The 57,419-nt window shown below is 72.5% G+C and carries 46 protein-coding genes, 2 tRNA genes, 1 other RNA gene and 3 pseudogenes (2 of these 52 running past the window's edge); 20 read left to right on the forward strand and 32 right to left on the reverse strand.

Annotated elements, in window-relative coordinates; genetic code table 11:
- On the forward strand, positions 1-513 hold the 3' portion of the coding sequence (locus tag CG747_RS29340) for a nucleotidyltransferase (RefSeq protein ID WP_100604856.1). Its footprint begins 321 nt before the window's first position; the window shows 513 of its 834 coding nt (coding positions 322-834); its start codon lies off the left edge, out of view; its stop codon occupies positions 511-513.
- Positions 514-565: 52 nt separating this feature from the next.
- On the opposite strand, the gene CG747_RS29345 is transcribed toward CG747_RS29340, so the two are convergent.
- The 4 genes from CG747_RS29345 to CG747_RS29360 form a co-directional block, all read right to left on the reverse strand.
- Complete coding sequence (locus CG747_RS29345; protein WP_100604857.1) at positions 566-1,396, reverse strand: MBL fold metallo-hydrolase; 831 nt, start codon at positions 1,394-1,396, stop codon at positions 566-568.
- The gene (locus CG747_RS29350) at positions 1,393-2,298 is read right to left on the reverse strand and encodes an NUDIX hydrolase (protein ID WP_100604858.1); all 906 of its coding nucleotides are present in this window, start codon (positions 2,296-2,298) and stop codon (positions 1,393-1,395) included. Before CG747_RS29350 ends, CG747_RS29345 begins: the two co-directional genes overlap by 4 nt.
- Positions 2,299-2,388: 90 nt before the next feature.
- Positions 2,389-2,853, reverse strand: coding sequence for a RidA family protein (locus CG747_RS29355; RefSeq protein ID WP_100604859.1), 465 nt, complete (start codon positions 2,851-2,853; stop codon positions 2,389-2,391).
- Complete coding sequence (locus CG747_RS29360) at positions 2,850-3,008, reverse strand: DUF4177 domain-containing protein (protein WP_003967454.1); 159 nt, start codon at positions 3,006-3,008, stop codon at positions 2,850-2,852. The genes CG747_RS29355 and CG747_RS29360 overlap by 4 nt, the downstream gene beginning before the upstream one ends.
- 153 nt (positions 3,009-3,161) lie before the next feature.
- On the opposite strand from CG747_RS29360, the gene CG747_RS29365 reads away from it, so the two are divergent.
- Positions 3,162-4,139 carry an ArsA-related P-loop ATPase gene (locus CG747_RS29365; protein ID WP_100604860.1) on the forward strand — a complete coding sequence of 326 codons (978 nt, stop codon included), beginning with the start codon at positions 3,162-3,164 and terminating at the stop codon, positions 4,137-4,139.
- On the forward strand, positions 4,136-5,518 hold the full coding sequence (locus CG747_RS29370) for an ArsA family ATPase (protein WP_100604861.1): 1,383 nt from the start codon (positions 4,136-4,138) through the stop codon (positions 5,516-5,518). Before CG747_RS29365 ends, CG747_RS29370 begins: the two co-directional genes overlap by 4 nt.
- Before the next feature lie 54 nt (positions 5,519-5,572).
- Here the strand turns inward: CG747_RS29370 and CG747_RS29375 are convergent, their stop codons facing one another.
- Positions 5,573-5,917, reverse strand: a complete 345-nt coding sequence (locus CG747_RS29375; protein WP_020930847.1) for a WhiB family transcriptional regulator — start codon at positions 5,915-5,917, stop codon at positions 5,573-5,575.
- Between the two features lie 380 nt (positions 5,918-6,297).
- Between CG747_RS29375 and CG747_RS29385 the strand changes: the two genes are divergently transcribed.
- Complete coding sequence (locus CG747_RS29385) at positions 6,298-8,490, forward strand: transglycosylase domain-containing protein (RefSeq protein ID WP_100604862.1); 2,193 nt, start codon at positions 6,298-6,300, stop codon at positions 8,488-8,490.
- A 109-nt stretch (positions 8,491-8,599) separates the two neighbouring features.
- On the opposite strand, the gene CG747_RS29390 is transcribed toward CG747_RS29385, so the two are convergent.
- Complete coding sequence (locus CG747_RS29390) at positions 8,600-9,064, reverse strand: GatB/YqeY domain-containing protein (RefSeq protein ID WP_100604863.1); 465 nt, start codon at positions 9,062-9,064, stop codon at positions 8,600-8,602.
- A 159-nt stretch (positions 9,065-9,223) separates the two neighbouring features.
- Between CG747_RS29390 and CG747_RS29395 the strand changes: the two genes are divergently transcribed.
- Both CG747_RS29395 and CG747_RS29400 read left to right on the forward strand, forming a co-directional pair.
- Complete coding sequence (locus CG747_RS29395; protein ID WP_100604864.1) at positions 9,224-10,150, forward strand: metallophosphoesterase; 927 nt, start codon at positions 9,224-9,226, stop codon at positions 10,148-10,150.
- A 276-nt stretch (positions 10,151-10,426) separates the two neighbouring features.
- A tRNA-Pro gene (locus CG747_RS29400) sits at positions 10,427-10,500 on the forward strand.
- A 253-nt stretch (positions 10,501-10,753) separates the two neighbouring features.
- On the opposite strand, the pseudogene CG747_RS49880 reads toward CG747_RS29400, so the two are convergent.
- Positions 10,754-10,924, reverse strand: a pseudogene (locus CG747_RS49880) (amino acid permease); the annotation flags it as partial.
- A gap of 185 nt (positions 10,925-11,109) precedes the next feature.
- On the opposite strand from CG747_RS49880, the gene CG747_RS29410 reads away from it, so the two are divergent.
- Positions 11,110-12,468 (forward strand): PP2C family protein-serine/threonine phosphatase, encoded by a 1,359-nt coding sequence (locus CG747_RS29410; protein ID WP_100604865.1) that lies wholly within the window; start codon positions 11,110-11,112, stop codon positions 12,466-12,468.
- Positions 12,469-12,517: 49 nt separating this feature from the next.
- Here CG747_RS29410 and CG747_RS29415 read toward each other — a convergent pair whose 3' ends face one another.
- Positions 12,518-12,928, reverse strand: a complete 411-nt coding sequence (locus CG747_RS29415; protein ID WP_308303809.1) for an SDR family NAD(P)-dependent oxidoreductase — start codon at positions 12,926-12,928, stop codon at positions 12,518-12,520.
- A 93-nt stretch (positions 12,929-13,021) separates the two neighbouring features.
- A complete protein-coding gene (locus CG747_RS29420; RefSeq protein ID WP_100604866.1) occupies positions 13,022-13,687 on the reverse strand; it encodes an amidohydrolase family protein in 666 nt (221 codons plus the stop codon).
- Between CG747_RS29420 and CG747_RS29425 the strand changes: the two genes are divergently transcribed.
- On the forward strand, positions 13,686-14,714 hold the full coding sequence (locus CG747_RS29425) for an Lrp/AsnC family transcriptional regulator (protein ID WP_100604867.1): 1,029 nt from the start codon (positions 13,686-13,688) through the stop codon (positions 14,712-14,714). The genes CG747_RS29420 and CG747_RS29425 overlap by 2 nt on opposite strands.
- Positions 14,715-14,724: 10 nt before the next feature.
- On the opposite strand, the gene CG747_RS29430 is transcribed toward CG747_RS29425, so the two are convergent.
- Positions 14,725-15,555, reverse strand: a complete 831-nt coding sequence (locus CG747_RS29430) for a hypothetical protein (RefSeq protein ID WP_100604868.1) — start codon at positions 15,553-15,555, stop codon at positions 14,725-14,727.
- Positions 15,556-16,056: 501 nt separating this feature from the next.
- Here CG747_RS29430 and CG747_RS29435 point away from each other — a divergent pair.
- Both CG747_RS29435 and CG747_RS29440 read left to right on the forward strand, forming a co-directional pair.
- Positions 16,057-20,061: a hypothetical protein gene (locus CG747_RS29435; protein ID WP_100604869.1), complete on the forward strand. Its 4,005-nt coding sequence runs from the start codon at positions 16,057-16,059 to the stop codon at positions 20,059-20,061.
- Positions 20,062-20,796: 735 nt separating this feature from the next.
- The gene (locus CG747_RS29440) at positions 20,797-22,905 is read left to right on the forward strand and encodes a M3 family metallopeptidase (protein ID WP_374701832.1); all 2,109 of its coding nucleotides are present in this window, start codon (positions 20,797-20,799) and stop codon (positions 22,903-22,905) included.
- A 51-nt stretch (positions 22,906-22,956) separates the two neighbouring features.
- Here the strand turns inward: CG747_RS29440 and CG747_RS29445 are convergent, their stop codons facing one another.
- Positions 22,957-24,027 (reverse strand): hypothetical protein, encoded by a 1,071-nt coding sequence (locus CG747_RS29445; protein ID WP_257980827.1) that lies wholly within the window; start codon positions 24,025-24,027, stop codon positions 22,957-22,959.
- A gap of 231 nt (positions 24,028-24,258) precedes the next feature.
- Positions 24,259-25,095, reverse strand: coding sequence for a bifunctional 2-polyprenyl-6-hydroxyphenol methylase/3-demethylubiquinol 3-O-methyltransferase UbiG (locus tag CG747_RS29450; RefSeq protein WP_100604872.1), 837 nt, complete (start codon positions 25,093-25,095; stop codon positions 24,259-24,261).
- Positions 25,096-25,164: 69 nt separating this feature from the next.
- Between CG747_RS29450 and CG747_RS29455 the strand changes: the two genes are divergently transcribed.
- The gene (locus tag CG747_RS29455; RefSeq protein ID WP_374701833.1) at positions 25,165-27,117 is read left to right on the forward strand and encodes a prolyl oligopeptidase family serine peptidase; all 1,953 of its coding nucleotides are present in this window, start codon (positions 25,165-25,167) and stop codon (positions 27,115-27,117) included.
- Positions 27,118-27,517: 400 nt separating this feature from the next.
- Here the strand turns inward: CG747_RS29455 and CG747_RS29465 are convergent, their stop codons facing one another.
- From CG747_RS29465 to ffs, 10 genes are all read right to left on the reverse strand, one after another.
- Complete coding sequence (locus CG747_RS29465) at positions 27,518-28,414, reverse strand: SURF1 family protein (protein ID WP_100604873.1); 897 nt, start codon at positions 28,412-28,414, stop codon at positions 27,518-27,520.
- A 265-nt stretch (positions 28,415-28,679) separates the two neighbouring features.
- Positions 28,680-29,939 (reverse strand): hypothetical protein, encoded by a 1,260-nt coding sequence (locus CG747_RS29470; protein WP_257980828.1) that lies wholly within the window; start codon positions 29,937-29,939, stop codon positions 28,680-28,682.
- Positions 29,936-30,598, reverse strand: coding sequence for a SigE family RNA polymerase sigma factor (locus tag CG747_RS29480; protein ID WP_180985742.1), 663 nt, complete (start codon positions 30,596-30,598; stop codon positions 29,936-29,938). Before CG747_RS29480 ends, CG747_RS29470 begins: the two co-directional genes overlap by 4 nt.
- A 524-nt stretch (positions 30,599-31,122) precedes the next feature.
- A complete protein-coding gene (locus tag CG747_RS29485) occupies positions 31,123-32,238 on the reverse strand; it encodes an aspartate-semialdehyde dehydrogenase (protein ID WP_100604875.1) in 1,116 nt (371 codons plus the stop codon).
- Positions 32,235-33,506, reverse strand: coding sequence for an aspartate kinase (locus tag CG747_RS29490; protein WP_100604876.1), 1,272 nt, complete (start codon positions 33,504-33,506; stop codon positions 32,235-32,237). The genes CG747_RS29485 and CG747_RS29490 overlap by 4 nt, the downstream gene beginning before the upstream one ends.
- 352 nt (positions 33,507-33,858) lie before the next feature.
- Positions 33,859-34,521 carry a DUF5063 domain-containing protein gene (locus CG747_RS29495; RefSeq protein ID WP_100604877.1) on the reverse strand — a complete coding sequence of 221 codons (663 nt, stop codon included), beginning with the start codon at positions 34,519-34,521 and terminating at the stop codon, positions 33,859-33,861.
- The gene (gene recR, locus CG747_RS29500; protein WP_100604878.1) at positions 34,514-35,113 is read right to left on the reverse strand and encodes a recombination mediator RecR; all 600 of its coding nucleotides are present in this window, start codon (positions 35,111-35,113) and stop codon (positions 34,514-34,516) included. The genes CG747_RS29495 and recR overlap by 8 nt, the downstream gene beginning before the upstream one ends.
- Before the next feature lie 51 nt (positions 35,114-35,164).
- A complete protein-coding gene (locus CG747_RS29505) occupies positions 35,165-35,518 on the reverse strand; it encodes a YbaB/EbfC family nucleoid-associated protein (protein ID WP_100604879.1) in 354 nt (117 codons plus the stop codon).
- A gap of 250 nt (positions 35,519-35,768) precedes the next feature.
- A complete protein-coding gene (locus CG747_RS29510) occupies positions 35,769-38,270 on the reverse strand; it encodes a DNA polymerase III subunit gamma and tau (protein WP_100604880.1) in 2,502 nt (833 codons plus the stop codon).
- Positions 38,271-38,314: 44 nt separating this feature from the next.
- An RNA gene (gene ffs / locus CG747_RS29515) (signal recognition particle sRNA small type) lies at positions 38,315-38,413 on the reverse strand.
- A gap of 141 nt (positions 38,414-38,554) precedes the next feature.
- On the opposite strand from ffs, the gene CG747_RS29520 reads away from it, so the two are divergent.
- Positions 38,555-38,642, forward strand: a tRNA-Ser gene (locus CG747_RS29520).
- Positions 38,643-38,705: 63 nt separating this feature from the next.
- Here CG747_RS29520 and CG747_RS49885 read toward each other — a convergent pair.
- The 3 genes and pseudogenes from CG747_RS49885 to CG747_RS29535 all read right to left on the reverse strand — a co-directional run.
- A pseudogene (locus CG747_RS49885) lies at positions 38,706-38,941 on the reverse strand (site-specific integrase); the annotation flags it as partial.
- A gap of 237 nt (positions 38,942-39,178) precedes the next feature.
- Positions 39,179-40,345, reverse strand: a complete 1,167-nt coding sequence (locus CG747_RS29530; RefSeq protein WP_100604881.1) for a serine hydrolase — start codon at positions 40,343-40,345, stop codon at positions 39,179-39,181.
- Between the two features lie 54 nt (positions 40,346-40,399).
- Positions 40,400-41,599 carry a serine hydrolase gene (locus CG747_RS29535; RefSeq protein WP_257980830.1) on the reverse strand — a complete coding sequence of 400 codons (1,200 nt, stop codon included), beginning with the start codon at positions 41,597-41,599 and terminating at the stop codon, positions 40,400-40,402.
- Positions 41,600-41,739: 140 nt separating this feature from the next.
- On the opposite strand from CG747_RS29535, the gene CG747_RS29540 reads away from it, so the two are divergent.
- Together CG747_RS29540 and CG747_RS29545 are read left to right on the forward strand one after the other, a co-directional pair.
- Positions 41,740-42,975, forward strand: a complete 1,236-nt coding sequence (locus tag CG747_RS29540) for a sensor histidine kinase (RefSeq protein WP_100604883.1) — start codon at positions 41,740-41,742, stop codon at positions 42,973-42,975.
- A gap of 23 nt (positions 42,976-42,998) precedes the next feature.
- Positions 42,999-43,679, forward strand: a complete 681-nt coding sequence (locus CG747_RS29545; RefSeq protein ID WP_030989748.1) for a response regulator transcription factor — start codon at positions 42,999-43,001, stop codon at positions 43,677-43,679.
- Between the two features lie 160 nt (positions 43,680-43,839).
- Here CG747_RS29545 and CG747_RS29550 read toward each other — a convergent pair whose 3' ends face one another.
- A complete protein-coding gene (locus CG747_RS29550; protein ID WP_257980831.1) occupies positions 43,840-45,450 on the reverse strand; it encodes an IS1182 family transposase in 1,611 nt (536 codons plus the stop codon).
- A gap of 182 nt (positions 45,451-45,632) precedes the next feature.
- Positions 45,633-46,001 (reverse strand): annotated as a pseudogene (locus CG747_RS29555) (TylF/MycF/NovP-related O-methyltransferase); the annotation flags it as partial.
- A gap of 181 nt (positions 46,002-46,182) precedes the next feature.
- Here CG747_RS29555 and CG747_RS29560 point away from each other — a divergent pair.
- The 3 genes from CG747_RS29560 (at position 46,183) to CG747_RS29570 (ending at position 48,821) form a co-directional block, all read left to right on the forward strand.
- Entirely contained in the window at positions 46,183-46,971 is a 789-nt protein-coding gene (locus CG747_RS29560; RefSeq protein WP_100604886.1) for a GntR family transcriptional regulator, read from the forward strand.
- A 3-nt stretch (positions 46,972-46,974) separates the two neighbouring features.
- The gene (locus tag CG747_RS29565) at positions 46,975-47,733 is read left to right on the forward strand and encodes a glycosyltransferase (RefSeq protein WP_100604887.1); all 759 of its coding nucleotides are present in this window, start codon (positions 46,975-46,977) and stop codon (positions 47,731-47,733) included.
- 122 nt (positions 47,734-47,855) lie between these two features.
- Positions 47,856-48,821: an FkbM family methyltransferase gene (locus CG747_RS29570; RefSeq protein ID WP_180985743.1), complete on the forward strand. Its 966-nt coding sequence runs from the start codon at positions 47,856-47,858 to the stop codon at positions 48,819-48,821.
- 90 nt (positions 48,822-48,911) lie between these two features.
- On the opposite strand, the gene CG747_RS29575 is transcribed toward CG747_RS29570, so the two are convergent.
- Complete coding sequence (locus CG747_RS29575; RefSeq protein ID WP_100604937.1) at positions 48,912-50,195, reverse strand: amidohydrolase family protein; 1,284 nt, start codon at positions 50,193-50,195, stop codon at positions 48,912-48,914.
- A gap of 191 nt (positions 50,196-50,386) precedes the next feature.
- On the opposite strand from CG747_RS29575, the gene CG747_RS29580 reads away from it, so the two are divergent.
- Complete coding sequence (locus tag CG747_RS29580; protein ID WP_100604889.1) at positions 50,387-50,836, forward strand: DoxX family membrane protein; 450 nt, start codon at positions 50,387-50,389, stop codon at positions 50,834-50,836.
- A gap of 143 nt (positions 50,837-50,979) precedes the next feature.
- Here the strand turns inward: CG747_RS29580 and CG747_RS29585 are convergent, their stop codons facing one another.
- The 3 genes from CG747_RS29585 to CG747_RS48270 all read right to left on the reverse strand — a co-directional run bounded on the left by CG747_RS29585 (position 50,980) and on the right by CG747_RS48270 (position 54,609).
- Positions 50,980-51,501 carry a hypothetical protein gene (locus CG747_RS29585; protein WP_100604890.1) on the reverse strand — a complete coding sequence of 174 codons (522 nt, stop codon included), beginning with the start codon at positions 51,499-51,501 and terminating at the stop codon, positions 50,980-50,982.
- Positions 51,502-51,706: 205 nt separating this feature from the next.
- On the reverse strand, positions 51,707-53,800 hold the full coding sequence (locus CG747_RS29590) for an ABC transporter transmembrane domain-containing protein (protein ID WP_374701835.1): 2,094 nt from the start codon (positions 53,798-53,800) through the stop codon (positions 51,707-51,709).
- Between the two features lie 632 nt (positions 53,801-54,432).
- Entirely contained in the window at positions 54,433-54,609 is a 177-nt protein-coding gene (locus CG747_RS48270; protein ID WP_180985754.1) for a hypothetical protein, read from the reverse strand.
- A gap of 295 nt (positions 54,610-54,904) precedes the next feature.
- Here CG747_RS48270 and CG747_RS29600 point away from each other — a divergent pair, with 295 nt between their 5' ends.
- Together CG747_RS29600 and CG747_RS29605 are read left to right on the forward strand one after the other, a co-directional pair.
- Positions 54,905-56,089, forward strand: a complete 1,185-nt coding sequence (locus CG747_RS29600) for a histidine kinase (protein ID WP_100604939.1) — start codon at positions 54,905-54,907, stop codon at positions 56,087-56,089.
- Complete coding sequence (locus tag CG747_RS29605) at positions 56,077-56,733, forward strand: response regulator transcription factor (RefSeq protein ID WP_100604891.1); 657 nt, start codon at positions 56,077-56,079, stop codon at positions 56,731-56,733. Before CG747_RS29600 ends, CG747_RS29605 begins: the two co-directional genes overlap by 13 nt.
- A gap of 69 nt (positions 56,734-56,802) precedes the next feature.
- Here the strand turns inward: CG747_RS29605 and CG747_RS29610 are convergent, their stop codons facing one another.
- On the reverse strand, positions 56,803-57,419 hold the 3' portion of the coding sequence (locus tag CG747_RS29610; protein ID WP_100604892.1) for a SpoIIE family protein phosphatase. The gene runs 1,933 nt beyond the window's last position; only the last 617 of its 2,550 coding nucleotides appear in the window; its start codon lies off the right edge, out of view; the stop codon is at positions 56,803-56,805.

Genomic DNA, 57,419 nt, shown 5'->3' on the forward strand with positions numbered 1-57,419 from the left:
GGGTTCCTGCTGATCGCCGAGGACCGGCTGCTCGGCGATCAGGAGCGGTACGACATGGCCTGGTTCGTGGCCTGTCTGTGCACGCCGCTCGGCGGGCCGGACGTGACGGCGGCGCTGCCCCGTTACCGGCCCACCTCGCTCCTCGCCCGGGAGACCAACGGGGACCTGCACCGCCGGCTGCCCGGCATGCGCGAGCGGGCCGCCGCGGCCGCCACCCGGGAGGAGCGCGACCGGCTGACCCGGGGGATCACGCGGAACCTCGTCCGCACCGGATTCACCCTGGTCATGCCGCGCTGGGGCGGCTGGACCAGCGATCTCGCCGAGTCCGCCGAGGTGTTCGCGCACTACTACCCGGCGCACGCCGACCAGATGCGCGCCGCGGCGCGCGCCGCCCGGCATCCCGCCGCGTACCCCGAACTGCTCGACGACCTGCTGAACGGGCTCGCGCCCTGGCTGGCCGACACCTACCTGGCCGTCCACGGGGCGAAGGCCCTGCCGCCACAGGGGCCCTGACGCCCTCGCGGCGCCCCCGGGCGCCCCAGGGGCGGGCCCGCCCGATCCGGCCCTAGATCAGCCCGTGCTCGCCCAGGTACTCCAACTGCGCCCGCACCGACAGTTCGGCGGCCGGCCACAGGGAGCGGTCGACGTCCGCGTAGACGCTCGCCACGACCGCGGCGGGGGTCCGGTGGCCGGCCTCCACGGCGGTCTCCACCTGGGCCAGCCGATGGGCCCGGTGCGCCAGATAGAACTCCACCGCCCCCTGGGCGTCGTTCAGCACCGGCCCGTGGCCCGGGAGGACCGTGGCGACCCCGTCGTCCACGGTGAGGGAGCGCAGCCGGCGCAGCGAGTCGAGGTAGTCGCCCAGCCGCCCGTCGGGGTGCGCGACCATGGTGGTGCCGCGCCCCAGGATCGTGTCGCCCGTCAGGACCGCGCCGTCGGCGGGCAGATGGAAGCAGAGCGAGTCCGCGGTGTGCCCCGGGGTGGGCACCACCCGCAGCTCCAGGCCCCCGGTGGTGATGACGTCGCCCGCGCCGAGCCCCTCGTCCCCCAGGCGCAGCGCCGGGTCCAGCGCCCTCACGGGGGTGCCGGTCAGCTCGGCGAACCGGGCCGCGCCGTCGGCGTGGTCGGGGTGCCCGTGGGTGAGCAGGGTCATCGCGACCCGGTGCCCGGCCCGCTCCGCGGTGTCGACGACGGCCCTGAGGTGGCCCTCGTCGAGCGGTCCGGGGTCGATGACCACGGCCAGGCCGGAGTCCGGTTCGGCGACGATCCAGGTGTTGGTGCCGTCCAGCGTCATCGGGGACGGGTTCGGGGCCAGCACGCAGTGGGCGCGCGCCGTGGCCTGCCCCGACAGGACGCCGCCGCGGGGCTGGCCGGGGAGGGCGGCTGCTTCGGTCATGCGGAGGAACCTCCCGGAGGGCCGGCGGGGCCCTCGTCCGCCGGCGCGATGTGCTTGGTGAACTCGTCGTGGCCCGGCCAGCTCAACACGATCTCGCCGTCCACGAGATGGGCGTGGGCCAGCACCGGCGTCAGGTCCTGCGCCGCGGCCCCGGACAGCGCGTCGGTGACGGCGGCGTACGGCTGGAGGGAACGCAGCGTGGAGATGGTCGGCGGCATCATCAGCAGCTCACCGCGGTCGTAGCCGGCCGCGGCCTCCTCCGGGCGGATCCACACCGTGCGGTCCGCCTCCGTGGAGACGTTGAGGGCACGCTGGCCCTTGGGGAGCGCGGCGACGAAGAAGAACGTGTCGTAGCGGCGCGGTTCGAACTCCGGGGTGATCCAGCGCGCCCAGGCGGCCAGCAGGTCGGAGCGGAGCACCAGGCCGCGGCGGGCCAGGAAGTCGGCGAAGGACAGCTCGTGGCCGACCAGTGCGGCCCGGTCCGCCGCCCAGTCCTCGCCGGTGGTGTCCGCGACGACCGTGGTGGCGGAGTCGCCGGCGAGCAGCACCCCGGCCTCCTCGAACGTCTCGCGCACCGCGGCGCAGATGATGGCCTGCGCGGCGGACGGGTCGACGCCCAGCCGCACCGCCCATTCGGCGCGCGAGGGGCCGGCCCACCCCACGGGACGCTCGTCCCGGGGATCGACGGAACCGCCCGGATAGGCGTACGCGCCTCCGGCGAAGGCCATGGAGGCGCGTCTGCGCAGCATGTGGACGGCGGGACCGCCGTGGTCGGTGTCCCGCAGCAGCAGGACCGTCGCGGCCCGCCGGGGCGCGGCCGGCGTCAGTTCGCCGTTCGTCAGGGCCCGGATGCGGGCCGGCCATTCCGGCGGATACCACTGGCCATTCGTCGTCGACGCCATGGCCGGATGCTATGTGCTCGCGTGCGGATGTTCGAGGGGTCCTCCGGGCAGAGGGCCCGATCCGGACGCGAGCGCACCGCTCGTGATCCGTCAGTCGGCGATCTCGACCTGGATCTCGACCTCGACCGGGGCGTCGATCGGCAGCACCGCCACGCCGACCGCGGAGCGGGCGTGCACGCCCTTCTCGCCCAGGATCTCGCCGAGCAGCTCGCTGGCGCCGTTGACGACGCCCGGCTGACCGGTGAAGTCCGGCGCGGAGGCCACGAAACCGACGACCTTCACGACCCGGACGATCTTGTCGAGGTCGCCGACGACGGACTTCACGGCGGCCAGCGCGTTGAGCGCGCAGGTCGCGGCGAGCTCCTTGGCCTGCTCCGGGCCGACCTCGGCACCGACCTTGCCGGTGGCCGGCAGCGCGCCGTCCACCATGGGCAGCTGGCCGGAGGTGTAGACGTACGCGCCGGAACGGACCGCGGGCTGGTAGGAGGCCAGCGGCGGCACGACCTCGGGCAGCTTCAGGCCGAGCTCGGCGATCCGGCCCTCTACGGCACTCATGCCTTCTCCCGCTTCAGGTAGGCCACCAACTGCTCGGGGTTGTTCGGGCCCGGCACGACCTGGACAAGCTCCCAGCCGTCCTCGCCCCAGGTGTCCAGAATCTGCTTCGTCGCGTGCACGAGCAGCGGCACGGTCGCGTATTCCCACTTGGTCATGGGCCGAGCGTAATGCCTGTCCCGGGGGCTCCGGTCCCGCGACCCCCAGGGCACCTCCCTGACGCCGTCCCTGACCGCGTGCGGGCGGATCTCCGGGTACTCCCAGGCGTATCCCGTGCGTACGCGGGACGCGGACTGGTTAGGCTCCATGGCGTGAGCAGGCTCCATGTCGTCAGCGGCAAGGGCGGCACCGGAAAGACCACGGTCGCCGCTGCCCTCGCCCTCGCCCTGGCCACCGAGGGGCGCCGCACCCTCCTGGTCGAGGTCGAGGGCCGGCAGGGCATTGCCCAGCTGTTCGAGACCGAGGCGCTTCCCTACGAGGAGCGCAAGATCGCGGTGGCCCCCGGGGGCGGCGAGGTGCACGCCCTGGCCATCGACGCCGAGCGCGCCCTCCTGGACTACCTCCAGATGTTCTACAAACTCGGCAGCGCCGGCCGGGCCCTGAAGAAGCTCGGCGCGATCGACTTCGCCACCACCATCGCCCCCGGCCTGCGGGACGTCCTGCTGACCGGCAAGGCGTGCGAGGCCGTCCGCCGCAAGGACAAGAGCGGCGCGTTCGTCTACGACGCGGTGGTGATGGACGCCCCGCCCACCGGCCGCGTCACCCGCTTCCTCAACGTCAACGACGAGGTCGCCGGCCTGGCCAAGATCGGCCCGATCCACAATCAGGCCCAGGCCGTGATGCGCGTGCTGAAGTCCCCCGAGACGGCCGTGCACCTGGTGACCCTCCTGGAGGAGATGCCCGTCCAGGAGACCGCCGACGGCATCGCCGAGCTGCGCGCCGCCGGCATCCCGGTCGGCGGCGTCGTCATCAACCTGACCCGCCCCGCGCTGCTGGACAACGGGGACCTGGAGGTGGCCGCCCGCGGCGCCCGGGCCGGCATCGCCAAGGCGCTCTCCCAGGCCGGTCTGGGCGGCGCCCGCCGCGGCGGCCTCGCCGAGCGCCTGATCGACCCGCTGCTGGAGCAGGCGCGCGAGCACGCCGAGCGGGTCGAGCTGGAGCGCGCCCAGCACGCCGCACTCACCGACCTCGGCCTGCCCACCTACGAGCTGGGGCTGCTCCCCGAGGGAGTGGACCTCGCCGGGCTCTACGGCCTGGCCAGAGACCTGCGGAAACAGGGGCCCATATGACCTCCGACGACACGACGCTGGACGCCTCGGCCCCGTGGCTGGAGGTCGACGCCCTGATCGACGACCCGCGCACCCGCATCGTGGTGTGCTGCGGCTCGGGCGGCGTCGGCAAGACCACCACCGCCGCGGCGCTGGGGGTGCGCGCCGCCGAGCGCGGTCGCAAGGTCGTGGTGCTGACGATCGACCCGGCCCGCCGCCTGGCGCAGTCGATGGGCATCTCCGAGCTCGACAACGTCCCCCGCCGGGTCAAGGGCGTCGACGAGACCGCCGGCGGCGAACTCCACGCGATGATGCTGGACATGAAGCGCACCTTCGACGAGATCGTCGAGGGCCATGCGGACGCCGAGCGGGCCCGCGCCATCCTGGAGAACCCCTTCTACCAGTCCCTGTCGGCCGGTTTCGCCGGTACGCAGGAGTACATGGCGATGGAGAAGCTCGGCCAGCTCCGCGCCGGCGACGCGTGGGACCTGATCATCGTGGACACCCCGCCGAGCCGCTCCGCGCTGGACTTCCTGGACGCCCCCAAGCGGCTGGGGTCCTTCCTGGACGGCAAGTTCATCCGGGTCCTGATGGCGCCGGCGAAGGTCGGCGGGCGGGCCGGGATGAAGTTCCTCAACGTCGGCATGTCGATGATGACCGGCACCCTCAGCAAGCTCATGGGCGGCCAACTCCTCCGCGACGTGCAGACGTTCGTGGCCGCGATGGACACCATGTTCGGCGGCTTCCGCACCCGCGCGGACGCCACGTACCGCCTGCTCCAGGCGCCCGGTACGGCGTTCCTGGTGGTCGCCGCGCCGGAGCGGGACGCGCTGCGCGAGGCGGCGTACTTCGTCGAGCGGCTGGCCGCCGAGCAGATGCCGCTGGCCGGGCTGGTGCTCAACCGCGTGCACGGCAGCGGCGCGGCCCAGCTCAGCGCCGAGCGGGCGCTGGCCGCCGCGGAGGCGCTGACGGAGGACCTCGCCGACCACGCACCGGACGAGGCGGCAGCGCCGCAGGGGCCGGACGGCGATCCCAACTCGCGCTCCCACCAGGCCGGTTCACCCTCCGCGGAAAATCTTGAGCCGGACGGCATTGTCGATCTCGACGGCGGGAAGACTGGATCACGTACCCCCGGCGGCCCCTCCCCCGCCGCCGCGGCGGAGCAGGCGGCATCCCCTTCGGCCTCGGCAGCGCAACTCGCCGCCGGGCTGCTGCGGCTGCACGCGGAACGCATGCAGGTCCTGGCACGCGAACGACGCACCCGTGACCGCTTCACCGCACTGCACCCCGAGGTGCCGGTGACGGAGGTCGGTGCGCTGCCCGGTGACGTCCACGACCTCGCGGGCCTGCGCGCGATCGGCGATCGCCTGGCGCTGGGCCCCGGCGAGGCCGAAGCCTGACCGACGACTGACCGACGACTGGCCAACGGCCGGCCGCCGGGCGGCGAACGGGGCCTACCCGACCGCCGCGTACTCGTCGTCGAACGCGTCGTCCGAGCAGTCCACCGGCAACAAGCCCGTGCTGCGCTCGTATTCCGTACGCGCCGTCTCCAACAGGCGACGCCATGACGTGACCGTCGGACGGCGGCGCAGCAGCGCCCTCCGCTCGCGTTCCGTCATCCCGCCCCACACACCGAACTCCACCCGGTTGTCCAGGGCGTCGGCCAGGCATTCCGTGCGCACCGGACATCCGGTGCACACTGCCTTGGCGCGGTTCTGCGCCGCCCCTTGCACGAAAAGTTCATCCGGATCGGTAGTGCGGCACGCTGCCTGTGCACTCCAGTCGGTTACCCAGCCCATGCCGGCGCCGTCCTCTCCCGAATCGAGGCTCCCCCACGGCGGCAAACGGCATATTCACCGTTGCCAGTTGAGGACGTTACGGAAGGCAAGCAGGGCGCAACACCCCCTTCGGGCCCAATCTTGAATGGCCCGAACGGACTATGCGTACGCGGCAGATCACCCAACGGAGTGACCGTGCGACATACGTCACTTCCCTCCCAAGCGGGACACTTCACCGTGATGGCAAGGGATTTCTGACGCACGACGGACATCTGGGACAGCGTCCGCGCCGGGAGCAGAGGTTGACGTACTGAGGCGAAACCATTCCGCTGCGGCAGGTGGGAACAGGCTAAACGAACAGGTGCGCCCCTGTCCGGCGAATGAGAACGTAGGCTGCCCTCATGGCTAAGAAGCGCGAGGGCGGGGGTCAGTCCAAGACCCAGCAGGCCGCCAAGTTCCTCGGTGTCAGTGTCCTTGCCGGAGCCGTCCTCGCCGGGATCGCGCTACCGGCCGCCGGGGCACTCGGCCTCGCGGCCAAGACGTCCGTCGAGGGCTTCGACGACATCCCGGCCAACCTCAAGACCCCGCCGCTCAGCCAGCGGACCACCATCCTCGACGCCGGCGGCGGCGAGATCGCGTCGGTCTACTCCCGCGACCGCACCGTCGTCGACCTGAAGAACATGTCGCCGTACGTCCAGCAGGCGATCGTCGCCATCGAGGACGCCCGCTTCTACTCGCACGGCGCCATCGACCTGAAGGGCATCCTGCGCGCGGTCAACAAGAACGCCCAGTCGGGCGGCGTCTCCCAGGGCGCGTCCACGCTGACCCAGCAGTACGTGAAGAACGTCTTCATCGAGGAGGCCGGCGACGACCCGGACAAGGTCGCGCAGGCCACCCAGCAGACCCTCGGCCGCAAGGTCAAGGAGCTGAAGTACGCGATCAAGCTGGAGGAGAAGCTCGGCAAGCGCAAGATCCTCCAGAACTACCTCAACATCACCTTCTTCGGTGAGCAGGCGTACGGCGTCGAGTCCGCCGCCCAGCGCTACTTCAGCAAGCCCGCCAAGGACCTGAGCATGGGGGAGTCGGCGCTGCTCGCCGGCATCGTCCAGTCCCCGACGCGGTACGACCCGGTCAACCACCCGCAGGCGGCGACGGAGCGGCGCAACACCGTCCTGCGGCGGATGGCCGACCTGAAGGACATCACCCGGGCCCAGGCCGACGCGGCCGCCGCCCAGCCGATCAAGCTGAAGGTCAGCCGCCCGCAGAACGGCTGCATCACCGCCACCGACGGCGCCGGCTTCTTCTGCGACTACGTCCGCGAGGTGCTGCTGAACGACAAGACGTTCGGCGCGACCCGCGAGATCCGTTCGAAGCGCTGGATGCAGGGCGGTCTGACCATCCGCACCACCCTGGACCGGCAGACCCAGAAGTCGATCCAGGCGTCGCTGAGCAAGCACGTCTTCGAGGACGACCCGGTCGCCAGCGCCTCCGCGGTCGTCCAGCCGGGCACCGGCAAGATCCTCGGCATGGGCCAGTCCCGGCCGTACGGCTTCGGCACCAACCAGACCCAGATCAACCTCTCGGTCGACCACAGGATGGGCGGCGGCGCCGGCTACCAGCCCGGCTCGACGTTCAAGCCGATCGTCGCGGCGGCCGCCCTGGAGCAGGGCATCAGCCCGTACCAGCAGTACTCCTCGCCGTTCAAGATGGCGTACCCGAAGCCGGTCCAGACCTGCACCGGCGAGTGGAACGGCAGCGGCACGCTCCAGAACGAGGACCCCAAGGAAGTCGGCCCGTACGCCATGAAGGAGGCGACCGCGAAGTCGGTCAACACCTACTACGTACAGCTGATCAGCGACATGGGCATCTGCCCCGCGATCACGATGGCCCAGAAGATGGGGCTCCAACGGGCCGACGGCAAGCCCCTGAAGCAGGTGCCCGCCATGGCTCTCGGCGTCCAGGAGATGTCCCCGCTGACCATGGCCACGGCGTACGCCACCTTCGCCAACGAGGGCACCTACTGCTCCCCCGTCGCCATCGAGTCGATCACCGACGCGCAGGGCAAGGCGCTGAACGTCCCGAAGGCCGACTGCCACAGCGCGATGTCCAAGAAGACCGCGGACACCGTCAACACCCTCCTCAAGGGCGTCGTCGAGGACGGCACCGGCAAGGAGGCCGGCCTCAAGGGCCGCGACAGCGCCGGCAAGACCGGCACCACGGACAGCCGCTACGCCGCCTGGTTCGTCGGCTACACCCCGAACGCGGCCGGCGCGGTCTGGGTCGGCGACCCGCGCCACCAGCGCCAGATGTACAACATCACCATCGGCGGCGTCCCGCACGACAAGGTCTACGGCGCCGACACCCCCGGCCCGATCTGGCGCGACCTGATGACCGGCGCCCTGGACGGCCGCCCGGCCCTGACCCTGCCGACCGTCCCGATCGACGACCCCGGCAACAAGAGCGACGACGGCGACAAGGGCAAGCCGAAGCCCAACCAGAAGCCGAAGCCCGGCGGCGGCGACAACAAGCCCGGCGGCGGCTGGCACATCCCCGGCTTCCCCGACTTCCTGGGCGGCGGGAACGGCGGCTGGTGAACGACCGGTCCGGCTGACCGCCCTCCGCCACGAAGAAGGGGCGCCTCCTGACGGGGGCGCCCCTTCTTCGTCTCCGCGACGGCCCGCGGGCGGGCCGTCGCGTACGGCCTCAGCCGGCCAGCAGCTTCTTCACCATCGCGGCGACCCGGCCGCCGTCGGCCCGGCCGGCCACCTTCGGGTTGACGATCTTCATCACGGCGCCCATGGCCTTCGGGCCCTCGGCCCCGGCCCCGGTGGCCTCCGCCACGGCCTCGGCGACCAGCGACTCCAGCTCGTCGTCGGTCAGCGGCTTGGGCAGGTACTCGGCAAGCACCTCGCCCTCGGCCCGCTCGCGGTCGGCCTGCTCGGCCCGGCCGCCCTTGTCGAACGCCTCCGCGGCCTCGCGGCGCTTCTTGGCCTCCCGCGCGATGATCTTCTCGACCTCGCCGTCGGACAGCTCGCGCGCCTGGGTGCCCGCCACCTCCTCCTTCTGGAGCGCGGTCAGCGTCAGACGGAGGGTGGAGGAACGCAGCTCGTCACGCGCCTTGATCGCGGTGGTGAGGTCGTCCTTGAGCTTGGCCTTGAGCGTGGTCATGACGTTGAGTATGCCTCCCCCCACCGACAACCGCCGCGCCTTTTCCCACCGCGCGCCCCGCCGGCGCCCGCCCGCCTCCGCGCCGCGGGGGCCCGCCCGCCGGCCGTCCCACCAAGATCACCTCTCCTCGCCCTCCGCCCACTCTGCGACCATGGACGCATGCGCGCGCGATACGGAGTTCCCCTGTCCCTTGCCGCGGTCGGCGCGGCCGGCCTGGCCTACGCCGCCGGCTTCGAAGTCCGCTCCTTCCGCCTGCGACGCGTCACCGTGCCCGTACTGCCCCACGGCATGCGGCCGTTGCGCGTCCTCCAGGTGTCCGACATCCACATGGTCAGCGGGCAGCGCAAGAAACAGCGCTGGCTCCAGTCGCTCGCCGGGCTCCGCCCCGACTTCGTCGTCAACACCGGCGACAACCTCTCCGACCCCGAGGGCGTCCCGGAGACCCTGGACGCCCTGGGCCCGCTGATGGAGTTCCCCGGCGCCTACGTCTTCGGCTCCAACGACTACTACGGCCCCAAGCTGCGGAACCCCGCCCGCTACCTGGTCGAGAAGGTCCAGGGCCGGCACGGCCTGAACGGCAACGCCCCCGCCGTCGGCGTCGTCCACAACCCCTGGGAGGACCTCCGCGACGCCTTCGACGGCGCCGGCTGGGTCAACCTCTCCAACACCCGCGGCCACCTCAAGCTGGACGGCGCCGAGATCGCGCTGACCGGCCTGGACGACCCGCACATCAAGCGCGACCGCTACGCCGAGGTCGCCGGCGGCCCGGAAGCCGACGCCGACCTCTCGCTGGCCGTCGTCCACGCCCCGTACCTGCGGTCCCTGGACGCCTTCGCCGCCGACGGCTATCCGCTGATCCTCGCCGGCCACACCCACGGCGGTCAGCTCTGCGTCCCCTTCTACGGCGCCCTCGTCACCAACTGCGACATCGACACCCAGCGCGCCAAGGGCCTCTCCAGCCACACCGCCGACGGCCGCACCTCCTACCTCCACGTCTCGGCCGGCTGCGGCACCAACCGCTACACCCCCGTCCGCTTCGCCTGCCCGCCGGAGGCCACCCTCCTGACGCTGACGGCACGCGACTGACGCGACGCCCCGCCCCCGGCCCCCCATCTCGGGAGCCGGGGCCGCCCGCGCGTACGGCCGCGACGGGCCGGCACCGGCCCCCGGAAGCGGATTCACGACCGAATCCGGGGTGACCTCGGTCACTTTGCCCCCTCCGACCGCCCGGCGCGCCCCGCCGGCGCCCCGCGGGCCCGCCGACCCGCCCCGACAAAACCGCAGGTCAGAGCCGTTTCCGTCGCCGACCGAAAGCGGATTTCACCTACGGGGATCAGTCCGCTAAAGTAGAGCTCGTTGCTTCGGGGTGTAGCGCAGCTTGGCAGCGCGCTTCGTTCGGGACGAAGAGGTCGTGGGTTCAAATCCCGCCACCCCGACTGAAGGAACAAGAAGTCAGGGCCTGAGCCGAGAAATCGGATCAGGCCCTGACTCGTTTCCAGGACAAACGAGGCACAGCCGCCGCCACGCACCCGCGGCGGGTCGGTCACCCAGCCGAACTTCGGTGCCCGGATGGCGCTTTCGCTCAGGTGCGCACACCCGGGCAGGTGCGCTTTGCCCTGGTCGTGAATGATGATCGCGCCATTGGGCCAGCCCGCCCACTCGGGCGATCCCGTCGATTGCGGCGTCCGGCAACGGCGCCGCGGCGCCCGCCAGTTGCTGCGGGTCGCGGACTTCCTCCCCGAACGTGGCGATGCGCGCGTAGCCGAAGAATGCGAAGAACAGAAGTCCCGCTGTCTGGAGCATGCCCTCGGCAGTCGCGTCGTCGCCGATGTCCGGCCGGGCAGCGTCCGAGGCACCGGAGGCGCGGGGGGGGCCAGCCGACGCCGGCGCCCGGTGGCCGGCGAGCCGTGCGTCTGGTCTCCGCAGCGGCGGCGGTAGGCGATCGCCGTCCTTATGGTGGATACCAAGGCGCCCACGCCGCCCGCACCGAGGCATGCGCCACTCGGACCGTGGTCTGGCAGGGCAGTCGCAGGAAAGAGCCGCACATGGAGCAGGGAGAGGACCCGCTGCCGCCCTCGCTGCAGCTGCGCCTGAACGCCGAGTGGGACCGCGTCACCGAACGGCTCCGCACCCTGGCCGACGCCCAGGAGCAGTTCCAGGGGCTGCTGGACGCTGCGCTCACCATCAGCCGGGAGCTGGAGCTGCCCGTGGTGCTGCGCCGGATCGTCACCACCGCGATGGACCTGGTCGGCACGCGCTACGGCGCCCTGGGCGTACTGAACGAGCAGCACACGGGCTTGTCGGAGTTCATTCCGGTCGGCCTCACCGACCGCGAGGTGGCCGACCTGGCCGGTGTCGGGCAGCCGCGGGGCCGGGGGCTGCTGGGCCATCTGATCCACCACCCCGAACCGCTGCGGACCGACGACCTCAGCGCCCACCCCCACGCCGCCGGCTTCCCGCCCGGGCATCCGCATATGCGCACCCTGCTCGGTGTGCCGATCAGCGTGCGCGGCGAGATCTACGGGGACCTGTACCTGTCCGACCGGCTGGACGGCCGTCCCTTCGACGCCCAGGACGAGAGTGTGGTGCTCGCCCTGGCCGGCGCCGCGGGCGTGGCCATCGACAACGCCCGCCTGTTCGAGCAGGTCCGCGCCGGAGCCGAGCAGTTCCAGCGCCTGCTCCTGCCCCACCTGCCCGACCTGCGGCCGTTCACCGCGTCCGCGATCTACCGACCGGCCACCGCCCCCGGGCTCCTCGGCGGGGACTGGTACGACGCCGTCCTGCTGCCCGACCACGCCTGCGCGGCCGTCATCGGTGACGTCGTCGGCCACGACATGCACGCCGCGGCCGCCATGGCCCAGACCCGCAACATGCTGCGCGCCCTGCTCTACGAGCGGCGCACCCCGCCCAGCGCCGTCCTCACGCAGCTCGATCGCACCCTGTGCGCGATCACCGACAACCCCGTCACCACCGCCTGCCTGGCCCGCATCGAACCCGACGGCGACGCGTGGAAGCTGCGCTGGAGCACCGCGGGCCACCTCCCACCACTGTTGATCACCCCTGAGGCCCGGGCCGAGTATCTGCACGCCGACCCCGGCGTCCCTCTCGGCGTCGACACCGCCCAGCCCCGCCCCGACCACACCCACCCCCTGCCGGCCGGCGCCACCGTGGTCCTCTTCACCGACGGGCTGGTCGAACATCCCCGGCACTCCCTCGACGCCGGTCTGAACGTCCTCGCCCGCATCGCCACCGCGCACGCCGGGCTGCCCCTGAACGAGCTGTGCCGGACCCTGGCCGACCAGCACCCCGGCGACGGCCATGACGACATGGCCATCCTCGCCCTGCGCACCCCGCCCCACGGGGCACCGCACCAAGGCCGACCGGCGTCCACATCACGCCACTGACCAGCGGAAACGTCATCCTCGCAGGCAGGATCGGCTCGGTGCCGGGTGCTCACCAGGCGACGGTTCGGCCGTGGCGGTCGAGGTACCGCAGGCCGGTGCGGCCGTGTTGGGCGTCGACGGTGGTGACGAGGTGGGGGATGCTCTCGCCGATGGTGAAGCGGGCGTGCGAGCCGCCGAGTTCGGTCTTGACCCAGCCGGGCGCCATCAGGAGCAGCGTTCGGCCGTCGTCGTGGTGGCGGGCGGCATAGCTGCGCATGAGTTGGTTGAGGGCGGCTTTGCTGGCTCGGTAGATCTCGAAGCCGCCGCCTTCGTTGTCGGCGACGCTGCCCTGGCCGGAGGACGTGATCGCGAGGGTGCCGTTCGGTGCGGTGCACGTGCTCGATCTCCAGCCGCCCGCCGGCGGTGTCCCGCAGTTCGTGCAGGGCGGTGCGGGCGGAGCCGCGGACGGTCGCCACGACACGGGATCCCCGGTCGAGGTACTCCGCGGCGATCGCGTGGCCGAGGCCGCGCGAGGCGCCGATGACGAGAACGGTGGCGTGCGGTGAGGTCGGGGTCATGCGTCCTCCTGAAGGCCGGTCGTCGTCCGGGCGGCCGTCCCGGCGGGAAGCGGTTCGAGGCCGTAGAGCGACTCGGCGTTGGCGTGGGCGATCTTCCGTCGGTCGCCGGGGTCGGGAAGCGTGCGCAGGAAGTCGGTGAGGGTCGCGGCGTCGAACCGGCGGAAGGGGTGGTCACCTGAGAGCAGGATGCGGTCGACGCTGGTGTAGGCGAGGGCGTGGCGGAGCAGACGGGGGGTCAGCATGCCGCTGGTCGCAATGTGGATGTTGGTGGCGAAGTAGTCGGCGACCCGCCGGTCGAGGTGGGGGGCGGCCGAGGAGAGGCCGTCGATCCGGTCGAGGGCGAACAGGAGCATCTCGCCCCAGTGGCCCAGGACGATCTGCAGGTCCGGGTGGCGGTCGAAGGTGCCGCGCAGGACGAGGCGGAGCGCCGCGAGTCCGGCCTCGATGTGCCAGCCCCAGCCGAAGGTGGCCAGTGCGAGGTCGAGGGCCGGGGCGAAGCCGCGGTAGTCCGTTGCGCGTCGTATAACGCGTCGCGCACGCCGTGCGTCGTGCCCGTGCTCGTGCTTGTGCTTGTGCTTGTGCTTGTGCTTGTGCGGCCAAGCCTCGGCCAGGCGCGGTGCGCGGCGGCCCGGAAGCGGCGCCTTTTGTAGGGTTGCCGCCATGACGCGCCCGGTGATCGCTGATTCCGTCACGTTGGAGCCGGATGATGTGCGAATCCTTCGTGCTCTGCAGATTGATCCGCGGGTCGGATTCGCGACCGTGGCGACGGTCCTCGGGCTCTCCGAGCCGACCGTCGCCCGCCGCTACCGCCGTATGCGGCGGGCCGGGGCGATCCGGGTGGTCGGGGTGGTCGACCCGGGAGCGCTCGGGCAGAGCCGGTGGATGGTGCGTCTGCGCTGCCGGCCCGGCAGCGCCACGGCCATCGCCGAAGCGCTCGCGCAACGCGACGACGTCGGCTGGGTCGCGCTGGGCGCGGCCGGCTCCGAGGTCACCTGCGCCGTGCGCTCGCGCTCCCAGGAGCAGCGCGACGACCTGCTGGGCCGCCGGCTCCCCCGCACCGCCGCCGTGCTCGACCTCCAGGCGTCGGTGCTGCTCCGCCAGTTCATCGGCGGCCGCGGGCACTACTGGGCCGCTCTCGCCGGAACCCTGACCCCCGAGCAGGAGTCCGCCCTCGGGGGCGACGGCCGGCCGTTCACCGAGCGGCCGGTGGTGCGGGACGCGCCGTCGCAGCTCGGCGAGGCGGACGAGAAGCTGCTCGCGGCCCTCGCCGCGGACGGGCGGGCCAGCCTGGTCGACCTCGCGGCCGCGGCCGGTCTCACGCCGGGCCGGGCGTCACGACGGCTGCACGCGCTGCTCTCCGGCGGAGTGGTCCACATCGACGTGGAGATCGCGCCGATGGCCCTGGGGTACCGGGCTCGGGCGAACCTGTGGCTGCGGGTCCACCCGGCCGAGATCAAGACCGTCGGGCGGGCGATGGCGCAGATGCCCGAGGTGGGGTTCGCCGCCGCGGTGTCCGGGCCGTACAACCTCCACGCCGTCGTGCACTGCCACGACCTGGACCGGCTCTTCGAGTTCACCACCGACCGGGTCGGAACCCTGCCCGGCGTCGAGGGCATGGAGACCAGTCCCGTCCTCCGTCAGGTCAAGCAGGCCGGAACCCGGGTGGACGGCGACCGCCTGGGCTCCTGAGCCGCTGCCGTCACCGCGGCCGGGTGAACCGGAGCAGTGACGTCTTCAGGGCGCCGACGAAGGCGTCGCGGTCGTCCGGGGCGAGGCGGTCCAGCGACAGGTAGGGGTTGAGGTCCTCCAGTTCGACCAGCAGCAGGCGGCCGTCCCGGGTGCGGCAGGCGTCGACGCGCTGGATGCCGTGGTCGAGCCCGTTCCAGTCGACGAAGCGCTGCGCGAAGGCCAGGTCGTCGTCGGTGGACTGGTACGGCGCGAGGTCCCAGCGCCGGTCGGGGTCGGTGGTGCGGAGGGCGTACTGGAAGGCGCGGTCGACGAAGTAGAAGGAGACCTCGTAGCGGAAGTCGACGCGCGGCTGGATGAGGACGTCGCCGCTGTCGAGTCCGTCGAGGGCGTCCCGGGTGAGGACGCGCAGGCCGAGCGAGTCGGCGCCGGCCTTGGGCTTGGCCACGTAGGCGTCCGCCTGCGGGAGCCGGTCGACGTCCGCGCGGCGGTCGACGGTCGGGATGACCGGAAGGCCCGCGGCGGTCAGGTCGAGGAGGTACTGCTTGCCGGCCATGTCGGCCTTGCCGGTGAGCGGGTTGTAGACGCGCACGCCGTGCGACAGCGCCCGGGCGCGGAAGTCCTCGTACGCGGCCTGGTAGTGGAGTACGGGGCCACTGTTGCGGACCACGACCGCGTCGAAGGCGTCCATCAGCGCGACCGCGTCCAGGGGGTGGCAGAGGGCGACCGTGAAGGTGTCGCGGAGCCGGGAGCTGAGGAAGACGTCCTCGTCGCCGTACCGGCGTCCCCGGGCCTCATAGGCCAGGTCGGTGACGTACAGGACGCTGGGCCGGGCGGACGGCATCGTTCTCCTGGGGGTTCGACTGCCGTCAACCTATCTGCCCCTGTTTCACCCCTGCGTGGGGGGACCGGCAAACGTCCGCCCGGCGGAACTCCGCGCCGTTCGGTACCGGTCCCTCCCCTCGTGGGGACCGGTACCGAACGGCACAGGCGGCGTCGATCCGCGGGCGGGCGGATCGAGGTCGGCCGGACCGTGGTCGGCGTGGGAGCCGGTCCGCGGCGGACCGGCTCGACGGATCCCGCGCGCTCGTGCGCCGAGATCCGCACCACCAACTCGTGACTCCGGCGGCAGGCGGGTGAGAACGTGCCTGGGGCGTTGTCCCTCCGCGCGCTTGAGCTGGTGGCCTGTCCGGGTAGTACCCGATTTGCTGCCTGCCGCGTGGCGATCCTGCCAGCTGCGGCTTCCAGGGAGGAGGTTCCGGCGTCAGGACAAGGGCTTATCCCCAGGTCAGGCAGTTAAGGTGAGTTTTCCGGTCCGGATGTCCAGGTGCGGGGGAAGTAAGGGGTGGAGACCTTGAGTTCCGACTCAGGGGCACGCACAGCCCTCGCGGAACGTCTCGCGCTGCTCTACAAGGAGGCCGGCAACCCGCCCCTCAAGAAGGTGGCCGAGGCGGTCGTCCGGCTGCAGCGGGTCGACGAACGAGGGCGGCCCGTGCGGGTGTCCGTGCAGCGGATCAGCGACTGGCGGCGGGCCAAGAACGTCCCCGCGCAGTTTGCCGCGCTCGCGGCGGTACTGCACATCCTGATCCCCGAAGCCCGGCGCACGCGCCCCGCGCCGGTGTCCGCGGGACTGTACGACCTGGCGCAGTGGCAGCGCCTGTGGGAGAGCGCGGTCGCCGACCCGGTCGCCGACCGCGCCGCGACGCCCGCGCAGGAAGAGGAGAGCCCCCCGGCCGAAGCCCCCGCCGTCCCCGGGGTGTGCCCCTACCGGGGGCTGGCCTCGTACCGTCAGCAGGACGCCCGGTGGTTCTTCGGCCGGGAGCGGAGCACCGGGGCCCTCGTCGCGCAGCTGCGCGCGGCGGAGCGGACGGGCGGCCTGGTCATGCTCGTGGGCGCCTCGGGGGCGGGGAAGTCCTCCCTGCTGAACGCCGGCCTGGTGCCCGCCCTGGAGGACGGCGCGCTGGGCGACGGTAAGGGCGGGGACCGGGAGGTCCTCCAGCTCGTGCCGGGCGGCGACCCGCTCGCCGAGCTGGCCCACCGGATCCCCGGACTCGTGCCCGGCCTGGCGGCCGAGCGGCCGGACGCGTCGCGCCTCTCGGCCGCGATACGGGCGGCCACCGCGGCCCGAGCGGAGCCCGGCACGGCCGCCGCGGCCCGTCCGGTGGTGATCGTGGACCAGTTCGAGGAGGCGTTCACCCTCTGCTCCGACGAGGCGGCCCGCCGCACGTTCATCGAGCTGCTGCATGCCGCGTGCACGCCCACCGACGCCGGGGACCCCGCCGCGGCGCTGGTCATCCTGGGCGTCCGCGCCGACTTCTACGAGCAGTGCCTGGGCCATCCCGAACTGGCCGACGCGCTGCAGCACCGGCATATGGTGCTCGGGCCGCTGACCAGCGCCGAGCTGCGCGAGGCGGTGACCGGCCCGGCCAAGGCCGTGGGCCTGGAACTCGAACCGGGGCTGGCAGAGCTGATCGTCCGGGAGGTCAGCGCGGACGGCCCCGGCGGGGCGCACGACGCGGGGGTGCTGCCGCTCCTCTCGCACGCCCTGCTCGCGACCTGGCAGCGGCGGAAGGCGGGCCGGCTGACGCTGGCCGGGTACCGCGCGGCGGGCGGCATCCAGGGCGCGGTCGCGGCGACCGCCGAGCGGGCCTGGTCCGCCCTCGACCCGTCGGCGCGCACGGCCGCGCGCCTGCTCCTGCTGAGACTGGTCCGGCTGGGCGAGGACACCCAGGCCACCCGTAGGCGGGGGACCCGGCGCCAACTGGCCGCGGAGTCGACGGATCCCAACAAAACGGAGGAATCCCTCGAAGCGCTGGTGCACGCCCGTCTGGTGACGCTCGACGCGGAGGCCGTGGAGATCACCCACGAGGCGCTGCTGCACGCCTGGCCGCGGCTGCGCGACTGGATCGACGAGGACCGGAACGGCAATCTGCTGCGCCAGCAGCTGGAGGAGGACGGCCGGGCCTGGGAGGGCTCGCACCGCGACGCGTCCCTGCTCTACCGGGGTTCCCGTCTGGCGCAGGCCCGCACCTGGGCGGAGTCCGCCGACGACCCCTTCCTGACCCGCAGCGCGGTGGAGTTCCTGGCCGCTTCGGTCCGGCTGCGCAGGCGCACGGTCCTGCTCAGCCGGGGTGCGGTGGCGGCCCTGGTCGTCATGGCGATGCTGGCCGTCGGTTCGGCGGTGGTCGCCTGGCAGCAGCGGGACGACACCGTCTTCGAGCAGGTCCTCGCGCAGGCCGACCGCGCCCAGTACACGGATCCGTCCCTGTCGGCGCAGCTCGACCTGGTGGCGCACCGCCTGCGGCCCTCCGACGAGGGCACGAACAACCGGCTGAACTCGATCGTGAACGCACCGCTGGCCACACCGCTGCTGGGCCACACCGGCGCGGTCTACCTGACCTCGTTCAGCCCGAACGGCCGGATCCTGGCCACCGCCAGCTACGACCGGACCGTGCGGCTGTGGGACGTGGCGGACCCGACACGCCCCAAGCCGCTGGGCAAACCCCTCACCGGCCACACCAGCTGGGTGAGCACCGCGGTCTTCAGCCCGGACGGGCAGACCCTGGCCAGCGCTTCGGACGACGGCACGATCCGGCTGTGGGACGTGCGGGACCCCCGCCACCCGGCGCCGCTGGGCGCACCGCTCGCCGGCCATGACGGCACGGTCTACCTGCTCTCCTTCAGTCCGGACGGCCGCACGCTGGCCGCCGCCACCGAAGGGCGCACCGTGCGCCTGTGGGACGTCGGCGACCGGCGCCGGCCGACGGCGCTCACGGCGTTGACCGGCCCCACCGCCGCCGTGCGCACGGTGGCGTTCAGCCCCGACGGGCGGACGCTGGCGGCCGGCGGCGACGACAACACCATCCGGCTGTGGGAGATGGCCGACCGGCGGCATCCGACGCCGATCGGCACGGTGCTGACCGGCCACACGGCCACGGTGCACTCCGTGGCGTTCAGCCCCGACGGCCGCACGCTGGCCAGCGGCAGCGCGGACGACACCGTCCGGCTGTGGGACGTGGCCGACCCGGAGCACCCCGCTCCGCTGGGCGCGCCGCTCGCCGGCCACACCGGCGCCCTGTGGTCCGTGGCCTTCAGCCCCGACGGGAGCATGCTCGCCGCCGGCAGCGCGGACAGCACGGCGAGCCTGTGGAACGTCAGCGATCCGGCGTACCCGTCGCAGGTCGGCGAGTCCCTCGCGGGCAGCAGCGGTGAGATGTACGCCGTGGGCTTCAGTCCCGACGGGCGGACCCTCGCCACGGGCAGCGGCGACAGCAAGGTGCGGCTGTGGTCGATCCCGACGTCCAACATGGTCGGCCGGATCGGCGCGTTCCGCCCGGACGGGCGGGTGCTGGCCACGGCCGCCCGGGACCAGAAGGTGCGGCTGTGGAACGTGGAGTCGCCCAAGCGGCCCGCGGCGCTGGGCGAGCCGTTCCGGGCGGGGCAGGGCGGCAACGTGTACGCGCTGGCGTTCTCCCCCGACGGCCACACCCTCGCGGTGCGGACCGGGAACCCCGACCCCGCGGTGCAGCTGTGGAACGTCACCGACCCGGCCCGGCCGGTCCCCTACGGGCCGCCGCTGGCCCTGCCGATCCGCTTCGCGGGCCCCGACACCGTGGCCTTCAGCCCGGACGGCCGCACGCTGGCAACCGCCTACGACGACTTCACCGTCCAGTTGTGGAACGTCGGCGACCCGTCCCACCCCCGCCGGCTCGGCCCGCTCCTCACCGGCCACAAGGGCTACGTCAACTCCCTCGTCTTCAGCCCGGACGGCCGCACGCTCGCCAGCGGCAGCGCGGACGACACCGTCCGGCTCTGGAACACGACCGACCCGGCCCACGCCACCCTCCTCGGCAAGCCCCTCACCGGGCACCTGGGACCCGTCAACGCGCTCACCTTCAGCCCGGACGGCCGGACGCTGGCCAGCGGCAGCGACGACGACACGGTCCGGCTCTGGAACACGACCGACCCCCGCAGGGCGACCCGGCTGGGTTCCCCTCTCACCGGCCACACCGAGGCGGTCGTTTCGCTGACGTTCAGCAAGGACGGCCACACCCTGGCGAGCGGCGGCAACGACAACACGGTCCGGTTCTGGAACGTCGCGCTTCCCGCCAGGGCCGCACCCATCGGCCAATCGACCAGCCCCAACGCCAAGACCGGCAATTTCCTGTCGTTCAGTCCGCAAAGCCACCTGCTCGGAGTATCGAGTGGCGCCGGCACCGTCCGGCTGTGGAGCCTGGACACCGACGAGGCAATCCGTCGCATTTGTTCGACGACCCGCGGTGTTCTGACACCGGAGAAATGGCAGGAGTATCTGCCTCATCTCTCGTACGCGCCTCCGTGCGACGAGTAGGCGGGGCGGGCGGGTGGACCGGCAGGCGGTTATCGGCGTCGGGACGCGGTGAACCGCCCGTGCGACGCGCCGGGCGGGGCACGGCCGATGGGCGTTGCGGCGCCCATCGGCCCTGCGTTTGCGCCCCGCGGCACACCGGAGCCCGTGACGCCGGTCACAACTCCACTTCGCAATTCGGCAGTTGACTCCCACTACGGAGGCAATCTTGCTAGGGTTGGTCACAGCCCGATCGCTGGTGCATCCCCCGTCGCCAGCGATCGGGCCTTTTCGTGTCGCGCATGTCCCACATGGCCCGGATGTCCTGCGCGCCGGACCGGAGCCGGCGGCGGCGCGCATTTCCCTTCCGCGGCATCCCCTCGCGCGGGGCATTTCGACAGGGCCCGGCCCGATGATTCCGCATTCAAGCAAAAACCCTCTCCGTGCCGCCGTATCTCTGTATCCCGCTATCCCCCCTCTTTGCCGTCCCGGTGCGGCCGACTATCTCCGGAAGCCGGGATTCCGGACTCGCACGGACTCATCCGGACTCATGAAGACTCATGCGGACTCATAGGGATCCTGCCGACGCATACGGACTCCGCGGACTCCCGCGGACTCCCGCGGACCCACACGGACCCAAGCGGACAGGCACGGACTCAAGCGGACTCCGGCGGGCGCAGTCGGGGCGGCGTGCTCGTGGGTAATCGGGCAGGTAAAGCTACGGACCGTGGGAGGGTGGCGCGCGTAGGGTCGGTCTCCGTGACTTCTGCGAAGAGTTCCGAGACGAGTCCGAGTTCCGAGACGACGGCGGGGCCGGTGGGGCGGCGCGCGGACGACGCGGCGCCGAATCCTTTCTTCTCGCCGAGTGAACTCCCCTACGGACTACCGCCCTTCGCCCGCATCCGGCACGAGCACCTCCTGCCCGCCTTCGAGCGGGGCATCACCGAGCAGCTGGCCGAGGTGGCCGCCATCGGGGCGAGCCCCGATCCGCCGACGTTCGAGAACACCGTGGTGGCGCTGGAGCGCAGCGGCGCGGTGCTGCAGCGGGTGTGCGCGGTGTTCTTCAACAAGGCGAACGCGGACACCGACGAGGCCACCGGGGAGCTGGAGGCCGAGATCGTGCCGCGGCTGGCCGCCCACGGGGACGCGCTGCTGCTCGATCCGGCCCTGTTCGCCCGTCTGGAGGCGCTCCACGACGGCCGCGACGGGCTGGGGTTGGACGGTGAGCAGCTGCGGCTGCTGGCGCGCCACCACACCGCGCGGGTGCGGGCCGGGGCGCGGCTGAACCCCGAGCAGCAGCGGCGGCTGCGGGAGCTGAACTCCGAGATCGCCACGCTCTGCACCGAGTTCCGGCGGAATCTGCGGGCCGACACCGCGGCGGCCGCGCTGGTGGTGGACCGCGCCGAGGAGCTGGCCGGGCTGCCCGCCGACGAGATCGCCGCGGCCGCCGAGAACGCCCGGTCCCTCGGGCACGACGGCGCCTTCGTGCTGAGCCTGCTGAACTTCACCAACCAGCCGCAGCTCGCCGCCCTGGAGGACCCCGCGCTGCGGGAGCGGCTGCTGGCCGCCTCCATGGGGCGCGGCGGCGGCGCCAACGGGGCCGTCGCGGTCACCGTGGCCCGGCTGCGGGCCGAGCGCGCCGTGCTGCTCGGCCATCCCCACCACGCTTCCTGGCAGGTCGCCGACCAGACCGCGGGGACGACCGGCGCCGTGGAGGAGATGTTCGGGAAGCTGATCGGCCCGGCCGTGACCCATGCCGAGCGGGAGGGCGCGGCGCTGGAGGCGGCCGCCGGCGGCCGGGAGGTCCCCGCCGCCGACTGGCAGTTCTTCGCCGAGCGGGTGCGCAGGGAGCGGTTCGACCTCGACGCGGCCGCGCTGCGCCCCTATCTGGAGCTGGAGGCCGTCCTCCGGGACGGCGTCTTCCACGCCGCCACCCTGGTCTACGGGATCACCTTCACCGAGCGCCCCGACCTGGCCGCGTACCACCCGGACGCCCGGGTCTTCGAGGTGCACAACGCCGACGGCAGCCCCCTCGGCCTGTACATCGGCGACTTCCACGCCCGGGAATCCAAGCGCGGCGGGGCCTGGATGAACGAACTGGTCACGCAGTCCCACCTGTTGGGGCAGCGGCCCGTGGTGGTCAACAACCTGAACGTCGCCAAGCCGGCGGCGGGCGAGCCGGCGCTCCTGAACTGGAGCGAAGTGACCACGCTCTTCCACGAGTTCGGGCATGCCCTGCACGGGCTGTTCTCCGATGTGCGCTATCCCCTGCTGGCGGGCACCGAAGTGCCGCGGGACTTCGTCGAGTTCCCCTCGCAGGTGAACGAGATGTGGGCGGAGTGGCCGGAGGTCCTGGCCCGTTATGCCCGGCACCACCGCACCGGGGAGCCGATGCCGCCCGAACTGCCCGCCAAACTGCGGGAGGCGGAGCGGTTCGGCGAGGGTTTCGACAGTGTCGAGCACCTGTCCGCCGCCGTCCTGGACTGGGCCTGGCACACCCTGCCGGCCGCGGAACTGCCCGGCACGGACGGGGTCGAGGCGTTCGAGGCGGCCGTGCTGGAACGCCACGGGCTGGCCCACCCGGCGATCCCGCCGCGCTACCGGACCGGCTACTTCGCGCACGTCTTCGGCGGCGGTTACGCGGCCGGGTACTACGGGTACCGCTGGGCGGAGGTCCTGGACGCGGACACCGTGCGGTGGTTCCGGGAGAACGGCCGGACGATCCGCGAGAGCGGCGAGATCTTCCGGCGGGAGCTGCTCGGCCGGGGCAACAGCGTCGACCCGATGGCGGCGTTCCGCGCGGTGCTCGGCCGCGATCCGGACTTCGGGCCGCTGCTGGAGCGACGGGGCGCGGCGGCCGCGGAGTAGCCGGCGGGCGCCGGAGTCCTGCCGCGGGGACCTCCGGCACCTCGGCGCCGTCTACTTGCCGTCGTCCGCCGCCGCCCGCCAGGTGACCGGCCGCGCGCCGTCACCGCTGCCCTGGAAGGTCAGCGAGGCGGGCGGGTCGCCCTTCGGCAGCATGTGGATGGTGCACTCGGTCACCGTGGCGCCCGGCTTGAGCATCTTGTGGGGCACCGCCTCGGGGCACTGGGCGACCCCGGGGCCGCCGATGTCCAACAGGAGCATCTTCCGGGCCTGTTGGCCGCTGGCGCCGCTCAGCACCAGACTGTCGTTGAGGCTCGGGAGCAGGTCCTGCCGGCCCGTGTTCCGGTACTCCACCGTCACGTAGTACGGGACGAGCTTCTTCTGGTCCGCGTCCAGGTCGAAGCGGCTCAGGTCGGCCGGCGAGCCGGTGCGGACGCGCTTGGGGGTGGCCAGGACGGTCGCCGTACGGCGGTCGCTGTCGGTGGTGACCGCGTCGGCGGGCTGGTGCGCGGGCAGCACTCCGCGCGCACCCTGCTGGGCGCCCCCGATCTGCCACAGCAGGGTGTCGCCGCCGTCGTCCTTGTAGGAGACGTTCCCCGGCTTCAGCCCCTTGGGGAGCATGAAGATCTGGCAGAACGCCGCGGTCTCACCGGCGGCCAGTGTGCCCTTGCCGGACTCCTGGCACTCGGGCGGCAGACCGTTGGTGGTGGCCAACGGGTCGGTGCGGAACAGCGAGAGCTGCTCGCCGGCCTGGCCGTCCACCCCGTTGAGGGAGAAGTTCCGCTCCGGGGACAGCTGGCTCAGCACGTCCTTGCCGGTGTTGGTGTAGGAGACGGTGAGGTAGTACGGGACCATCCCCTTGAGGTCGTCGTCCAACCGGATGTGCGCGAGGTCCGAGGGGTGGCCGAGGGCCAACCGGGTCGGCTTGAGCCGCAGCGGGTGCGCCTTGTGGTCCGAACCGGACCAGGTCCCGGCCCTGGCCGCGGACACCATCGGCAGCGGCTCGGCGGGCACCACGGCGGGCGACGCCCCCGGGCTCGCCTTGCCGCCGGCCGCTCCACCGCATCCCACGGCCAGCAGCATGAGCGCGCCCGCGGCACCGGCCGTCCGTCTCCGTACGCGCACGCAAACCCCCGTTGCAGAAACTTTCGTCGTCACCCGCGCCGGCACGGATCGGCGTCGCGTGCGAAGTGGTCCTGCGCAGTGGCCCCTTGGGGCGGCGGACCGCAAACGGCCGAGACCGACCGGGCCGTCCGCCACATTAACCGGCCCGGTACGGCCCAGGCCCGGCGGGCCGCCTCCCGGCCCCGCCCCTCGGCTTCCCCGCCCTCGACCCGGCCACCCCGTACCGGGCGCTCACACCGCCGGCTTCGTCGCCTTCAGGGAGTACATCAGCGGGATGCGGGGCCGGTCCTCCGGGAAGCGGTAGAAACCGTCCTCGCCGCGCCGCAGCACCCCGAAGCGCTGGAACAGCGTCATGTCGTGCTCGTGCAGGAACTCGATCCGCAACCCGGCCCTCGCCACCGCGCTGACCACGTCCCCCAGGGAGTGCTGCCATTCGACGCTCCTGTTGTGGACCGTCTGCGCCGAGAAATCCGTATAGCTGCCGGAGGTCTCCTCGTCCCACGCCTCGCGCCGGAAATAGTCGTGGGCGACACGCGAACCGGTCTCCTCGTCCAGCACGTCGCCCAGCGGGTGGAACTCGGCGAGGTAGAGGAAGCCACCCGGCGCGATCAGGGACGCGGCGGTCTCGGCCCAGCCGACCAGGTCCGGCAGCCAGTTCACCGCCCCGATGCCGGTGTAGACGATGTCGTACGCGGGGTCGGGCACCGCTTCGGCGGCGTCGTAGACGTCGGCGGCGACGAAGGCCGCGCGGCCTTGGCCGTAGCCGAGTTCGGCGGCCAGGTCGCGGGCCGCCTCGACGGCCGGTTCGGAGAAGTCGAGGCCGACGACCCGGGCCGCGCCGCGGTGCGCCCACGACAGCGTGTCCTGGCCGAAGTGGCATTGCAGGTGCAGCAGGCTCCGGCCGGTGACGTCACCGACCTCGGCGGCCTCGAAGTCGCGTATCACGTCCCGGGTCCGCCGGAACGCGTCCTGGTCGTAGTAATCGCTCGCGGTGTGGAGCGGAACGCGCTCGTCCCACCTCGCACGATTCACCTCACGCCAGTCATCGGGACCCCTCTGTTCTCGCATAGGCCGAAGTTATCCACAGCCTGCCGGCCTCGCCAACGGAAATTCCCCCGCCGGGCGCAGAATGGCCCCATGACTGACGAGACCACAGGCTCCGGCCGCACCCCCACCGACCCGTCCCCCGCCCACCCCCGTTCCGCAGGCGCCACGGCGGAGTCGGCGGCACCGAAGACCACGGGCCCGCAGCAGGGCACGGCGGACGCGACGGGCGGCATGCCGGCCTGGGAGCAGCGCTTCCGCGCCCCGCGGATCGGGCTGCCGGAGTGGGCCGAATACGCCCCGGACCGCTCCCTGTTCGTCTCGAACGCCACCGGCACCTTCGAGCTGTACGCCTGGGACCGCGCCACCGGCGCCCAGCGGCAGGCCACGGACCGCCCGCACGGCACGACGGACGGCACGCTCTCGCCGGACGGTGAATGGATCTGGTGGTTCTCCGACACCGACGGGGACGAGTTCGGCGTCTGGATGCGGCAGCCGTTCACCGGCGGCCCCGACGAGCCGGCCGCACCCGGGCTCGACGCCTCGTATCCCGGCGGCCTGGCGATCAGCCGGGACGGCACGGCGGTGATCGGCCGCTCCACGGACGACGAGGGCTCCACGATCCACGTCGTCCGGCACGGGCAGCCGCCGGTGGAGATCTACCGGCACCGCGAGTCGGCCGGCGTCGGCGACGTCTCCCACGACGGCTCGCTGATCGCCGTCGAGCACACCGAGCACGGCGACGCCATGCACTCCGCCATCCGCGTCGTACGCCCCGACGGGTCGACGGTCGCCGAGCTGGACGACACCCACGGCGGCACCGAGGAGCTGGGCCTGTCGGTGATGGGCTTCGCCCCGGTGGACGGCGACAGCCGGCTGCTCGTCGGCCACCAGCGGCGGGGCCGCTGGGAGCCGATGGTCTGGGACCCGCTGACGGGCACGGAGACCGCGCTGGAGATCGACCTGCCCGGCGACGTGGCCGCGGACTGGTACCCGGACGGCTCCGCGCTCCTGGTGGAGCACGAGTACCAGGCCCGCAGCGAGCTCTGGCGCTACGGCCTCGGCACGGCGGGCGCCGCGGACGCCCCCGGCAGCGCCCTGAGCCGGGTCGACACCCCCGCCGGCACGGTCTCCGGCGCCACCGCCCGCCCGGACGGGACGGTGGAGTTCCTGTGGTCGTCCGCCGCCCAGCCGCCGGAGGTGCGGTCGACCAACGGCACGGTGGTCCTGGACCCGCCCGGTATGAAGGCCCCCGGGTCGGTGCCGGTGACCGACGTCTGGGTGGACGGCCCCGGCGGCCGGATCCACGCCCTGGTCCAGCAGCCCCCCGGCCCGGGCCCCTTCCCCACCGTCTTCGACATCCACGGCGGCCCGACCTGGCACGACAGCGACTCCTTCGCCTCGTCGCCGGCAGCCTGGGTGGACCACGGCTTCGCGGTCGTCCGCGTCAACTACCGCGGATCGACCGGTTACGGCCGGGCCTGGACCGACGCGCTCAAGCACCGCGTCGGACTGATCGAGCTGGAGGACATCGCCGCGGTGCGGGAGTGGGCGGTCGCCTCCGGCCTCGCGGACCCGGAACGCCTGGTGCTCGCCGGCGGCTCATGGGGCGGCTATCTGACGCTGCTGGGCCTGGGCACCCAGCCGGACGCCTGGGCGCTGGGCCTGGCCGCGGTCCCGGTCGCGGACTACGTCACGGCGTACCACGACGAGATGGAAGCCCTGAAGGCCATGGACCGCACCCTCCTGGGCGGGACCCCTGAGGAGGTCCCCGAACGCTTCGAAGCGTCCTCCCCGCTGACGTACGTCGACGCGGTGCGGGCTCCGGTCTACATCTCCGCCGGCGTCAACGACCCCCGCTGCCCGATCCAGCAGGTCGAGAACTACGTCCAGCGCCTGGAAACCCGCGACCACGCGCACGAGGTCTACCGCTACGACGCCGGCCACGGCTCCCTCGTGGTCGAGGAGCGCATCAAGCAGGTCCGACTGGAACTCGACTTCGCCCGCCGCTACCTGGAGACGGCACAGCCGACGGCGACCGAGTAGACGCACAGCCGCAATTCGGGGGAGGTGGGGGTGGGTGGGGCGGGGGGAGGGGAGGGGAGGGGAGGGGAGGGGAGGCCCCCAGGGGAACGACCCCCTACCTGCCCGCCGCCACTTCATCCCCGGCTGCGACTCCCCCGGCCTCGCCCGCGGCCTCGGCTCCGGCCCCGCTCACGCTCCCGCCGGCCACCGCCCCGTCCGTCCCCTCGGGGAGGATGCCCAGGGCGGCGTCCTTGGCGGCTTCCGCCNCTGGAACTCGACTTCGCCCGCCGCTACCTGGAGACGGCACAGCCGACGGCGACCGAGTAGACGCACAGCCGCAATTCGGGGGAGGTGGGGGTGGGTGGGGCGGGGGGAGGGGAGGGGAGGGGAGGGGAGGGGAGGCCCCCAGGGGAACGACCCCCTACCTGCCCGCCGCCACTTCATCCCCGGCTGCGACTCCCCCGGCCTCGCCCGCGGCCTCGGCTCCGGCCCCGCTCACGCTCCCGCCGGCCACCGCCCCGTCCGTCCCCTCGGGGAGGATGCCCAGGGCGGCGTCCTTGGCGGCTTCCGCCTCGCGGCGGACCAGGCGGAACCACATGAAGAGCACGAAGCCCGCGAAGACGAACCATTCGCCGGTGTAGCCGAGGTTCTGGAACGCCTTCATGTCCAGGCCGCTGCCCTCCGCGGCGGCCGGCGGCACGGCGTGCAGCGGGGCCTGCGGGTCGGTGAGCGTGATCCAGGCGTCGTAGATGCCGTACGGCACGATGTTGACCAGCGACGCCGCGCTGATCATGCCGAGCTGTCCGCTGGGCAGGCCGCCGCCCGCCTGGACCCCGGACGTGCCCTCGTTCTCGGACGCCTGCAGCGCTCCGGTGACCGTGACCTCCCCCTTGGGCGGTGCGGGCACCTTCGCCGTGTCGGCCATGGCGTTCGCGTCACCGGGGAGCCAGCCGCGTACGACCGGCAGGGCCTTGCCGCTGTCCGTGCGCAGCAGGGTCAGGACGTAGAAGCCCTGCTGGTCACCGTGCTTGCCCCGCAGGGTGCGGCCCGGGACCAGAAGTTGGTGCTCGGTGTCGTAGCGGCCGCGGGCGCTGGCCTGGCGACCCGAGGTGACCTGGTCGACCGGCAGCAGGCTCGCCAGCGGTCGGGGAGCGGCGGCCTTGGCGTCGGCGGACCGGTTCTCCTGCTGCTGGTGTGAGGCGACCCGGGCGTCGAAGCGACTCAGCTGCCAGCTGCCCATGAAGATGCAGAAGGGGATCGCCAGTACGGCGAAGACGTTGATTCCCCACCACCGCGGGGTCAGCAGGAACCGGTACACCCCACCAACGGTACGGGGCCCGTGCCGCACGGCCGCACCGCCCCCTCCCCACAACCGCCCCGCCCCCGCGACCTGGGCGGTTCCCGACGGGCACACCACCTGACGGCCGGACAACTCGACGGCCCGACGCCCCGGCGCAGCAGACAGTCCCCCCTCAGCGCAGGCCCACCCCGCACCGCGCCGGCTCCGCACCAGCTATAAGGCGCTGCACCACCCACGGCGCTGCACCGCCCAACGCATGGCGCCGGCTGCGGCGTTGCACCGGCTACGGCGCCGCCAGGGGTGCCGTGCGGTACACCGTGCCGGCGCACGCGTCCGCGATCTTGGCGTCGGCCGCGACGGGCTCGCCCGCCTCCGGCGTATGGGTGAGGAGCACCCCGCCGGCCGCCGCCCCGCCGTCCCCGGTGCCGTCTCCGCCACCGGCCTGGCCTTCGGTGCCGCTGCCGCCCCCGCTCGTCGTCGACGCGGCGGCCGGCGACTCCCCGGGCGCCTTGGACGGGTCGGGCGTCGGCGTCGGCCCCGGGCTGACGCATCCGGTCGGACCGCCGCCGGCCGCCGGGATCCAGGCGAACTTGACCTCGTACGCCTGCCCCGGCTTCAGCACCAACTGGTCGGGGGTGGTCGCCGGATCGGGCAGCCCGGTGGCGTCGTCACCCGAGGTGTGGTCGACCACATGGATCTTGTCCGGCTTGGTGGAGCCCTGCGGTGTGAGGTCCACGGTCCCGCCGCCCTGCACGGAACAAGCGGAAGCGGAAGTGTTCACCACGCGGAACGCGCCGTAGACGCGGCCCGACGAGTCGGCCGGGCCGACCGTGCCGGTCCCCTTGCCGAGCTGGTCGCGTCCGCAGACGGGCGAGGTGACGTCCATGGTCGCGTCGGGGGCGGGTGTGCCGACGCCGGCGCCGGGGCCCGTGCCGGGCGTCTCGGTGCCCTTGCCCACGGTGCCCGGCGGGCGGTCCGCATCGGCCTTCCCCCCGCTCTGGCCGATCGGGCGGCTACTGGCGTGCTCGGTGCCTTCGCCGTGCGCGCCGCTGGTGTCGTGCTCGGCGCTCCGGCTGCTGGCGGCGTTGGCCGGGCGGTCATCGGGGGCGTCGCTGAAGTTCGCGACGTGGACCATCGCCGGGACCGCGGTGCCGCCGAGCAGCACCGCCGCGGCCGCGCCCACCAGGGCGTGCCGCCGTCGCTGCCGACGGGCCGGGACCGCCCGCCGCAACTGCTCCAGTGCCTCCGGCGCGGGCTCCAGGTCGGCGACGCTGGACTGCAGCAGCCGCCGCAGGTCGTCCTCGCTGCCGAATCCGGCACCGCCTTCGCCGAACCCACCACCGGAACCGAACCCGGCACCGTCCCCGGAACGGGAACCGGAACCGGAACCGGAACGAGAACCGGAACCACAGCCGGCCCCAGTACCGGCCCCGGCCCCGCCCCCGGAACAGCCCCGGGCGTCCCTGGTTTCCCGGGGCTCCCCCTCGCCCCAGTTGCCCTCGTCGTTCCCGGCGTTCCCCCGGCTGGATCCTGCCGCACTCACGCCGGAGCCTCCATGGCGACACGGAGCGCCGCGATCCCCCGCGAGCCGTACGCCTTGACCGAGCCGAGCGATATCCCCAGCGTCTCCGCGACCTGAGCTTCCGTCATGTCGGCGAAGTAGCGGAGCACCAGCACCTCGCGCTGACGGCGCTGCAACCCGCGCATCGCCTTGATCAACTCGTCCCGCTCCAGCAGGTCGTACGCGCCCTCCTCGGCACTCGCCATGTCGGGCATCGGCTTGGAGAGCAGCTTCAGCCCGAGGATCCGGCGGCGCAGCGCGGAACGCGAAAGGTTGACGACCGTCTGCCGCAGGTAGGCCAGGGTCTTCTCGGGGTCGCGCACCCGGCCGCGGGCGGAGTGCACGCGGATGAAAGCTTCCTGCACGACGTCCTCGCAGGAGGCGGTGTCGTCGAGCAGCAGCGCCGCCAGGCCGAGGAGTGAGCGGTAGTGCGCGCGATAGGTCTCGGTGAGGTGGTCGACTGTGGTGCCGGCTGCCATCGCGTCGTCAGTGTCCCCACGCTGCGTCGAGAGCTGCGCGGGGCGCGCGGTGGACCAGGGGGCGATCACCGGCATGCCCCCGGGAACCCGTGGGCGCTGCGGGCGCACTGCCGCGCCTGCCGCTCCCGCCGGGACGATGGTGAATCCGAGTACCTCTGCCACGCCTGTTGGACACGCTTCCCCCCAAAAGGGTTGTACGCACAAGGCACCGCTAGCGGCGATGCGTCAAATGCCCTCATGCGCACCAGCTCTTCCCAAACGCCCCGATTGCCCTGATACGACCGCCCTGACGCCATCGCCCCGCCACCCCAGGGCTCCGGAAGCGGACCGCGAACACCGCGGTCCACCCCGGTGGGTGACTCCAAAAGACGCCACCCGCCGGCCGCCGGTTGCAGCATCACGGGAAGCGAATGATCGAACAGAACATCAGCCCAGATCAAGTGGCCCGAACCGGCACTCCGCACACGAAATCTTCACACGCCCCACAAAGTATGTCGCAGGCGGCCGACCCACCGCAGCCACTCCCGCCAACTACCGCGCCCACCACCGAAGAGCGACGAATAGCGACACAGAACCGAGGCGCGGAACCGAGGCGCGGAACCGACATGCAAAACAGCGGCACGCCCCCAAGCCGCCACCCAAGCCATAAAACCGACAACCACCGGCCCGCGGCCCGCGGCCCGCCCCTACCCCCGCAGCTCCCCCGCCACCAACTCACCGATCTGCGCCGCGTTCAGTGCCGCCCCCTTGCGCAGGTTGTCCCCGCACACGAAGAGTTCCAGTGCGCGCGGATCGTCCAGCGACCGCCGCACCCGCCCCACCCAGGTGGGATCGGTCCCCACCACGTCCGACGGGGTCGGGTACTCGCCCTCCGCCGGGTCGTCGCACAGCACGACGCCGGGCGCGGCCGCGAGGATCTCGTGCGCACCGGCGACCGTGACCTCGTTCTCGAAGCGCGCGTGCACGGCCATCGAGTGCGCGGTGAGCACCGGCACCTGCACGCAGGTCGCGGTGACCGGCAGTTCGGGCAGCCCCAGGACCTTCCGGGACGCGTCGCGGATCGTCAGCTCCTCCGAGGACCAGCCGTCCTCCTGGAGCGATCCGGCCCACGGCACGACGTTGAGGGCGAGCGGCGCCGGGAACGGCCCGAGGGTGTCGCCGACCGCCCGCCGCACATCGCCCGGCGCGGCGCCCAGTTCGGTACCGGACACCGCGGCGAGCTGCGCCCGCAGCGTGTCGGTGCCGGCCTGTCCGGCTGCCGACGCGGCCTGGTACGAGGAGACGATCAGCTCGCTCAGCCCGTACTCGGCGTGCAGCGCGCCGAGTACGACGATCATCGACAGGGTGGCGCAGTTCGGGTTGGCGATGATGCCGCGCGGACGGATCCGTGCCGCGCACCCGTTGACCTCGGGGACGACCATCGGCACGTCCGGATCCCCCCGGAACGCGCCCGAATTGTCCACCACGACCGTGCCCTTGGACACCGCGACCGGCGCCCACTGCGCGGCGACGGCGTCCGGCAGGTCGAACACCGCGACGTCGATGCCGTCGAAGGCGTCCTCGCTCAACCCGACGACCTCGACCTCTTCGCCCCGCACGGTCAGCTTGCGGCCGGCCGAGCGGGGTGAGGCGATCAGCCGGATCTCACCCCAGATGTCGGCCCGCTCGGAGAGGATTCCGAGCAGGACGCGGCCGACGGCACCGGTGGCACCGACGACCGCGAGGTGCGGCCTGGCAGCCGGGCGGGCCCCCGCCCCCGCCGAATCGGCGAGGGACGGGCGGCCTGCCTCGGCCGGAATCATCGCCCGGTGCCGCCGTAGACGACTGCTTCGTCGGTCTCGCTGTCGAGGCCGAAGGCGCTGTGCACCGCCTGGACGGCCTCGTTGACGTCATCGGCACGGGTGACGACCGAGATGCGGATCTCGGAGGTCGAGATGAGCTCGATGTTCACGCCCGCGTTCGACAGCGCCTCGAAGAACGTCGCGGTCACGCCGGGGTTGGTCTTCATTCCGGCGCCGACCAGCGAGATCTTGGCGATCTGGTCGTCGTAGCGGAGCGAGTCGAAACCGACCGCGGCCCGGGTCTTCTCCAGTGCCGCGACGGCCTTGCGGCCCTCGGCCTTCGGCAGCGTGAAGGAGATGTCCGTCAGCCCGGTGGAGGCCGCCGACACGTTCTGGACGACCATGTCGATGTTGACCTCGGAGTCGGCGATGGCACGGAAGATCCGCGCGGCCTCACCCGGCTTGTCCGGGACCCCGACGACCGTGACCTTCGCCTCGGAGGTGTCGTGCGCGACGCCCGAGATGATTGCCTGCTCCATCGGCCTGTCCCCTTGCGGTTCGTTGCTGACCCACGTGCCCTTCAGCCCCGAGAAGGAGGAACGGACGTGGATCGGGATGTTGTAACGGCGTGCGTACTCGACGCAGCGGTGCAGCAGCACCTTGGAGCCGGAGCTGGCCAGCTCCAGCATGTCCTCGAAGGAGATCCACTCGATCTTCCGGGCCTTCTTCACGACCCGCGGGTCGGCGGTGAAGACACCGTCCACATCGGTGTAGATCTCACAGACGTCGGCGTTCAGCGCGGCGGCGAGGGCCACCGCGGTGGTGTCCGAACCGCCGCGTCCCAGCGTCGTGATGTCCTTCTTGTCCTGGGACACGCCCTGGAATCCGGCGACGATGGCGATGTTGCCCTCGTCGAGGGACGCCTTGATGCGGCCGGGCGTGACGTCGATGATCCGTGCTTTGTTGTGCACGGAGTCGGTGATCACACCGGCCTGGCTGCCCGTGAAGGACTGCGCCTCATGGCCGAGGTTTTTGATCGCCATCGCCAGCAGGGCCATGGAGATCCGCTCTCCGGCGGTCAGCAGCATGTCGAACTCGCGCCCCGACGGGATCGGGGACACTTCCTGCGCGAGATCGATCAGCTCGTCCGTCGTGTCGCCCATCGCCGAGACCACCACGACAACCTGGTTGCCGTTCTTCTTGGCCTCAACGATTCGCTTGGCGACGCGCTTGATGCCCTCGGCATCCGCAACGGATGAGCCGCCGTACTTCTGCACGACAAGGCCCACGTGCGCTCCTCGCAACTGTCTCTGCGGGAGGGGGTCCCTCCCGGACCCCCTGACATGGGGGTACTGCGGTCGGCTCAGTCTAACGAGCGGGCGGAATCCGCCCCGCTACTACCACATCGTGAGACGCAAAACCCACGGCTTTGATCAACTCACCCACCGTGAAAACGCCCGTGAAGACGCCCGATGAGCACGTCGAACGCGGTCCGCGGACGTCGTGTCCCTCGCCGGTTCCAGCGCGGTGCTCCATCGCACCGGCCCGGCGTGCACCTTCCCGCTCCACACCCGGGCACACGGAACGTAACCCAGCTCACACCGCGCACACCGTTCGGGCGGGCGGCGGCACGGGCGGCGGTCACACGCCCCGCAGCCCCAGCGGACCGGCGATCTCCGCCGCCATGACCTTGCCGGCCTCCTCGGCGAGCCGGTCCTCGTCCCCGGCGGCGTCGGCGTCGGTGTCCAGCCCGTCCAGCGCGTCCAGCGGCTGGTCGAGGCGTACGTGGGCGACCAGCGACTGGAGCGCCCGGAGGGCGGCCGAGGCGGTCGGGCCCCAGTTGGAGAGGTAGGAGAACTGCCACCACCACAGGGCCTCGGTGATCCGGCCCGCCCGGTAGTGCGCCAGTCCGTGCCGCAGGTCGGTGATGATGTCGGCGAGGTCGTCGGAGATCCTGCAGGCCACCGGCTCGCTGCGCGGCACGTACGGGTCGAAGACCTCGGAGTACACGTCCACCGGGTCGAGCAGCAGCGCGAACCGCTCGCGCAGTTCGTCCACGTCCACCTCCGGACCGGTGTCCGGTTCGTACCGCTCGTCGGGAACGATGTCCTCGTGGGCGCCCAGCCGGCCGCCCGTGAGCAGCAGCTGGGAGATCTCCAGCAGCAGGAAGGGCACCGCGCTGTCCGGCTCGTCGCCCTTGGCGACCTCGGTCACCGCGACGATGAAGCTCTCGATCGAGTCGGAGATCGAAACGGCGAAGTCGTCCGGGTTCTGTGTCGTGTCGTGCAGCGTGGCGTCAGACATCAAGAAGTCTCCTCCCTTCGAAGGCCCGCCCGAGCGTGACCTCGTCGGCATACTCCAGATCGCCTCCGACTGGCAGCCCACTGGCCAGTCGCGTCACTGTGAGGCCCATCGGCTTGATCATGCGGGCCAGGTACGTGGCCGTGGCCTCGCCCTCCAGATTCGGGTCGGTGGCCAGGATCAGCTCGGTGACCGAACCGTCCGCGAGCCTGGCCAGCAGTTCCCGTATCCGCAGGTCGTCGGGGCCGACGCCCTCGATCGGGCTGATCGCCCCGCCGAGGACGTGGTAGCGGCCGCGGAACTCCCTCGTCCGCTCGATCGCCACGACGTCCTTGGGCTCCTCCACGACGCAGATGACCGCCGGATCGCGCCGCGGGTCCAGGCAGACCCGGCACTGCTCCTCCTGCGCGACATTGCCGCACACGCTGCAGAACCGTACCTTCGCCTTGACCTCCATCAGCGCGTTCGCGAGCCGGCGGACATCGGTCGGCTCGGCCTGAAGGATGTGGAAGGCGATCCGCTGCGCGCTCTTGGGACCGACGCCGGGCAGCCTGCCCAACTCGTCGATCAGGTCCTGGACCACGCCTTCATACACGGAACGTCTTCTCTCTCTTCTGCCGTGCTGCGTACGCTAGTTGGCTACTCCTCAGAAGGGGAGACCGGGGATGCCACCGCCGCCGCCCAGCGCCTGGGCGAGCGGACCGAGCTTCTGCTGCTGGATCTTCTGCGCGGTGGCGTTGGCGTCGCGGACCGCCGCGAGGACGAGGTCGGCGAGGGTCTCGGCGGTCTCCTCCGCGGAGTCGGTGTCGACCGCCTTCGGGTCGATCACCAGCCCCTTGAGCTCACCGGAGCCGGTCACCGTCGCCTTGACCAGGCCACCCCCCGCGGAACCCTCCACGGGCGTCTCGGCCAGCTCCTGTTGGGCGGCCGCGAGATCCTGCTGCATCTTCTGGGCCTGCTGGAGCAGCTGCTGCATATTGGGCTGACCACCGGGGATCACGACATGACTCCTGCCGTACGACAACGATTGGTGCGGTAGCCCGAGCCTACGTGTTTCCCGCGCCCGGCGCCCTACGCCGTAGGGAGGAGCACTGGTGTACCCCGTACGCCCCTGGGACGGGCCGGCGGCCGCCCTCCCGCCCCGTGCGCGGAGCGCGGAGCGCAGTCGGGCCGTGACGTTCCGCCGCCGGGGCCGCGTCCGGCACCGCCGACGCACCGGCGCCGCACCCCGGTTCATGCGTCGCCGCGCGTCACTCGTTGTCGAACTCTTCCAGGACCGTCGCGCCCAGTTCGCGCACGATCAGCTCGTGCCCGCTCAGTGCGGAGTCGACGAGGTCCGGGTCGTCCTCCGCCGGCATGTCGTACTCGATCGACATCGGGGGCTCCGGCGCGGTGTACGCGGGCTCCGCGGCCGGTCCGCCCTGGCCGCCGCCCGTGGACGGCGACGAGACCACCGCCTCGCGCGCCATCCGCGCACCCTGACCGCCGCCGCCACCGGCTCCGGCACCGCCCGAACCGTACGACTCGGACGCCGCCGGGGCGCTCTGCCGGGCCGGGGCCTGCGGCGCCGACTGCGGCGCGCCGCCGCCGAAGCCGCCTCCGCCGCCCCGGGCACCGCCGGACGGCGGATTGGCACCGCCGGACGGATCGACGATCGCCTCGACCCGCCACTGCAACTGGAAGTGCTCGGCGAGCACCTCCTTGAGCACGTCCTCGCTGCCGCCGTTGGCGAAGCTGTCCCGGGCCCCGGCGTTGGGGAACCCGATCTGCAGCGTGGTGCCGTCGAAGCCGGAGACCTGGGCGTTCTGGCTCAGCAGGATCCAGGTGAAACGCCGGCGGCCCTTGACCGCGTCCAGGATCTGCGGCCAGAGCTGCCGCACCTGCGCGGCACCCTGCGCCGCCCCGCCGGACACCGGCTGAGCGGGCGCCGCCGCGGCGGGAGCGCCACCGCCGGACACGGGCGCGCCACCGGCCTGCGCCGGAGCGCCGCCACCGGTCCCGGGCGCACCGGTCCCCGCCGCCGCAGGGGCCCCGGACGCCGCCGGTGTTCCCTGCCCCGGCGCCACGGCCGACGGCCAGCTGCCGGGCTGCCGTGCCGCGGTGCCCTGTCCGGCGCCCGCCGCACCGGCACCGCGGGTGCCGCCGGGCCAGGCTCCGGGCCGCGCCGCGCCGCCCTGGGGCGCGGTCGCCGGCCCGGCCTCCTGGCCGCCCGGCACGTCGTTCTGCGCCTCGCCGTAGGCGCCGCCCGGCGCCGCACCCGCATCCCCCCCGGGACCGGCGGCAGCGGGCACAGCGGGGCCGGCAGGCGCGGCGGCCCCCGCAGGGCCCGTCGCCGGGCCGCCGCCGGGCGCCGGAGCGGCCCCCGAGGCCGCGCCCGGTCCGCCCGCCGTTCCGCGCACCGCGGCCCGCGCCGCCGCCGGTCCGGACGGTCCGGCGGGCGGCATCGGCGGATGGGCCTCGGCGCCCGGCGCATACGCGACCGCGGGTCCACCGGACTCCACCACCGCCCCGCCGGGACCGACGCCACCCACGCCACCGGCGCCACCGGCCGACCCGAGCGCGCCGCCCAGCGCCATCGCCGCCGCGCCGGCGCCGACCCCGCGCTCCAGGCGGTCCAGCCGCGCCTGCACCGACCGCTCGTCGTCGTACGCCGCAGGGAGCAGCACCCGGGCGCAGATCAGCTCCAGCTGGAGCCGCGGGGAGGTGGCCCCGCGCATCTCCGTCAGACCGGCGTTGACCAGGTCGGCGGCGCGGCTCAGCTCGGCCGCCCCGAACACCGACGCCTGCGCCGTCATCCGCTCCACGACATCGGCCGGGGCGTCGATCAGCCCCTTCTCCGCGGCGTCCGGCACCGCCGCCAGGATCACCAGGTCCCGCAGCCGCTCCAGCAGGTCGGCCACGAACCGCCGCGGATCGTTCCCGCCCTCGATGACCCGGTCGACGACCTCGAAGGCGGCCGCGCCGTCCCCGGCCGCGAACGCCTCCACCACGGAATCCAGCAGCGACCCGTCCGTGTACCCCAGCAGCGACGTCGCCATGGCATACGTCACACCGTCCGCACCGGCACCGGCGAGCAGCTGGTCCATCACCGACATCGAGTCACGCACCGAACCGGCACCGGCCCGCACCACCAGCGGCAGCACGCCGTCCTCGACCGGGATCTCCTCCCGCCCGCACACCTCCGCGAGGTACTCCCGCAGCGTCCCGGGCGGCACCAGCCGGAACGGATAGTGGTGCGTACGCGACCGGATCGTCCCGATGACCTTCTCGGGCTCGGTCGTGGCGAAGATGAACTTCAGGTGCTCCGGCGGCTCCTCGACGACCTTCAGCAGGGCGTTGAAGCCCGCCGAGGTCACCATGTGCGCCTCGTCGATGATGTAGATCTTGTACCGGCTGCTGGCCGGCCCGAAGAACGCCTTCTCCCGCAGCTCACGCGCGTCGTCGACGCCACCGTGCGACGCCGCGTCGATCTCGATCACATCGATCGAGCCCCGGCCGTTGCGCGCCAGGTCCACGCACGAGTGGCACTTCCCGCACGGCGTCGGAGTGGGACCTTCCTCACAGTTCAAACAGCGCGCCAGGATCCGCGCGCTCGTCGTCTTGCCGCAGCCGCGCGGCCCACTGAACAGATACGCGTGGTTGACCCGGTTGTTCCGCAACGCCTGCTGCAGCGGGTCGGTCACGTGCTCTTGCCCGATGACCTCGGCGAAGGTCTCGGGGCGGTAGCGGCGGTACAGCGCAAGGGACGACACGCATACGACGATATCGGGCCCCACCGACAACCGGCCGCCCCGCAAACGCAAGCGCCCCCCACGCACCCGCCAGAGCCGACCTACCCTTGCTGCCTTCCGGCCCTGGGGGAGTTCAGTCAGATAGCGCCACGTGAGGGGCTGCGCTCCACATTAGCGGATCCCCACCCCAAGAAACGACCCAGCCCCCCACCGGTCTCCTCCTCGCCCCCTCGCCACCCCCTCGGCGACCCCTCCCCGCGGATCGTGTTCGCGAGCACTGCCCAACGTCTTGTATTGTTTGCGGCGGAGGATTCGCCTAGTGGCCTAGGGCGCACGCTTGGAAAGCGTGTTGGGGGCAACCCCTCACGAGTTCGAATCTCGTATCCTCCGCCAGTGCTCTCACCGGGCACGATGTCGAAGGGCCCCACCGTTCGCGGTGGGGCCCTTCGACGTTCCTCAGCCCTCGTTGTCCTGGTCTTTGTCCACAAGGGCTGTTTCCGGGGTTCCCCAGATCGCCGCGCCGATCTTCCGGGCCGCTTCCTTCAACAGGTGGTCGGGGACATGGAGATACCGCGCCGCATCCGTGCGGCCCCGCCCGGTTCCCAACCCATGATCTGGTCGATCACCCGGTCCGGGACGCCCAGCACCATGAGCACCGTTCCGGCCTTGTGCCGGACGTCGTGCAGTCGGGCCGTCCAGGTGGCGGGCGACGACCGAGTTCCGGTAGGCCATCGCTGATCAGGTGATCCAGGCTCCAGCGATCAAGGAGTTCCCTCACGAGGTGGGCGACCAGGCGGCCCTCCAGATCGGCCGGGCCGACGTCGTGGGCGGTGACGATGTGGCGGCTGTGCGCACACATGAGACCGATGGGCCCGACCCCATGTCGGGCCCATCGGTCGTTTTGCTTCACGGAACGCCCTCGGCGAGGTTCAGCGGCACAGGGCGGTGTCCACGGCGCGTTCGAGATTCCTCCGGCCCGCCTCGTCGGTGAGCTGCATGGTGACCGCGACGTTGGTGGCGCGGCCGTCGTCGGTGGCGCCACCCCGGGTCTCGTACCCCGGGAAGCTGCCGCCGTGGCCCCAGGAGAGGCCGCCACACGGCAGCGGCCTGCTGACGAGTCCAAGTCCGTAGCGGGCGCCGGGGCCGAAGGTCGCTTCGGCGGGGACGGTGGAGCGCATCTGGGCGAGCTGGGCCGAGGGCAGGAGGCGGCCGGCCAGGAGTGCGCTGAAGAAGCGGTTGAGGTCGGAGCCGGTGGAGACCATCTGGCCTGCCGCCCATCCCCAGGAGGGGTCGATCTCCGTGATGTCACGCAGCGGCACGTCCGCCGATTCCCGGTAGTAACCGTGGGGGTGGGGCCCCCGAATGCTCGCGTCACCGGGGGCGGGGAAGTAGGTGTGGCGCAGCCCGGCGCGTTGGACGACGCGCCGGTCGATCTCCTCGGCGAGGGGGCGGCCGGTGACCTTCTGGACGATCAGGCCGGCGAGCACGTAGTTGGTGTTGCTGTACTTCCAACTCGTCCCGGGGGCGAAGTCGGCCGGGTGCTGGAGGGCTGTGGCGAGCAGTTCGCGGGGGGTGTAGTACCGGACGTCGTCCCCGAGGTGGTCGCTGTAGTTGGGGAGTCCGCTGGTCTGCTGGAGGAGCTGGCGGACGGTGATGTGCCGTCCGTCGATCCCTTCCCCGCGGACGAGGCCGGGCAGGTAGGTGTCGACGGAGGCGTCCAGGTGCACCCGCCGCTCCGCGACGAGTTGGAGGACGACGACTGCGACGAAGGTCTTGGTGTTGCTGCCGATCCGTACCTGGCCGTCCCTGGGCACCTTCGAGCCGGTGGTCAGGTCGCCCACTCCTGCGGTGTAGGTGCGGATGCGGCCGTCACGGTCCTGGACGCTCGCCAGCGCAGCGGGCATCCCGTCGTCGCGCACCAGCGCGTTCAGGCTCTGCTGGACGGCGTCCGGCCTGGCGGCGGAGGCGGCGGGCGGGGCGAGGGCGCCCAGTGTCATGCCGCCGATGGCCGCCGCGGCCGCGGCGGGCAGGGCCCGTCGCCGCGTGCCCTGCTGCCGGCCCGGCGAGCGAAGCCCTTGCCGTGTCTGTCCACGCATGAGTCAACTCCTGAGGAATCGTTGGACCGTTGTTCGGGTTGCCGGGTACGTGATTCAGCCGCACAGGGCCCTGTCCACGGCGTCCTTCACGTGCTGCGTGGCTGCCTCGTCCGTCGGGATGTTGGTGATCGCGACGTTGGCGGCACGGCCGTCGTCGGTGACACCGCCCCGGGTCTCGTACCCCGCGATGTCGCCGCCGTGGCCCCAGTAGACGCCGCCGCACGACAGCGGCCTGCTCGTGAGCCCCAGCCCGTAGCGGAGACCGGAGGTCCCGGCGGGGACGGTCGTGCGCATCTCGGCGAGCTGGGCCGCCGGGAGGAGGCGGCCGGCGAGGAGCGCGGTGAAGAAGCGGTTGAGGTCGGAGTTGGTGGAGATCAACTGGCCTGCGGCCCATCCTGCGGAGGGGTCCATCTCCGTGAAGTCGCGCAGCGGTGTGTTCGCCGGGTTGCGGTGGTAACCGTGGGGGTGCGGCTCTCGGATGGTCATCTCGCCGGGGGTGGGGAAGTAGGTGTGGCGCAGCCCGATGCGCTTGAAGATGCGCCGGTCCATCTCCTCGGCGAGGGGGCGGCCGGTGACCTTCTGGACGATCAGGCCGGCCAGGACGTAGTTGGTGTTGCTGTACCCCCACGTCGTCCCCGGAGCCGCGTCGGCCTTGTACCGGAGGGCGATGTCGAGCAGCTCGCGGGGCTCGAAGTACCGGTTCCTGATCTCGTCGTCGTCGACGTGGATGCCGTACTCGGGGAGTCCGCTGGTGTGCTGGAGGAGCTGGCGGACGGTAATGCGGCGCCCGTCGATCCCCTTTCCGCGGACGAGGCCGGGCAGGTAGGTGTCGACGGTGGCGTCGAGGCCGATCTTCCCTTCGCCGACCAGCTGCAGGACCACGACCGCCGTGAACGCCTTGGTGTTGCTGCCGATCCGTACCTGGCCGTCCCTGGGCACCTTCGAGCCGGTGGTCAGGTCGCCCACTCCTGCGGTGTAGGTGCGGATGCGGCCGTTCCGGTCCTGGACGCTCGCCAGCGCGGCGGGCATCCCGTCGTCGCGCACCAGCGTGTTCAGGGCCTGCTGGACGGCGTCCGGCCTGGCGGCGGCAGCAGCGGAGGCAGCGGAATCGGAGGCGGAGGCGGCGGGCGGGGCGAGGGCGCCCAGCGTCATGACGCCGATGGCCACCGCGGCCGCGGCCGACACGGCTCGTCGCCGTCTGCCGCCCTGCTGCCGGGTCGAGGAACGAAGGCCCTGCCGGGTCTGAGCACGCATAAGTCAACTCCTGGGGAATCGTTTGGTCGAGGCACGATCCTGGTTCCCAGGGCCCGCTGACCGCATCGCGGGAAGGCGGGAGAAATCGCTCCCCCGATCGGGGGAGGCTGCCGGGGAGCTGCCCGGCGATACTGGCGCCCATGATCAGGGGAATTCGGCCGCTGCTGCGCGGCTCCACGTATGCGGGTGTGCTGTTCGCCTATTGCGGCGCGCTGGCGAGCCTTCCGCTGCTGCCTTTCGCCCTGTTGCCGGCGCTGTCGTGGCGATCCGCTTCCGAGAGCGTGCAGATCGTCCTGGTCCTGCTGGTCTGGGCGGTACTGGTCGGCGTGGTCGGCCTGGCGCGCCCCGTACGACGGGCGCTGGTCGTGTCGGCCCGCCGGCTGCTGCGGGTGCCGCTGCCGAATCCGGTGGCCGGTCGCCGGCCCTCCCGTTCACTCGGCCTCGACCGCTGGCGGACCCCGCTCTGGCTGGTGCTGCACGTGGCCGTCGGTTGGACGGGGGCGCTGGCGAGCGGGGTGCTGTTCATCATGGGCCTCTCCCTGCCGGGGAACTGGCTCGGCGCCGAGGCGCGGGCGAGTCTGTTCGGCACGTCGGTCCGGGTGTCGGGCGGGTGGAGCTGGGTGGTGGCGGCCGTGTGCATCCTGCTGGCGGTAGCCATCTGCGTACTGGTGACGAAGGCCCTGCGGTGGGCGGCGCCACGGCTGCTGGGGCCGTCGGCGGCCGAACGGCTCGCGCTGGCCGCCGAGCGGGAACAGCTGCTGGCCGAACGCAACCGGATTGCCCACGAGTTGCACGACTCGATCGGGCACACGCTGACGGCGGCCACCATCCAGGCGGCGGTGGCGGGCGAGGCGCTCTCCGCCGACCCGGCGACGGCGCGGGCCGCCATGCGCAGCATCGAGGAGTCGACGCGGGCCGCGCTGGAGGACCTGGACTACGTGCTCGGAGTGTTGCGCGAGGAACAGTCGGGGACGGCGCCGACCCGGACCCTGGCCGACCTCCCCGAGCTGCTGGACCGCCTGCGGCACGCGGGCGCGGTGGTGGAACCGGAGCTGTCGGGCGACCTGGCGCAGGTGCAGGGGACGCTCTCCCGGGCGGCGTACCGGATCCTCCAGGAGGGGCTGACGAACGCGCTGCGCCACGGGGCGGGCGGCCCGATCGTGGCCCGGGTGGCGGCCGGGCCGGGCGGACTGGATCTCACGGTGGTCAACCGGACCGGGGTACGGACGGGCCCGGGGGCCTTCCCGACCTCCGGCCACGGTCTGCCCGGACTGGCCGAGCGCGTCCGGCTGCTGCACGGTGAGTTCCAGGCCGGCCCGGACGGGACGCAGCACTGGCGGCTGGCCGTCCGGCTGCCAGCGCGGGCGTCGGCGTGAGTGGATCCGACGCGGGCGAAGGCATGCCGCTTCCCCCCGTCACCAGCCCCGCCGTCACCCTCCTGATCGCGGACGACGAGGAGGTGACCCGCAGCGGCCTGCGCATGCTGCTCGCCGCACAGCCGGGCATCACGGTGGTCGGCGAGGCCGCCGACGGCGTCGAGGCGGTCGAACGGGCGCAGAGCCTGCGGCCGGACGTGGTCCTGATGGACGTACGGATGCCGCGTCGCAACGGGATCGAGGCCACCCGCCAACTGCTGGCCGAAGCGGCCGACCCGCCGAAGGTCGTGGTGATCACCACCTTCGAGAACGACGGCTACGTCACCGCCGCCCTCAGCGCGGGCGCCAGCGGCTTCGTCCTCAAGCGCCTCCCGGTCCGTCAGATCGCCGAGGCGGTCCGGGTGGTGGCGGCGGGCGAAGCGGTCCTCTTCCCGGCCGCACTGGGCCGCATGGTCGCCGCCCGCCCGCTGGGCTCCGCCGAGGCCCTGCCGCACGCCGCCCTGACCGGCCGGGAGGAGGAGGTGCTGCGCCTGATGGCCACCGGGCTCTCCAATCCGGAGATCGCGGAGTCCCTCACGGTGAGCCTGGAGACGGTCAAGACCCACGTCGGAAACGTGCTGACCAAGCTCGGCGCGCAGAACCGGACCCATGCGGTGGTGATCGCGTACGAGTCCGGCCTGGTGGTCCCGGGCTTCGCCGGCTGACCGGCTTCCGCCCCTCTGCGCGGTCGCCCGCAGGCTGCTCAGTACCGGCCGCGACGTAACTCCACAGCTACTCGCATCCTCCGCCCGGCCTCACCGGGCTGAACGAAGGCCCCGACCGGGAAACCGGACGCTGGCTCTGTCGGGGATCTTGGCGGTCTGCTCAGTCTCTGGCGGACCGCCAAGACCTCGGCCGGGGGATCCCGTGCTGATCCAGGTAGTTCTGGAAGGCGGTCGGCGGCCGTGACAGGGGTGTTTCTCCGGTCGGCGGCCGTCGGCTGAGGCGCTCGATGTTTGCGGCGATGGCTGTGAACACGTGCTGTAAGTGGGCTTTGTTCTGTCCCCGGTAGCGGCAGCGGCGCATGCCGTGTCCGTGGGCGAGCTCGTTGATGGTGCCTTCCACTCCGGAGCGGACCGCGTAGCGGGCCTGCCATTCGGGTGTCTGCTGCTCGGCGCGGACTCGGAGTTGCAGGTCACGGAGTTCTCGCGGGGGAAAACCCACGCTCCGGGCGCTGTCGGCGGTGGTCGTGCAGCGGGTGCGGACCGGGCAGGGACGGCACTGGCTCTTGGTGAACCGTGCCACGATCAGAGGTGCCGCGGTGGGCGAGGAGGTTGGGTAGGGGCCGTGCCATCCCGCGCTGGTCTCGCCCTGCGGGCAGGTGACCTGCCTGCGGTCGAAGTCGATGTGGAAGTCGTCGCGGCCGAAGCCGTTGTTCCTGCGGTTCTGGCGGGTGGTGTTGACCGGCAGTGGTCCGGTGACCGTGACCCGGTGTTCGCGGGCTGCCTGTTCCAGATGGACCAGGGAGGTGTAGCCGCCGTCGACCAGATGCTCGGCAGGCAGCAGCCCGCGATGCTTGAGCCGGGTGTGGATGCCGGGCAGAGCCTTCGCGTCGTAGCCGGTGGCGTCAGTGGTCGCCACATCGGTGATCACGTTGACGCCGTCAGGATCACAGGTTTCGGTGAGGTGTGCGACGAATCCCTTCCAGCGGGTGACGTGTCCGCGGCGCGCGTAGCGGGCCGTCGGGTCGTAGGGCGAGACGACCGCGACGGACGAGGGCGGCAGCCCGCCGTCCTCAGCGGTGCGCCAGCGCAGGCGGCCGGCCCCGTCGCGGTAGTGGTTCTGCACCATGATCTGTCGTAGGGCCTGGACGCGGGGCCCGGACAGGCGGTCCGCCCCGTGCTCCCCGACGCGCTCCAACAGCCGGACGGCGTCGCCTCCGGTGGCGAGGATCCTGGTCTTGGGGCGGGTGGGGTTCTTGCCCAGACGGACCGGGCGGCCGTAGCGGCGTCCCCACTCCTCGTCGACCAGGCCGGTCAGCAGGTGCGAATCAGTGCTGGCCAGCTCTTCCAGCGCGGCGCGGACAGCCTCGGTGACCAGCTCCAGCCGGGTCAGGTCACGCACCGCGGCCAGAACGTGGGTGGAGTCCGTGCGCTGGGTGGTGCGCTCGCGGACGAGACCGGCCTCCTTCAGGCGCGCAAGCGAGAGGTCAAGGAGACGGTCGGCGCGACCGCCCTCGGTGAGACGCTCACGGAAGTCGGACAGCACGCTGTGGTGGAAGCCGGGATCGTCCAGCTCCATGGCCAGCGCGTATTTGAAATCGATGCGGCAGCGAACCGCCTCGGCCGCCTGCCGGTCCGACAGACCGAGCAGGAACTGGAGCACACAGACGGTGGCCAGCTGGGCGGGCGAGAGACCCGGGCGGCCGTCGCGCGGGTAGCAGTCGGCGAAATCCTCGTCACGCCACAGCCCGCCCAGATGGTCTTTCACCCACATCGCGGTTGTACCGCCCGGATTGCTCGCCCGTGCCATCTGCACGGTCAGAGACGGGACTTGCTCACCAGAACGGGGGTGGAGCGACAATGGGCACCTCGACAACTGCATCGGTCCATGAACAGAGCCGAGCATGCCCGTTGACCATGCTGCCCCGCCGGGGATCCTCAAGATCCCCGACAGAGTCAGCGTCCGGGAAACCGGCCGAAGAACTCCTCGCACGCCTTTCTCACGCCCGGCGCCTTCGGCTGCGCCGGGTACCCGCGGTCCGCCCCTGGTGCGGAGGCGTCCGTGTAGTCGTCGAGGACGAGGACCGCACCCGCCGGGAGGCGCGGTACGCAGGCGCGCAGGCAGGTGAGGGTCGATGCGTACCGGTCGGCGTCCAGGTAGCCGAACGCGATCCGCTCCGGGAGGTCGCCGGGGAGCGTCCGGTCGAACCAGCCCTCGTGGAAGACCGGTTGGGGCAGTCCCCACGTCTCGTGCAGCGTCCGCACCTCCGTGGCGGGGGCGGCGAACTCGCCGGTCGCCAGATGGCCGCCGTCGCGCGGGGTGGATTTCGGTGCGGCACAGGGCGGAGCGGGTCGGTTTTCCGGGCGGGCAGGGCGTAACGGGGCCCACTCGTCAACACCTCATGAGGAGTCGTAGCCTGGAGGGAGGCGGTTGATCCGGTTGGGTCGGCCGGTCGGGCGCCCGGGTCGCGGACCGGGGCGTCGGGCGACGGAACGGTGAGCACCCATGGCAGTGGCGTACGAGCGGATCGCGGACGAGCTGCGTACCGCCATCCGCAGCGGAAGGCTCGGGCCCGGTGACCGGCTGCCGGCCGAGACGAAGCTCGCCGAGCAGTTCGGGCGTAGCGTGCCGACCGTCCGGGAGGCGCTGCGTGCGCTGCGGGACGAGGGGCTCATCGAGAAGCAGCACGGCATCGGGAACTTCGTCCGGCGTCCGCGGGCGCTGGCGCGGCGCAGCAATCTGCGGCACCAGTGGGAGAAGGACCGGGCGCGTGCGTCCCTGGAGCGGCGGGCGCAGACCGGGGCCACCGAGCACGACACCGGCCTGCGGGTCGACGACCTGGTCTTCCGTGCCCGGTACCGCGAGATCGAGGCGACCGCGGCGGTCGCGGAAGCGCTCGGCGTCGCCGAGGGTACGGCGCTGCTCCGGCGCAGTTACCGGACGCGGTGCACCGTCGAGAACGCCCCGTTCAGCCTGGTCACCTCCTATCTGGTCCGCGACATGATCGCCGGCAATCCCGACCTGCTGGACGAGTCCAAGGAGCCGTGGCCGGGCGGCTCGCAGAGCCAGTTGCATTCCGTCGGGATCGAGCTGGACCGCGTCGAGGAGCACGTCACCGCCCGCCCGCCGACGCCCGAGGAGGCCGAAGAGCTGGAGCTGCCGCCCGGGACGTCGGTGCTGGTGCTCCGGAAGGTCTCCTACGACACCGGACGCCGCGTCGTGGACGTCACCGACGTCATCCTGCCCGGCGACCGCACGGAACTGGTCTTCACTACTCCCCTGGAAAGGTGGTGAGCCGTGCGTCGGCGCATCATCATCGTCACGGCCGTCCATGGCCCCTCCGCGCCGTATCTGCCGGACGCCTACGCCTCGCTCCGCCGGCAGGAGCTCCCCGAGGGGTGGGAGTGGCACTGGGTGGTCCAGGAGGACGGGGCGGGTGCCGAGGTCGCTCCGCACGTTCCGGACGACCCGCGGGTGACCTTCCGTCAGGGGCGCCCCGGCGGGCCCGGTGTCGCGCGCACCATCGCCCTGGCGCAGGCCGAGGGCGAGTACGTCAAGGTCCTGGACGCGGACGACCAGTTGGCGCCCGGAGCGCTCGCCCGCGACCTGGCCGTCCTGGAAGGCGACCGCGGCATCGGCTGGGCGACCTCGCGCGTGCTGGACCTGCTCCCCGACGGCTCCACCGTCGGTTTCGAAGGGGATCCGGCGCCCGGTCCGATCGAGCGGGGCGCGGTCCTCGACTTCTGGAAGGCCCACGACTACCTGGCGCCGGTCCACCCCGCGTCCCTGTGTGTCCGCCGGGACCTGCTCCTCGCCCTGGGGGGCTGGATGGCGCTCCCGGCCTCCGAGGACACGGGGTTGCTTCTGGCGTTGAACGCGACCAGTCGCGGCTGGTTCTCCTCCGAGGTGGGTCTTCTGTACCGGAAGTGGCCCGGCCAGGTGACCAGTCAGGCGCCGCACACCGACGCGGCCGAGCGGGCGGCCCGGATGGCCGTCGTGGAGGCACGGGCGCGTCAGCTGGCCCGCTTCGAGTGGCGTTTTCCGGCCAACGAATGACGGGGAGAGGGGGGGTTGGAACGGGGTCGACGCCCGTGATTGCCGGGTGCCGGCACGGGCCCGCGGCCGGTGTGGGATGCGTCTCCTTGCTGTCCGTCGGGACGTCTCGTAGCGTCGCGGTCATGTCTTCCGCCGGGCTCCGTCCTCCGCCGTCCGAGACGCACTTGGTGCCCCCACCGTGGACGCCGCTGCTGTCGGCGTCCCGCTGGTGGGTCCGCCACGGGTGGGGCCTCGGCCTGAAGCGGATGATGCTGCGCGAGTGGCTCGACGTGGGGCTGCGGCAGAACCCGTGCCGTGACCGGGTGGTGCGGACCCGGTACGGCTTCCGGGTCCGGGTCGCCACGACGGAGGATCTGATCCAGCGTTCGATCCTGGTGCACGGGTGCTGGGAGCCCCAGGTCAGCGCGTTCATCGCGGCGCGGCTGACGCCCGGCTCCGGGCTGGTCGACATCGGCGCGAACCTCGGGTACTACTCCCTGCTCGCCGCCCGACTGGTCGGCCCGGAGGGGATGGTGGTCGCGGTCGAGCCCGCCCCCGACATGCACGGCGCGCTGCGGGCCAACATCGCTCTGAACGGCTTCGACCACGTACGGGTGGTGCGGTGCGCCATCACGGAAGAGCCCGGCGAGGTCCGGCTGTTCGTCCCGCACGCCGGGAACCTCGGTGCCACGAGCCTGATCCGGCCCGACCGGCACGAGGCCGAGCTGCGGGTGCCGGGCCTGCCGATGACCGAGGCGGTGACGCCGGAGGAGCTCCGGCGGGCGCGGATCATCAAGATCGACGTGGAGGGGGCCGAGGGGACGGTGCTGGCCGGCCTGGTCCCGCTGCTCGACGAGTTGCCGGCGGACTGCGAGATCGTGGTCGAGGTCAGCCCGGACCGGCTGGCCGCCTGCGGGACGACCCCGGACGAGGTCCTGGCGCCCTTCCTGGCCCACGGCCTGCACCCGTACCGCCTGGTCAACTCCTACATGCCGGAGGACTATCCGGCGATGCTGCGGCAGCCGCGCCCGCCGGTCCGGGTGCGCGGCCCGGTGACCGAGCAGATGGACCTGGTCCTGTCGCGGGTGGACGCGGACGCGCTCACCTGACCGGCCGGCGCCCGGCCACCGCCCGGGGCGCCCGCCCGCGCGTCCCCTGACGCGCCGGCGGGGCACGGGCTCACCACCTGGGGGAACGCGTCAGGCGGTCGCCCGCGTCGCCCGGTCCTGGTCCCGGCCGTGGTCGCGGCCGTGGTCCCGGTCGCGGTCGAACGGCAGGTCCAGCATGCGGATCGCGTTCCCGCGGAGCAGTTTGTAGGCCACGTCCGCCGGGAGGTGGCCCACGTGGTCGGCGGCGACCTCCTTGGTGTGCGGCCAGGTCGAGTCGACGTGCGGGTAGTCGGTCTCGAAGGTCGCGTTGTCCACCCCGACGGTCTCGATCGCCTCGACCCCGTGCTTGTCGCGGAAGAAGCAGCAGAAGATCTGCCGGTAGTAGTACGTCGACGGCGGTTCGGGGATCAGGTCCTTCACCCCGCCCCACGCCCGGTGCTCCTCCCAGACGTCGTCGGCCCGCTCCAGGGCGTACGGGATCCAGCCCATCTGGCCCTCGCTGTAGGCGAGTTTGAGCCGCGGGAACTTCACCAGCACGCCGCTGAAGAGGAAGTCCATCATCGAGGCCATCGCGTTGTTGAAGGAGAGCGACGCCTGGACGGCGGGCGGTGCGTCCGGGGAGGCCGCCGGCATCTGCGACGACGAGCCGATGTGCATGTTCACGACCGTCCCGGTCTCTTCGCAGGCCGCGAAGAACGGGTCCCAGTAGCCGGAGTGGATGGACGGCAGGCCCAGGTAGGTCGGGATCTCGCTGAAGGTGACCGCCCGGACGCCGCGGGCGGCGTTGCGCCTGATCTCGGCGACGGCGAGGTCGATGTCCCAGAGGGGGATCAGGCACAGCGGGATGAGCCGGCCGCCGCTGTCGCCGCACCACTCCTCCACCATCCAGTCGTTGTACGCGCGGACGCAGGCCAGTCCGACCTCCTTGTCCTCCGCCTCGGCGAAGGTCTGCCCGCAGAACCGCGGGAAGGTCGGGAAGCAGAGCGACGCCTCGACGTGGTTGACGTCCATGTCCGCCAGCCGGGCCTTGGGGTCCCAGCAGCCGCGCCGCATCTGGTCGCGCGTGATGCCGTCGAGCGTCATCTCGTCGCGGGAGAAGCCGACGGCGGCGATGATGCGCTTGTACGGGAAGAGCAGCCCTTCGTACTCCCACCAGTCCGTGGTCTGGCCTTCCGGGTCGGTGGTGAAGCGGTACTTCCCGCCGACGTACGCCAGCTCGCCGATGCCGGCGGTGAACGGTTTCGGGCCGCGGTCGCGGTACTTCCGGGGCAACCAGGTCTCGAAGAGGTGGGCCGGCTCGATCACGTGGTCGTCCACGCTGATGATCCTCGGCAGCTCCGCGGTGCCGTTGGTGCTGCTGTTGCCGCTGGTCACGCTGTACCCCCAACTGCCGTGCCGGTGGGTCACGCCGGTCGGAAATCTGACGACCCATCAGTTCGGAGGTTAGGAGCTTGCCCTCGCAACCACAAGGGACGCCCGGAAACTCGACCCCTTGCGCGATCGGCCGACCTCCGCTGAACTGACGGGCCATCAGATACGCCAGGGAAGTGAGAGGGGCAGCTCGCATGCAGACGATCTGGCTCGGCGGCGCCGAATGGCTCGCCGTCCTCCGCATCGGTCTCGGGCTGTGGTGGCTGGAGAGCTGGCGCCACAAGGACAAGAAGAGCTGGTTCGCCGGCGGCGGCATCGACTGGGCGGCCGGGATCGCGGCCGAGCACCGCTGGTCCGTGGTCCGGACCGGCTTCGACCGCATCGTGAAGCCCCGGCCGAAACTGATGGCGTACGTCGTCGCCTACGCGGAGCTGGCACTCGGACTCGGCCTGATCGTCGGCCTGTTGACCCCCGTCGCCCTGATCGCCGGACTGGTGCTCAACCTGATCTACCTCGTCCTGATGATCCACGACTGGGGCGAGCAGGGGCAGAACCTGATGATGGCGCTGATCTCCGCGGTCGGCTTCTTCACCGTGTGCTGGCAGAGCTGGTCGGTGGATGGGGTGTTGGGGGTGTTCTTGTGACGGGGGTGTTCCCTTGAGGGGGGTGCTCCGGTGAGAGGGGTGCTTCTGTGAGAGGGGTGCTTCTGTGACGGGCGGGGTTCCTGTGGCGGGATTTCCGTGGCGGGATTTCCGTGGCGGGATTTCCGTGGCGGGGCCGTTCCGGCCTAGATCCAGCCGGCGGCCTCGGCCGCCGTCACGGCTGCCGCCTCGTCCGCATCCGCCGTCCGGTTCAGCGCCTCGTCCCGGCCCCGCGCGGCCTGGCCCGCGGCTGCCCCGCCGGTCATGGACGCCTTGATGGCGGCGCGGTAGGCGACGTCCGAAAGGTCACCGGGCCCCGCGTGGGACTGCGCGGCCTTGGCGACGACGGCGGCCGCCGCGGCGGCGTTCCGTGCGCAACGGGCGTCGGCCGCCGGGTCGAGCGGCAGCTCGGGAAGGCGCGCGAGGGCCTGCGCGGACAGCCGGACGGCGTTGGCCGCCTTCGCGGTGGGGTCCTTCGGTACGACCTGCGCGGCGTCCTCGGCGATACCGGCGTAGCGGCACATCGCCGCGGCCCGGTCGACCGCGCTGCGGCCGCGCGCCAGGTGCTGCTTCCGCAGGGCCTCCCCGGCGGCGGCCGCCTCGCCGTGGCGCCCTCCGTCCGTGTCGCACGCGGGGTTCCGCGGTGCGCCGTCCCGGGATTCACTCATGGCCGTCTCCTTGTCTGTCGAGCGCCGCGGGGCGCCGGCCGGGCGGCGGGGTGCCGAACCGGCGGGCGCGGCCCGAGCCGTGGGCGCCCGGCAGGGTGCCACGTCCGCCGCGAACACACCAGAGCCGTACCCGGCGCATGCGGAACTCCGCCGCCTCGCCGAGGCGGCGGAAACGGACTCCTGAGTGGCACGTGTCGGATACGGCCTAGCGTCCCGGGCCGGACTTCGCCCCTGCGAACAGCTCCGCGTACAACCCGCCCCGGAGGAGGAGTGCGGCGTGGGTGCCGGATTCGGCGAGGTGGCCGTCGTCGAGGACGAGGATGCGGTCGGCGGTGGCGGCCAGGTCGAGGTCGTGGGTGATGACAAGGGTGGTGCGGCCGGCGGCGAGGCGGTGGAGGGGGGCGAGGATGCGCTGAGCGGCGAGGGTGTCCAGGCCGGTGGTGGGCTCGTCGAGGATGAGGACCGGGGCGTCGCGGAGCATGGCGCGGGCGATGGCGATGCGCTGCAGCTGGCCGCCGGAGAGGGCGGCGGTGGCGGGGGCGATGACCGTGGCGTAGCCGTCCGGGAGGGTGGTGACGAAGGCGTGGGCGTCGGCGGCCCGGGCGGCGTCGACGACCTCCTGGTGGGTCGGGTCGGGGATCTCGCGGCCGCAGGCGATGTTGCGCTCGATGGTGTCGTGCAGGACGAGCGTCTCCTGGGGGAGCAGGGTGATGTTGCGGCGGAGGTCGGCGAGCGGGAGGCGGTCGACCGGGATTCCGTCGAGGCGGATGGTGCCGGCGTCCGGGTCGTAGAAGCGCAGCAGGAGCGCGGCGAGGGTGGACTTGCCGGCGCCGCTGGGGCCGGTGACGACCAGGAACTGACCGGGGTGCGCGGTGAAGGAGAAGGATTCGAGGGCGTTGTGGTGGGGGGAGTTCGGGTAGTGGAAGGTGACGTCGTGGGCGGTCAACTCGCCGTGCGCGCGCTGCGGGAACGGGATGGTGCGGGCGGGTGCCGGATCGGTGACGGCGGGTCGGGCGTCGAGGATCTCCAGCAGACGGTCGGCGGCGGCGGTGGCGGCGGTGGCGGTCAGGCCCAGCTTGCCCAGGGAGCGGATCGGCGGATAGAGGTAGCCGATGAAGGCGGCGAAGGCGAGGAGCTGGCCGAGGGTCATCCGGCCGGCTGAGATCTCCCAGGCGCCCAGGCCGATGATGGCCAGTACGCAGAGGGTTTCCAGGACCTCGATGAGCTGTTCGTAGAGGGCGGTGAGGCGGGCGCTGGCGACGGAGGCGCGCAGCCAGCGGAGGGCCTCCCGCCCCAGGCGCCGCTCCTCGTCGCGCTGGCGGTTGTACGCCTGGGTGAGGACGACGTTGACCAGCGTTTCCTCGACGACGGAGGTCAGGGCGCCGTCGGCGGCCCGCAGGCGGCGGGAGACCTCGCGGAGGCGACTGGTGAAGCGGCGGGTGGTGGCGAAGAAGATCGGGGCGGCGACGAAGGTGGCGAGCGCCAGTTCCCAGCGCAGCAGGAGTGCCGCGGCGGCGTAGAAGAGGGTGCTGAAGACGGCCGTGCAGGCCCCCACCAGCCCGCTCACCACGAGGCTTTCGATGGCGTCGACGTCGCCGGTCAGCCGTTCCACGAGGTCGCCGCGGCGGTTGCGTTGGAAGAAGTGCGGCGGCAGCTTCTGGAGGTGGGTGAAGACGCGGGCGCGCAGGCGCAGCAGGAAGCGTTCCGCGGTCCAGGCGGCGAGGGAGTTGCCGAGGTAGCCCAGCACGGCGCCGAAGACCGCGACCGCGAGCCAGATGCCGGCGGGGTGCCAGAAGGCGCTGACCGAGCCCTTGGCCAGGGCCTGGTCGGTGAGTTGCGCGAAGATCAGAATCGTGACGGTCTCGGCGAGGGCGGCGAGGATGGCGCTCAGTCCCACCAGCAGCATCCAGTGGCGGTCGCCCCGGGTCAGCGGCCAGAAGCGGCGGAACGCCTCCACGGGGCCGACGTGGCGGGTCATGATGGGGGCGTCGGTGGGAAGGCCGGCGGGGAGCTCGGTGCCCGTCCGCTGCGGCCCCGGCCCCGGATCCGGTGCCTGGCCCGGTGTCTGGCCCGGTGACTGGGCGGAATCCGGCCCCGGCCCCCGTTCCGGCTCCGGTGGGGCGGACTGCGGGGTGGGGCGCGGGTGTTCGGCGGTCGGTGCGGGCGGGGGGTCGGAGAGTGTGGCCGTCCTGGTCCGGCGGCCGCGGGACGTCGTCGTCTCCCGGTCTTGGGCCGTGCCCGCCTCCCGTCCGTCGGTCGTTCTGGGGCCGCGGGCGTGGCGGGAGTTGCGCAGATGCATGGTCATAAGGAGTGCTGCGGGCCGGTGGACCGGGCGTCGGCAGACCACGAGGCCGGCTCGCGTGCGATACGCGGGCCCGCCTCGGGCTGTGCGTCAGGGCCCTAGGCCCGAATCACATGATCACTGGTCGTCAACTGTCGTGCATGTGAACTGACAACAGATGAGGACAACAGGTCGGGTGGTCGGTCAGAAGAAGAAGAAACGTCGTCCGTATCCTCCACGGCCGCGGAAGCCATAACCGCCGCGCCCGTATCCGCCGTATCCTCCGCGTCCTCCGTAGCCTCCGCGGCCTCCGCGGCCTCCACGGCCGCCGCCGCCCCAGCCGCCACCACCGTGGCGTCCGCGGTCATTGGGGAAGAATGCCCTGAAGGTCATCTTCGCCTCCTGTGAGAGGAATGTCGCCGCGGCGAACCCGGACCGTGCTCTGGTGGCGATTCGGCGCTCTCGTCGGGGCGTTCCTTGCGGTTCGTTCCGGCGGAACGTTCTGGCCGCGACACTTCCGACACTACGTCGGACCACCGGTACCAACAAGTGCTTTTGCGTGAAAATTCAGGCAAAATGGGCAGGTCACTGTGGGTGGAACGGTGCTCGCCCATGGTCGACCGGTTGCGCCCCGGAGGACGGTGCCGGCGTCACGGGCGCCGCCTCTCGCGCATCAGGAACAGCGCCGCGGCCGAGGCGATGGCCACGCTGCCGGTGCCGACGCTGATCACGACCTGCTGGACGCCGTCGAAGGCGAAGCTGGTGGCGACGTTGACGACGAGGGCGAGGACCAGTGCGCACCCGAGCAGGGCTTTCAGGGCGTTCATCGGTGGCGTTCCTTCCGGGCATGGCCGGGTCCTGAGCCTGCGGCCGGGGACCCGGGGCGGTGCACAACAGGGCGGCGGGACGGGCGCGGTCACCTCGTGCGGACGCCATGTCAGCAGCGGTCACCCTGTGCGCTCGACCCGTCCACCACGATGCCCGGCGCGGCCGCCTGCGACGAGGGAGGGCGCACCCCGATCGGGGGTGTAGCGCGCTACACCCCCGGGGCCGGGGAGCCGTCCCGGCCCGCGGGAGCCGGTGCCGTCGCCTAGCCTGTGGGCCATGGGGGGCGGGGCGGGGATGCGGGCAGCGGTGCGGCGGGCGGCGTGCGCCACCGGCCAGTTGGCGGCGGGGGCGGGGCTGGCGCTGCTGTCGTACCTGTTCCTGGCGGTGCTGCTGTTCACCGCCGTCGCGACGCTCATCGTGATCGGCGCGGGGGTGCTGCCCGAGACGGTGCTGATGCTGCGTCGGATGGCCGGGTTCAAGCGGCGGCGGGCGGCCGCCTGGTCGGGCGAGCCGGTTCCCGCGGCGTACCTGCCGTTGCGCGGCGGGCTCGGCGAGCGGGTGCGGACGGCCCTGTCGGATCCCGGGACGGTGCGCGATCTGCGGTGGCTGGTGGCGCACTTCGGCTACGGCTTGCTGCTGGCGTACGTCTGCCTGCCGCTGTGGGGGATCGGCCTGGTGGCCGACGGGGTGTGGTGCGGGCTGCTCGGGCGCCGGGCGGTGGTGCTGCCGCTGATCGGGCGGCTCGCCGACCTCGACGCGCGGTGGTCGCGGGCGCTGCTGGCACCGGCCCCGGAGGCCCTGCACACCAGCCGGCTCGCCGAACGCGTCGAGGAACTGACCGTCACCCGGGCGGGCGCGGTCGCCGCCCACGGCGCCGAACTGCGGCGCATCGAACGGGATCTGCACGACGGCGCGCAGGCCCGCCTGGTGGCGCTGTCCATGCGGTTGGGGCTGGCGCGCCGGATGTACGACACGGATCCGCAGGCCGCGCGCAAACTGCTGGACGACGCCCAGGACCAGGCCGAGGAGGCCCTCACCGAACTGCGGCACGTCGTTCGGGGCATCCATCCGCCGATCCTGACCGACCGTGGACTGGCCGGTGCGGTACGGGCGTTGGCGGCGGGCAGCGGGCTGACCGTGGAGGTGCGCGAGGGCGGCCGCACGCAGGCGCCGCGCGCCCCGGCGGCGGTGGAGGCGGCCGCGTACTTCGTGGTCGCGGAGGCGCTGACCAACGCGGCCCGGCACAGCGGCGCCAACCGGGCGGCGGTCGAACTCACCCGGGAGCCCCACGCGTTGCGGGTCCGGGTGCGGGACGAGGGCCGGGGCGGGGCCCGCGAGGGCGGCGCCGGGGTCGGGGCGGGCGGCACCGGGCTGCTCGGAATGCGGCGGCGGGTCGCCGCCCTCGACGGGACGATGGAGGTGGCGAGCCCGGTCGGCGGGCCGACCGTGATCGAAGTGGAGCTGCCGTGCGCGTGGTGATCGCCGAGGACAACGCCCTGTTGCGGGAGGGGCTGGTGCTGCTGCTGACCTCCGCCGGGCACGACGTGGCGGCGGTCGCGGCCACCGGACCGGAGGTGCTGCCGGCCCTGCTCAGCCACCGGCCGGACGTGGCGGTGCTGGACGTGCGGATGCCGCCGGGCTTCCGGGACGAGGGGCTGCGGGCGGCGCTCGCGGCGCGCAGGGAGATCCCCGGGCTGCCGGTGCTGGTGCTGTCGCAGTACGTCGAGGAGACCTACGCCGCCGAGTTGCTGAGCGACGGCGCGAGCGGGGTCGGCTACCTGCTCAAGGACCGGGTGGGCCGGGTGGACGCCTTCTTGGACGCGTTGGAGCGGGTCGCGGCCGGCGGTACGGCGCTGGACCCGGAAGTGGTCACCGAGTTGCTGGCCCGCCGCCGGGACGATCCGCTGGACGCGCTGACGCCGCGCGAGCGCGAGGTGCTCCAACTGATGGCGGAGGGCCGGGACAACACCACCATCGCGCGTCTGCTGGTGGTCTCGGACCGGGCCGTCAGCAAGCACATCGGCAACGTCTTCGCGAAGCTGGGGCTGCCGCCGAGCGACAGCGGGCACCGACGGGTGCTGGCCGTGCTGGCGTATCTCGACCGGCGTACGGAGTCGGCGTAGGCGGGACACCGGGCGGCTACTCCCTCTCGAATCCGCCCGGTTGGCGCGCGTACGCCCCGTCGGGCCCGGTCACCCCACCCCCACGACATCCGCCCCGTCCCCCGGCGAAGCGCCCTGTTCAGGGCCCTGCCCGCCCCGTTCGCCCTGGCCCTGCTCCGCCCAGATGATCTTCCCGTTGGCCGTGTAGCGGGTGCCCCAGCGGCGGGTGAGCTGGGCGACGATCAGCAGCCCGCGGCCGCCCTCGTCGGTGGTCCGGGCGTGCCGCAGGTGCGGGGCGGTGCTGCCGGTGTCGAAGACCTCGCAGATCAGGGCGGCGTCCTGGCGGATCAGGCGCAGGGTGATCGGGCCGCTGCCGTGCCGGATGGCGTTGGTGACCAGTTCGCTGACGACCAGTTCGGTGGTGAACCGCAGCGGCTCCAGCCCCCACTCCGACAGTTGCCGCCCGGCGAGGGTGCGGGCACCGGCGACCGCGGCCGGGTCGGCGCTCAGGTCCCAGGAGGCGACCTGGCTCGCGTCCAGGGCGTGCGTCCGGGCCAGCAGCAGCGCGGCGTCGTCGGACGGCGGGCCGGTCAGCAGCGCCGCCACGACGTTCCCGCCGATCTCCTGGAGCGTCCCGCCGGGCGCGGCGAGGGCCCGGCCCAGCCGGGCCATGCCCACCCCGATGTCCCGGTCGTGGGTCTCGATCA

This window comes from Streptomyces sp. CB02959 (assembly GCF_002803155.1).
GTDB lineage: Bacteria > Actinomycetota > Actinomycetes > Streptomycetales > Streptomycetaceae > Streptomyces.

Coding starts and splice junctions, on each gene's coding strand:
- CG747_RS29360 (WP_003967454.1), bottom strand. CDS start 3,008: ATGACCAAGTGGGAATACGCGACCGTGCCGCTGCTCGTGCACGCGACG.
- CG747_RS29350 (WP_100604858.1), bottom strand. CDS start 2,298: ATGGCGTCGACGACGAATGGCCAGTGGTATCCGCCGGAATGGCCGGCC.
- CG747_RS29530 (WP_100604881.1), bottom strand. CDS start 40,345: ATGCGTGGACAGACACGGCAAGGGCTTCGCTCGCCGGGCCGGCAGCAG.
- CG747_RS29345 (WP_100604857.1), bottom strand. CDS start 1,396: ATGACCGAAGCAGCCGCCCTCCCCGGCCAGCCCCGCGGCGGCGTCCTG.
- CG747_RS29550 (WP_257980831.1), bottom strand. CDS start 45,450: ATGTGGGTGAAAGACCATCTGGGCGGGCTGTGGCGTGACGAGGATTTC.
- CG747_RS29600 (WP_100604939.1), top strand. CDS start 54,905: ATGCGGGCAGCGGTGCGGCGGGCGGCGTGCGCCACCGGCCAGTTGGCG.
- CG747_RS29585 (WP_100604890.1), bottom strand. CDS start 51,501: ATGAGTGAATCCCGGGACGGCGCACCGCGGAACCCCGCGTGCGACACG.
- CG747_RS29410 (WP_100604865.1), top strand. CDS start 11,110: ATGGAGCAGGGAGAGGACCCGCTGCCGCCCTCGCTGCAGCTGCGCCTG.
- CG747_RS29580 (WP_100604889.1), top strand. CDS start 50,387: ATGCAGACGATCTGGCTCGGCGGCGCCGAATGGCTCGCCGTCCTCCGC.
- CG747_RS29570 (WP_180985743.1), top strand. CDS start 47,856: ATGTCTTCCGCCGGGCTCCGTCCTCCGCCGTCCGAGACGCACTTGGTG.
- CG747_RS29370 (WP_100604861.1), top strand. CDS start 4,136: ATGACCTCCGACGACACGACGCTGGACGCCTCGGCCCCGTGGCTGGAG.
- CG747_RS29450 (WP_100604872.1), bottom strand. CDS start 25,095: ATGCGAGAACAGAGGGGTCCCGATGACTGGCGTGAGGTGAATCGTGCG.
- CG747_RS29540 (WP_100604883.1), top strand. CDS start 41,740: ATGATCAGGGGAATTCGGCCGCTGCTGCGCGGCTCCACGTATGCGGGT.
- CG747_RS29545 (WP_030989748.1), top strand. CDS start 42,999: ATGCCGCTTCCCCCCGTCACCAGCCCCGCCGTCACCCTCCTGATCGCG.
- CG747_RS29535 (WP_257980830.1), bottom strand. CDS start 41,599: ATGCGTGCTCAGACCCGGCAGGGCCTTCGTTCCTCGACCCGGCAGCAG.
- CG747_RS29385 (WP_100604862.1), top strand. CDS start 6,298: ATGGCTAAGAAGCGCGAGGGCGGGGGTCAGTCCAAGACCCAGCAGGCC.
- CG747_RS29430 (WP_100604868.1), bottom strand. CDS start 15,555: ATGCCGTCCGCCCGGCCCAGCGTCCTGTACGTCACCGACCTGGCCTAT.
- CG747_RS29420 (WP_100604866.1), bottom strand. CDS start 13,687: ATGGCGGCAACCCTACAAAAGGCGCCGCTTCCGGGCCGCCGCGCACCG.
- CG747_RS29495 (WP_100604877.1), bottom strand. CDS start 34,521: ATGTCTGACGCCACGCTGCACGACACGACACAGAACCCGGACGACTTC.
- CG747_RS29485 (WP_100604875.1), bottom strand. CDS start 32,238: ATGATTCCGGCCGAGGCAGGCCGCCCGTCCCTCGCCGATTCGGCGGGG.
- CG747_RS29560 (WP_100604886.1), top strand. CDS start 46,183: ATGGCAGTGGCGTACGAGCGGATCGCGGACGAGCTGCGTACCGCCATC.
- CG747_RS29590 (WP_374701835.1), bottom strand. CDS start 53,800: ATGCATCTGCGCAACTCCCGCCACGCCCGCGGCCCCAGAACGACCGAC.
- CG747_RS48270 (WP_180985754.1), bottom strand. CDS start 54,609: ATGAACGCCCTGAAAGCCCTGCTCGGGTGCGCACTGGTCCTCGCCCTC.
- CG747_RS29395 (WP_100604864.1), top strand. CDS start 9,224: ATGCGCGCGCGATACGGAGTTCCCCTGTCCCTTGCCGCGGTCGGCGCG.
- CG747_RS29425 (WP_100604867.1), top strand. CDS start 13,686: ATGACGCGCCCGGTGATCGCTGATTCCGTCACGTTGGAGCCGGATGAT.
- CG747_RS29455 (WP_374701833.1), top strand. CDS start 25,165: ATGACTGACGAGACCACAGGCTCCGGCCGCACCCCCACCGACCCGTCC.
- CG747_RS29390 (WP_100604863.1), bottom strand. CDS start 9,064: ATGACCACGCTCAAGGCCAAGCTCAAGGACGACCTCACCACCGCGATC.
- CG747_RS29355 (WP_100604859.1), bottom strand. CDS start 2,853: ATGAGTGCCGTAGAGGGCCGGATCGCCGAGCTCGGCCTGAAGCTGCCC.
- CG747_RS29375 (WP_020930847.1), bottom strand. CDS start 5,917: ATGGGCTGGGTAACCGACTGGAGTGCACAGGCAGCGTGCCGCACTACC.